Consider the following 57,671-nt stretch of genomic DNA (forward strand, 5'->3'; position numbering starts at 1 on the left):
CTGCGGGCCGGCGTGCCCGTGCTGTGCGCCGCCGAGGTGCTGCAGGAGGCCGGCGTGGACCCGGACCTCGCGGTCGAGGAGGACGAGTCCGGGGAGGACGCCGGGGGCGAGTCGGCCACGGGCGTGCCCGGCCCGGCGGAGCGTGACGCGGAACTCAACCGCTTCCGCGAGTTCCTGGACTCCGTGGATCCGGAGGACTTCGCGGACGGCGGTCCCGAGCAGTCCTGACGGGGGAGCGGGGCCCCCGGCTGGCCCGCCGGCGTCGTCGGTGCCGTCCCGGTGGCCGGCCCCCGGGGTGCGACACGCGCCCCCTCGAAGGCGCCCGGGTCTTTGACCCCGGCCCCCGACGGGCATACCGTCGTCAGCAGAGGTTCCACAGTGCCCGCCGGTCCATGCGCACCGGCTGGTGGTCCGGCCGGGGACGATGCCCCGGTCGCCCCGCCAGTCCCGACCGCCGGGCGTCTTCCGTTCCCCCGCGTGGAGCCTAGACCAGGAGGGTTTCAGTGAGTCCGAAGGGCGAGGCCGGGCAGTCCCCGGCCGTGACGCACGACGTGTCCCGGCGCACCGCGCAGGGCATGCTGTTCACCGAGGACCTGCCCGTGCTGGACGAGGGCGCGGGATACCGGGGGCCCACCGCGTGCAAGGCCGCGGGCATCACCTACCGCCAGCTCGACTACTGGGCCCGCACCGGCCTCGTGGTCCCCACCGTCCGCGGGGCTAGTGGCTCCGGGACCCAGCGCCTCTACTCCTTCCGGGACATCCTCGTGCTCAAGGTCGTCAAGCGCCTGCTGGACACGGGGGTCTCCCTCCAGCAGATCCGCTCGGCCGTGGAGCACCTGCGCGAGCGCGGGGTGGACGACCTGGCGCAGATCACCCTCATGAGCGACGGCGCGAGCGTGTACGAGTGCATGTCCGCCGACGAGGTGATCGACCTGGTCCAGGGCGGCCAGGGCGTCTTCGGCATCGCCGTGGGCCGGGTCTGGCGCGAGGTCGAGGGTTCCCTGGCGCAGCTGCCGTCCGAGCGGCTGCACGGGGCCGAGGTCCACGCCGGGTATCCCGGGGACGAGCTCTCCGAGCGCCGGGCCCGGCGGCGGTCCGCCTCCTAGGCCTCCCGGCCCTCCACGGCGTCCCCGGGGTACGGGCCCCGGTCAGTGCCGGCGCTGGCTGCGCCGGTCCTTCAGTGGGCGGTGCACCGCCGCGAGCAGCTCGTCGAAGAGCGCCGCGGACCGTGCCGCCGTCTCCCCGGGCCATGCGTGGACCGGCCAGGCCGCCCCCTGGATCTGCTGCCAGTTGCCCTGCTCCGGGATGGCCACCGGCAGCAGCCGGTCGCCGTACATGCGGTCCATCTCCCCGAGGCGGAACTGGTGCTCCGTGCTGGCGGGACGGACGCGGTTGGCCACCACGCCGGTGGAGCGCACCCCTTGGGCGTACTCGCGGCGGAACAGGTCCAGGGCGCGCAGGGTGCGCTCGGTGCCCGCCACGGAGAACAGGCTGGGCTCGGCCACCAGGAGCACGTCGGTCGAGGCGGCCCAGGCCATCCGCGTGACGCCGTTGAGCGCCGGCGGGCAGTCCACGAGCACGAGCGCGTAGCGGGTCACCGACTCCAGCAGCTGGGACAGCCGGCGCAGCTCGCGCGGGCGGGTCGTGGGACGCTCGAAGAGGGAGGTGCGGGAGGAGCCCCGGGCGACGTCCAGCGCACGGGGCGCGCTGCCCACGCCGCCGGTCCCGGCGTCCGCCTCGGCCGTCCCGCCCGGGCGGGTGTCCGGCCAGCCGGAGGGGACCACGTGCTCGGCCAGGCTCACGCGCCGGGGGTGGGACAGGAGCGTGCCCACGTCCTCCGTGCCGACGTCCTGGCGGACCCCGAGGCCCGTGGTGGCATCCGCGTGCGGGTCCATGTCCACCACGAGGGTGGGGATGCCCCGTGCCTGCGCCGCCGAGGCCAGTCCGAGGGTGACCGAGGTCTTGCCGACGCCGCCCTTGAGGCTGGAGATGGAGATGATCTGCACGGAGCTGGAATCCTGACTGTCTCGGACATTCGGTGGGGCGCACGGCCGCAGTCCATCCTAGTGGTCGTGACGCTGTGAGACGGATCACGTGGTTCCGCCCCCGGTCGTGTGCCAAACTGGCCCGTGATGCAAGCCACAACGCCGTGGCTCCACCGTGCGCTGATCGCGCCTGACCGTGTGCCGGCCACCCGCCGGCCAGCCAGGAGGCCTCATGTCCCCCACCTCGATCGACGGCATGTTCCGGAAGGTCCTCGTGGCCAACCGCGGTGAGATCGCCGTGCGTGCCTTCCGCGCCTGCTACGAGCTCGGCGCGCGCACCGTCGCGGTGTTCCCCTACGAGGACCGCAACTCCATCCACCGGCAGAAGGCCGACGAGGCCTACCGCATCGGGGAGGAGGGGCACCCGATCCGGGCCTACCTGGACGTGGACGAGATCATCCGGGTGGCCAAGGAGGCCGGCTGCGACGCCATCTACCCCGGCTACGGCTTCCTGTCCGAGAACGCCGGGCTGGCCCGTGCTGCGGAGGAGGCCGGGATCGCCTTCGTGGGGCCGCCGGCGGACGTGCTGGAGCTGACCGGCAACAAGGTCGAGGCCCTGCGGGCCGCGAAGGCCGCGGGCATCCCCACCCTGAAGTCCTCGGACCCCAGCTCGGACGCGGACTGGCTCGTCGCCCAGGCCGAGGACATCGGCTTCCCCATCTTCGTCAAGGCCGTGGCCGGTGGCGGCGGGCGCGGCATGCGCCGGGTCGAGACCGCGGCCCAGCTGCCGGACGCCCTGAACGCGGCCATGCGCGAGGCCGAGACCGCCTTCGGCGACCCCACCGTCTTCCTCGAGCAGGCGGTGCTGCGGCCCCGCCACATCGAGGTCCAGGTGCTGGCGGACTCCACGGGGGAGACCGTCCACCTCTTCGAGCGCGACTGCTCCATGCAGCGCCGCCACCAGAAGGTCATCGAGATCGCCCCGGCCCCGCTGCTGGACGAGTCGATCCGCCAGGCGCTCTACGCGGATGCCGTGAAGTTCGCCAAGGCCATGGGCTACGTCAACGCCGGCACGGTCGAGTTCCTCGTGGACACCGCGGGGGAGCGGGCCGGCCAGCACGTGTTCATCGAGATGAACCCGCGCATCCAGGTCGAGCACACGGTCACCGAGGAGATCACCGACGTCGACCTCGTCGCCTCCCAGCTGCGCATCGCCGCGGGCCAGACCCTGGAGCAGCTGGGGATCCGGCAGGAGGAGCTGCGGATCCGCGGCGCCGCGATGCAGTGCCGGATCACCACGGAGGACCCGGCCAACGGCTTCCGCCCGGACACCGGCACCATCACCGCCTACCGCTCCGCCGGCGGCTCCGGCGTCCGGCTCGACGGCGGCACCATCTACACGGGCGCGGAGATCAGCCCGCACTTCGACTCCATGCTGGTCAAGCTCACCTGCCGCGGCCGGGACTACCCCACGGCCGTGCGCCGCGTCCGCCGCGCGCTGGCCGAGTTCCGCATCCGCGGGGTGGCCACCAACATCCCGTTCCTGATGAACGTGCTGGACGACCCCACCTTCGTGGCGGGGGACGTCGCCACCGACTTCATCGACGCCCACCCGGAGCTCGCCCAGGTCAACCGCAGCCAGGACCGCGGGTCCAAGGCCCTGCAGTACCTCGCCGACGTCACCGTCAACCGGCCCCACGGCCCGCGCGTGGAGGGGATCGACCCGCGGGACAAGCTGCCGCACTTCCCCGGGGACAAGTCCGACGAGCCGGACCGCAGCCCCTTCGACGGGCCCTCCGGCCACCAGCCGCCCGCCGGCTGGCGGCAGGTGCTCCTGGAGAGGGGACCGGAGGGCTTCGCCGCCGAGCTGCGCGGGCGCACGGAGCTGGCCGTCACGGACACCACCTTCCGGGACGCCCACCAGTCGCTGCTGGCCACGCGCGTGCGCACCCGGGACCTGCTGGCCGCGGCCCCGGCCGTGGCCCACACCCTGCCGGGGCTGTTCTCGGTCGAGGCCTGGGGCGGGGCCACCTACGACGTCGCGCTGCGGTTCCTCGGGGAGGATCCGTGGGACCGGCTGCACCTGCTGCGCCAGGAGCTGCCGAACATCCCGCTGCAGATGCTGCTGCGCGGGCGCAACACCGTGGGCTACACCCCGTACCCGGTGGAGGTGACCAACGCCTTCGTGGAGGAGGCCGCCGCCACGGGCGTGGACATCTTCCGCATCTTCGACGCCCTCAACGACGTCGCCCAGATCACCCCGGCCATCGAGGCCGTGCGCGCCACGGGCACCGCCGTGGCGGAGGCCGCGCTGTGCTACACCGGCAACCTGCTGGACCCGGACGAGGAGCTGTACACGCTCGACTACTACCTCGGCCTGGCCCGCCAGATGGTGGATGCCGGCGCCCACGTGCTCGGCATCAAGGACATGGCCGGGCTGCTGCGGCCCCGGGCCGCGCGCGAGCTCGTCGGCGCGCTGCGCGCGGAGTTCGACCTGCCCGTGCACCTGCACACCCACGACACCGCCGGCGGCCAGCTCGCCACGCTGCTCGCCGCCGCCGAGGCCGGGGTGGACGCCGTGGACACCGCCGTGGCCTCCATGGCCGGCACCACGAGCCAGGTGCCGATGTCCGCCCTCGTGGCCGCCCTCGAGCACACCGAGCGGGACACCGGCCTGGGACTGGACTGCGCCGCCGGGCTCGAGCCGTACTGGGAGACCATCCGCCAGGTGTACCGGCCCTTCGAGTCGGGCCTGTCCGCCCCGACGGGCCGCGTCTACCGCCACGAGATCCCGGGCGGCCAGCTGTCCAACCTGCGCCAGCAGGCCATCGCCCTGGGCCTGGGCGACCGGTTCGAGCAGATCGAGCGCATGTACGAGGCCGCCAACGACATGCTCGGCAACATCGTCAAGGTGACCCCGAGCTCCAAGGTCGTCGGCGACCTCGCCCTGCAGCTCGTGGGCATGGACGCCGATCCCGCGGCGTTCGCGGAGAACCCGCAGGACTTCGACCTGCCGGACTCCGTCATCGGCTTCCTCAACGGCGAGCTCGGCGACCCGCCCGGGGGCTGGCCGGAGCCGTTCCGGACCCGCGCCCTGCAGAACCGGGGCCGACGCCGGCCGGAGGCCGAGCTCACGGCCGAGGACCGCGCATCGCTCCGGGCGCCGGGCACCGAGCGGCGCCAGACCCTGAACCGGCTCCTGTTCCCCGGCCCGACGCGGGACTTCGAGGCCAACCGCGCCGAGTTCGGCGACACCTCGGTGCTGCACACCCGCGACTGGCTCTACGGCATGGTGCCCGGACGCGAGCACGTCATCTCGCTCGGCAAGGGCGTGCGCCTGCTGGCCACCCTGCAGGCGATCGGCGAGCCGGACGCCAAGGGCCTGCGCCCCGTGATGGTCACCCTCAACGGCCAGGCCCGCCAGATCACGGTGCGGGACCGGTCCGTCGAGTCCACCGCCCGGGCCGCCGAGAAGGCCGACCCCGCGAACAAGGGCCACGTGGCCGCGCCGTTCGCCGGCGTCGTCACCGTCACGGTGGCCGAGGGGGACGCGGTCTCCGCGGGGGACACCGTGGCCACCATCGAGGCGATGAAGATGGAGGCCGCGATCACGGCCCCCGCTTCCGGCACGGTCTCCCGCGTGGTCCTCTCCGGGGCCACCCCGGTCGAGGGCGGGGACCTGCTGCTGGCCGTGGAGGGCTGAGCAGCCGCCCCCGGCCCGCCGGGCTGCCCGTCCGGGCGCCCGGCGGGCCGTAGGCTGGGGGGATGGGCACCGAAACGTACGACCTGGCCATCATCGGCTCCGGCTCCGGCAACTCGCTGGTCACCCCGTACTGGGATGACAAGCGGGTCGCCATCATCGACTCCGGCACGTTCGGCGGCACCTGCCTGAACGTGGGGTGCATCCCCACGAAGATGTTCGCGTACCCGGCCGCACTGGCCGCGGTCCCGGAGGAGGCCGGACAGCTCGGCGTGGACCTGGGCTTCGGCGGCTCCGACTGGGTGGGCATCCGGGACCGGATCTTCCGGCGGATCGACGCGATCTCCGCCGGCGGGCTGCGGTACCGGGACGAGGAGCTGGAGAACACCACGGTCATCCGCGAGGAGGCCCGGTTCAGCGGGACCCACCGGCTGACCACCTCGCGCGGCCGGGTGCTGGAGGCCGAGCACATCGTGGTGGCCGCGGGCTCCCGCCCCGTCCGGCCGGACGTCCCCGGCATCGACCTGCCGCAGGTGCACACCTCGGACACGGTGATGCGCCTGCCGCGCCTGCCCGAGCGCGTCGTGGTGCTCGGCGGCGGGTACATCGCCGCCGAGTTCGCCGCGATCTTCTCCGGCCTGGGCTCCTCCGTGGTGCAGGTGAACCGGTCGCCGCGGCTGCTGCGCCACTTCGACGAGACGATCTCCGAGCGGTTCACCGAGATGGCTGCCACCCAGTGGACCGTGGAGACGGGCTGGACCGTGTCCCGCATCGAGGAGGGACTCGACGGCTGGGTGACCGTCCACTTCGACGGCCCCACGAACACCACGTGGGAGGTGGACGCGGACGTCGTCCTCGTGGCGCACGGCCGGACGCCGAACAGCGACCGCCTCGACCCGGCGGCCGCCGGACTGGACCTGCACCCCGACGGCCGGCTCGTGGTGGACGAGTACCAGCGCCTGCTCTCCGCCGGGGAGCCGGTGCCCGGGCTCTGGGCCCTGGGCGACGTCTCGAGCGCCGAGCAGCTCAAGCACGTGGCGAACCACGACCAGCGGATCGTCGCGCACAACCTCGAGCACCCCGGCGACCTGCGGGCCAACACGCTCGGGCCCGTCCCGGCGGCGGTCTTCTCCCGGCCGCAGGTCGCCTCGGCCGGGCTAACCGAGGCCCAGGCGGTGGAGCAGTACGGGGCGGAGCGGGTCACCGTGAAGGTGCAGAACTACGGGGACGTGGCCTACGGCTGGGCCATGGAGGACGGCACGGCCCTGTGCAAGGTCATCGCCGACCGGCAGACGGGCCGGCTGCTCGGCGCCCACCTGATCGGCCACGAGGCGCCGAACCTGATCCAGCCCCTGATCCAGGCCATGAGCCTGGGCCTGGACGCCCACACCATGGCGCGCGGGCAGTACTGGATCCACCCGGCGCTCACCGAGGTGGTGGAGAACGCCCTGCTGGGCCTCGACGTGCCGGACAGCGGACTGTGCTGACGCGCCGGGACCGGCCGCGCACCGCGGCCGGTCCCGGACGGCGGGGTCAGGCCGGCTTCGGGGCGGCGTAGATCTCCTCCACGAGCGGCCCGAAGTCCGCCAGGACCACGCTGCGCTTGATCTTCAGGGACGGGGTCATCTGCCCGGACTCCACGGTGAAGTCCACGGGGGCGATCCGGAAGGCCCGGATGGACTCCGCCTTCGAGACCGCCTCGTTGGCCCGGTCGATCACCGACTGCACGTGGTCCACCACCACGGGGTGGGTGGCGAGCTCCTCCACGGGGGTCTCGGCCGGGATCCCGTGCTGGCCCAGCCAGGTGGGCAGGATGTCCGTGTCCAGGGTGACGAGGGCCGCCACGAAGGGCCGCTGGTCTCCGACGACCACGCACTGGGAGACCACGGCGTCCGCGCGGATCTGGTCCTCGAGCACAGCCGGCACCACGTTCTTCCCGCCGGCCGTGACGATGATCTCCTTCTTGCGCCCGGTGATGGTCAGGAAGCCGTCCTCGTCCAGGTCCCCGATGTCCCCGGTGCGGAACCAGCCGTCCACGATCTCCTGCGCCGTGACGTCCGGCCGGTTGTGGTAGCCGCGCATCAGGCAGACGCCGCGGGCCAGGATCTCGCCGTCGTCCGCGATCCGCACGCCGTTGCCCGGGATGGGCTTGCCGACGGTGCCGATGCGCACCTCGGTGGGCAGGTTGACCGTCACCGGGGCGGTGGTCTCGGTCAGCCCGTAGCCCTCCATGATGTTGACCCCGATGCCGTGGAAGAAGTGCCCCAGCCGGGCCCCGAGCGGGCCGCCGCCGGAGACGGCGTGCACCACGCGGCCGCCCATGGCGCCGCGGATCTTGCCGTACAGCAGCTTCTCGAACACGGCGTGCCGGATCCGCAGCGGCAGGGGGACGCGGCCCTGCTCGCGCGCCCTCGAGTACTCGATGGCGGTCCTCGCGCCGGCGGCGAAGACCTTGCCCTTGCCGCCCGTCTCGGCCTTGAGCTGGGCCGAGTTGTAGACCTTCTCGAACACGCGGGGCACCGCCAGCAGGAACGTCGGCCGGAAGGACTGCAGGTCAGGCACCAGCTGCGAGACGTCGGCGGTGTGGCCCACCTTGGCCCCGGCCGCCAGGGCGAGCACGGAGATGAACCGGGCGAACACGTGGGCCAGGGGGATGAACATCACGGTGCTCGACTGCGGATTGACCACCTGGGCGAGGTCGGTCCCCAGCGTCTGCAGGCTCAGCTCGGCGAAGTTGCCGTGCGTGAGCTCGCAGCCCTTGGGCTTCCCGGTGGTACCGGAGGTGTAGATGATGGTGGCCAGGTCCTCCAGCGTGGCCGCGGAGCGCCGCTGCTCCATGGCGGCCTCGTCCGGACCGCGTCCGGCGAGGCCGCGCAGCTCGTCCAGGCCGCCGTCCTCGATGAGCCAGCTGCCCACGAGCGGCTCGAGCCCCTCCTGGCGCAGGGCGGTGTCGACGACGGTGCGGTGGCGGGCCGTGTCGCACACGACGGCGCGCACGTCCGCGTCCGAGACGATCCACGCGACCTGGCTGGGGGAGGAGGTCTCGTAGATGGGCACCGTGACGCACCCGGCGTACCAGATGGCGAGGTCCATGAGCGTCCACTCGTAGCGGGTCGGCGCCATGATGCCGATCCGGTCCCCCGGCCCGAGCCCGGCGGCGGCCAGGCCGCGGGCCAGCGTGCGCACGTCATCGCGCACGTCCGCCGCGGCCACGTCGGTCCACTGTCCCGGCGTGGTCTGCCGGGCGAAGAGCGCGCGTTGCGGGTCGGCGAGGACCTGCTGCTCCAGGAGGTCGGTGATGTTCAGGTCCCGCGGGACCTCGACGACGGGCGGGGTGATGTGTTCCTTCAACATGCGCTCCTGGTGATCGACGGTTGCCGCCGGCATGGCATAGTGGTTCTCCCGGCGCAGTCCGTCCCGGGATCGGGGGTCCCCGGTACTCCGACCTTAGCGGAGAATGCCCCAGTCGGTGTGGGCTGCGCCACAGTCACCACGATACTACCCATGAGTAACATCGGCCGTCGCCGGGCGTCCCGCGGCGGTCCCACGGGAGGCGGCACGACGATGGCAGCACGCAGGGCGGCGGGGCCCGGGACGGGGGCCGGGGCGGACCGTCCCGTGGCAGCGGCCGTCGGCCTGGACGTCGGCGGCGGCGCCGTCAAGGCCGGTGCCGCGCTCCTGCTGGGGGACGGCCGGCTCCGGCCGGAGGGGAGCGAGGCCACCGCGCGGCACGGGCTCGCCGACGACGGTCCGGGCCTGGCCGCCCTCTCTGCCCGGCTGGCCGGGGACGTCTCCGCCCGGGTCCGCAGCGCCCATCCCGGCCTGCCGCTCGCGTGGGGCGTGGCCGCCGCGGCCTGGATCGACCCCGCCAGCGGTGCCTCCGTCTTCAGCCCCCACCTGCCGGGCTGGCGCGGCGCCGACCTGCCGGGCGACCTGTCCCGCGCCCTCGCGGGGCTCGGCGGTCCTGCCGGAACCCGCGCCGCCACGTCCGGATGGGCCGGCGCCGGCGGCGGGCCGGCCGCGCGCGCCGTCCCGGTGCCCTCGGTGCTCAACGACGCGGACGCCGCGGCCTGGGCCGAGGCCCGGACCGGGGCGCCGCTGCCCGCGGGGGACCGGATGGTCATGGTGGCCATCGGCACGGGCATCGGCGGGGCGCTCGTGCGGGACGGCGCCGTCGACGTCGGCGCCCACGGCATGGCGGGGGAGTACGGGCACATGAGCGTGGACCCCGGTGGCGGTGCATGCCCGTGCGGGAACACCGGCTGCTGGGAACTGGTCGTCTCGGCCGGCGCCCTGGCGGCCCGGTCCGGACACCGCTCCGCCCGGACCGCGCTGGACGGCGCGCTCGCCGGGGACCCCGCCTGCCGGTCGGCCGTGGCCGAGACGGGGCGGTGGCTCGGCCGCGGGCTGGCGACCCTCGCCGCCGTCCTGGACCCGTCGCGGATCGTGGTCGGCGGGGGCATCGCCGCCGCGGGCGAGCTGCTGCTGGAGCCCGCCCGCGCCGAGCTGGCCCGGCGGCTGCCCGGCGCCCGGCACCGCCCGGTGCCGGGCGTGACCGCGGCCCGGCTCGGCAACCGGGCCGGTTGGCTCGGCGCGGCCGGCGTGGCGCTCGAGCGGGCCGGCCGGCCGGTGTCCGGCATCGCCGCCGGGTAGTCCCCGCGGCGGTGCGGCGCTGACCCGGTTCGGCTCCGGTGAGGCTCCGGCGCGGCTCAGACCTGCGCGCCGTCGCCGTTGCCGGGTCCCTCGCGGTCCCGGTCGCGCGGCAGGGTCAGGAACAGCCCGACGGCGCCCGCCACGAACGCGCCGACGAGGACCCCCAGCACGATCCCCGGCGCGCCCGGCCACAGGATGGCGAGGAGCAGCAGGGCCGCCGGGGCGCCGGCCACGCCGACCAGGCTCAGCACGACGGCCGGGTCGCCGGAGCCGAGCGCCGGCGGCTCCGGCGGGACGAACTCGTCCGACGCGTCCAGCCCGTCCTCCAGCCCATCGTCCTGCCCGGCCTTCCCGGTGCCATCCCCGGCGGGCCGGTCGCGCGGGCCGCGGCCTCCGGGCGGGGCGCCCTGCGGGCCAGGGAAGGCCTCGGGGAACGGCCCGGGCGAGGAGGACGGGTGCGGCGGCGCCGCGCCCGCGTCGGGATCCTCCGTCCCCGTCCCGAGCGGGCCCAGGTCCGCCACGATCTCCCGCCAGCGTCGCTCGATCTCCTCCGGGTCGCCGCCGGGCGGCTCCGGGCCGTCGGCGCCGCGGTCGCGGGCCCCGGTCACGACCGGTCCGCCACGACGTCCCGGCCGGACGGCAGCGCGGCGATGAAGCGCACGGACTCCTGCTCGATGATGCCGGCGTCCCAGTCCAGGGTGGCGACGTGGCGGCTGTTGTAGAGCGGGCGGACGGTGAGCAGCCCGGGGGGCAGCCGGCGGCCGAGCACGTCCATGGAGGAGTGCGGCACCACGTGGTCCGTCGTCGAGCGGAAGGCCAGCACCGGCGTCCGGACGGCGTGCAGCCCGGCGCGGACCGCCGCCTGCAGGGCACCCACCTGCTGCACCGCGGCGACCGGGGTGCGCGGATAGGCCTGCTCGGTCACCCCGGGCCGGACGAGGTCGTCGGCGATGGGCGTCACCGAGCGGATGACGTGCTTGAGGATCCCGGCGAGCGGCGCCGCCGCGGAGGCGAAGCGCAGGCCCGGGTTGACCACCACGGTCCCGGCCACCGGCCGGTGGGCGGCGGCGTCCAGGGCGAGGGCTCCGCCCATCGACAGCCCGGCCGCGACCACCCGGTCGTGGCCCGCGAGCAGCCCGTCCACGGTGTCCCGCGCGGCGGTCCGCCACGCGGAGGCCGGGACCGCCGCCAGGTCCCGCCAGTGCGTGCCGTGGCCCGGCAGGAGCGGCACCTCCACGTCGGCCCCCGCGGCCGCGAGGGCGCGCGCCCAGCCGGCCACGGACACGGGGCCGGAGGTGAAGCCGTGGAACAGGGCGACGGCCGTCCGTCCGCGGCCGGCCGTGGCGGCCAGGGGGCCGGCGTCGGCGCCGCGGAGGGACAGCGCCCGCTGGTGGGCGTTCATGGATCCAGCGTAGCGTCCACCGCACCGGCGCCGGCCTCCCTAGACTGGGGTCCGGTCCACGTCGTCGCCCGGGAGGAAGCCCACCGTGTTCTACTGGTTCGCCAAGACCCTCGTGGTGGCGCCCGTGACCAACCTCGTGTTCCGCCCGTGGGTCAAGGGCCTGGGCAACGTCCCGGAGGACGGCGGGGCGATCCTCGCCAGCAACCACCTCTCCGTCTCGGACTCGATCTTCATGCCCGCCCAGCTGGGCCGGCAGGTCCACTTCCTGGCCAAGAAGGAGTACTTCACCGGCAAGGGCGTGAAGGGGTGGCTGACGCGCAAGTTCTTCGAGGCCACCAACCAGCTGCCCATGGACCGGGCCGGCGGCCAGGCCTCGCTCGCCTCGCTGCAGTCCGGACTGGACGTGCTGCGGGACGGCCGGCTGCTCGGCATCTACCCCGAGGGCACGCGCAGTCCCGACGGCCGGCTGTACCGGGGCAAGCTCGGCGTCGCCAAGCTGGCCCTCGCCGCGCGGGTCCCCGTGGTGCCCGTGGCGATGATCGGCACGGACAAGGTCCAGCCGATCGGCCGGACCATCCCCACCATCCGTCGCGTGGGCATGATCTTCGGCCCCCCGCTGGACTTCTCGGAGTACTACGACCGCGCGGGGGACCGGTTCGTGGAGCGCCGGGTGACGGACGAGATCATGGAGGCCATCCGCCGGTTGTCCGGCCAGGAGTACGTGGACGTCTACGCCTCCACCGTCAAGGACGCCGGTCCCGGCGGCGGGCCGCACGGTCGGCAGGGGGCGTAGGCCGCGGGCCCAGCGGCGGCCGTCCGGTGCGGGGCCGGTGGGCCCGGAGCTCGGTGCGGTGCGTCACGAACGCGCGCCGGCGCCGCCGGGTCCGTAGTCTTGGACCATGATCTCCGACTCCCTCACCGACACCCCGGCCTTCGGCTCCGCCCAGTCCAATGGCGCCGCCGACTATCCCGGCCTGGACTCGTGGCGGGACAAGCCCATCTCCCAGCAGCCCACCTGGGAGGACCCCGAGGCCTTCCGCCGCGCCACCGCGGAACTGTCCTCGGCCCCGCCGCTCGTCTTCGCGGGCGAGGTGGACGTGCTCCGCACCCAGCTCGCGGCCGCCGCCCGCGGGGAGGCCTTCCTGCTCCAGGGCGGTGACTGCGCCGAGACGTTCGCGGGCGCGACCGCCAACAAGATCAGCGCCCGCGTCAAGACCATCCTGCAGATGGCCGTCGTCCTCACGTACGGCGCCTCCCTGCCGGTGGTGAAGATGGGACGCATGGCGGGCCAGTTCGCCAAGCCCCGGTCCTCGGACATGGAGACCCGGGACGGGGTGACCCTGCCCTCCTTCCGTGGCGAGATCGTCAACGGCTACGAGTTCACGCCGGAGTCCCGCCGCCACGATCCCCAGCGGATGGTGCAGGCCTACAACACCTCGGCCGCGACCCTGAACCTCGTCCGGGCGTTCACGCAGGGCGGCTTCGCGGACCTGCGGGCCGTCCACGCGTGGAACCAGGGCTTCATGAAGAACCCGGCCTACTCCCGCTACGAGGAGATCGCCGGGGAGATCGACCGCGCGGTGCGCTTCATGGCCGCCGCGGGCGTGAACTTCGAGGCACTGCGGCGCACCGACTTCTTCACCGCCCACGAGGCCCTGCTGCTGGACTACGAGCGCCCCCTGACGCGGATCGACTCCCGCTCCGGACTGCCGTACGCCACCTCGGGGCACTTCCTGTGGATCGGCGAGCGGACCCGTGACCTGGGCGGCGCGCACGTCGAGTTCCTGTCCAAGGTGCGCAACCCGATCGGCGTCAAGCTGGGCCCGGGCACCTCGCCGCAGGACGCGCTGGCCCTCATCGACAAGCTGGACCCCGAGCGCGAGCCGGGCCGCCTGACCTTCATCACGCGCATGGGCGCCGAGCGGATCCGCGAGAAGCTGCCGCCGCTGCTGGAGGCGGTCAGGGACTCCGGGGCCAATCCGCTGTGGGTCACCGACCCGATGCACGGCAACACGGTGACGGCGGCCAACGGCTACAAGACGCGGCGCTTCGACGACGTCATGGACGAGGTCCGCGGCTTCTTCGAGGCACACCGCGCCGTGGGCACCTACCCGGGCGGCCTGCACGTGGAGATGACCGGCGACGACGTGGCGGAGTGCCTCGGCGGGTCCGACCCGATCGACGAGTCGGCCTTCGCCGACCGCTACGAGTCGCTCGTCGACCCCCGGCTGAACCACCAGCAGTCCCTCGAGATGGCGTTCCTCGTCACCGAGGCGCTGTCCCGCTCCGGCCACCGGCGCTGACCGGCGCCGGGCCGGAGGACGGCGCTCAGAGCACCAGCAGGCGGACGGTGGATCCCTCGGCGGACTCCGTGCCCGCCGCGGGGTCCTGGGTCCGCACGCGGCCCCCGCGGTCACCGAGCAGGCCACCCAGTACCCGCCGTTCCTCGACGCGGAGCCCGGCCTCCTCGAGGACGCGCCGGGCGTCGTCGGCGGCCAGGCCGGTGACGTCCGGGACCGCGACCATGACCGGTCCGCGGGACTGCAGCACGGACACGGCGGTGCCCGGGGCCACCGCGCCGGTGGCCGACTCCTGCGCGCTGATGCGCCCGGCCTCCACGTCCGCGGAGTGCTCGCTGCCGGCCACCTCGAGCCGCAGGCCGCGGGCCCGCAGGGCCTCGGCGGCCTCCCCGACCGCCAGCCCCCTCACGTCCGGCACGTCCACGGGCTCGGGTCCGGCCGAGACCACCACGGACACGCCGTGGTGGCGTCGCAGGAGCTCGCCGGCGGCCGGGTCCTGCCGGAGGACGCGGCCCCGCCCGACGGCGTCGGAGTGCTCGGTGCGTACCGCCCCGGGCGACAGCCCGGCCTCGGCCAGCGCCCGGTGTGCGGCCTCCCGGTCGAGGCCGGCGAGGTCGGGCACCCCCAGCAGCTCCGGGCCCTCGGAGACGGTGACGTGGACGGTGGTGAACCGGCGGATCTCGCTGCCCGGGGTCGGGTCGGTGGTGATGACGCTGTCCGCGGCGACGAGGTCGTGGTGCTGCCCGGCCAGGGTGTAGGCCACGCCCGAGGCGCGCAGCGTGTCCTCGGCCGTGGCCCGGCTGTGGCCCTCCACGTCCGGGACGGTGACGAGGGCGCCCGGCCCGGAGCCGAAGAACCACCCGGCCAGCACGAGCGCGGCGGACAGGATCAGCACCAGGGCGGCCCAGAGCCACATCCGCGTCCTGCTGCGCCGACCCAGGTCCTCCGTGGGCCGGCGCGCCGTGCGGGCCGCCAGCCGGCGCTGGCTCCGGGCCGAGGGCGGACGCGGCGGGGCGGCGGGCCGACGGGGGAGCAGGCCGCTGCCCTCGGCGCCGTCACCGGCGCCGGAGGCGGCTGCCACGGTTCGCGGTGCCCCCGGTGCGCCGCCGTCGGGGCCATGCCCCGGGCCGGGCCGGGAGGACAGGGCCGGCAGGACGGTGGTGTGCTGGGGCCCGCAGACCGGCAGCACCGTGGTCGCGTCCGGGCCGGTCACCGGGGCGGGGGGGCGGCGGATGACCTCCGTGGCGCCGTCCGGGGACGGGGACCCGGCCGCGCGGGCCGGTGCGATGACCTCCGTGGCGGGATGGGCGCCGCCCTCGGCGCTCTCGGGGCCGTCCCGGCGCTGGGGATCCCGGTCCTCGTCCTCGACGCCGGCCGCCTCGAGCCCCCCGGCGTCGGTCCCGTCGGCCCGACGCTCCCCGTGCCCGTCGAGGTCCCTGTCGTCGTGCCCCGCGGGCCGTCCGCGGTCCGGCGGGGCGCCCTCGCCGGCTCCGGCGGCGGGCGGCTCGTGGTCGAGCTCCTCGTCCGCCAGGACCGAGCGCAGCCGGCGGACCTCGGCCAGGAGCGCCCCGGCGTCGGCGGGACGGTCCTCCGGGTCGCTCGCGGTGCACCACAGCACGAGCCGGTCGAGGCCGTCGGCGAGGCCCGGCACCGCGCGCGAGGGCGGGGGCACCTCGTGGTGCAGGTGCTGGTAGGCCACCTGCAGCGGGGACGCCCCCGTGAACGGCTGGCGCCCGGTGAGCATCTCGTAGGCCATGATGCCGACGGCGTAGACGTCGCTGCGCTCGTCCGCGCGGGAGCCGCTGACCAGTTCCGGGGACACGTAGGCCACCGTGCCCACGAGCGCCGCCCCGGCGCCGGTGAAGTTGGTGGTGGCGCGGGCCAGGCCGAAGTCCGCCACCTTGATCTGCCCGTCCCGGGAGACCAGCACGTTCTCCGGCTTGATGTCACGGTGGACGAGGCCCGCGCGGTGGGCGGCGGCGAGCCCGTCCGTGACCGCCTCGAGGTAGGCGAGGGCGACCCGGGGCGACAGGGCGCGGCGCCGCTGCAGGACCGTGCGCAGGGTGTAGCCGGGCACGTACTCCATGACGAGGTAGGCGAGGTCCCCGTCCGGGCGTTCGTCCACGCCCTGGTCCAGGACGTTGACCACGTGGGGGTGGGACAGCCGGGCGGCGGTCTTGGCCTCCTGCTCGAAGCGCTCGACCAGGCCGGGGTCCTCCGCCAGGTGCGGGTAGAGCACCTTGAGCGCGACCTCGCGGTCCAGCCGCAGGTCGAGGGCGAGGTACACGGTCGACATGCCACCCCGGGCGAGCCGGGAGAGGATCTCGTAGCGTCTCTCGACGACGGTCCCGGTCATGGGGTCAGCGCGGTGTCCTGTCACCACTCCAGCGTAGACGGCGGGCCGCGGCGACCCGTCCCGGCGAGGCCGGGGCCCGTCAGAACCGCCGCATGTACCCCTTCACCTTGGCGACGTAGTCCCTGGTGTCCGGGTACATGCCGTTGCGGGTCACGCCGCCCAGGCCCTGGTAGTAGGCGGCGATGCCCACCTCGACCGACGGGGCCGTGCGCTGCAGCTGGCGGATGATGGCGACGCCGGCGGTGGCGTTGTCGTTGGGGTCCAGCAGGTTCAGGTCCCGGCCCACCAGTTCGGAGGCCCAGCGGCCGGAGGCCGGGATCACCTGCATGGCGCCGATGGCGTTGGCCGGGGACACGGAGGCGTGGTTGAACCCCGACTCGGTGAAGGCGTGGGCGAGGGCGAGGGACGGGTCCACGCCCATCCGGCGGGCCGTGTCCGCGATGATGGACTGCATCTGGGACCGGGACGGTACGCCGGCCTTGAGCAGCGCCCGCTTGTTGACGTTCGCCGAGGAGACCACGTGGTCCGGATAGGTGTAGTGCAGGAAGGTGCTGGGCACGAGGTCGCCCTGGGAGGCGGCCCCGCGGGCCGCGCCGGAGAGCTTGAGCTTCTGGCCGGGGTGGATCACCGAGGAGGTGGTCATCCCGTTGGCCTTCAGGAGCACGGACAGGCCCATGCCGTGGCGGGCCGCGATGCCCGACAGGGTGTCCCCGGCCTTGACCGTGTAGGTGGCCGCGGACCGGGAGGCGGGGGCCTTGGCGCCGGTGGAGCGGCCGGAGGAGGTCGCCGCGCCGGAGAGCTTGAGCTTCTGGCCGGGGTGGATCACCGAGGAGGTGGTCATGCCGTTGGCCTTGAGGAGCACGGACAGGCCCATGCCGTGGCGCTCGGCGATGTGGGACAGGGTGTCCCCGGCCTTGACCGTGTAGGTGGCCGCGGACCGGGAGGCGGGGGCCTTGGCGCCGGTGGAGCGGCCGGAGGAGGTCGCCGCGCCGGAGAGCTTGAGCTTCTGGCCGGGGTGGATCACCGAGGAGGTGGTCATGCCGTTGGCCTTGAGGAGCACGGACAGGCCCATGCCGTGGCGGGCCGCGATGCCCGACAGGGTGTCCCCGGCCTTGACCGTGTAGGTGGCCGCGGACCGGGAGGCGGGGGCCTTGGCGCCGGTGGAGCGGCCGGAGGAGGTCGCCGCGCCGGAGAGCTTGAGCTTCTGGCCGGGGTGGATCACCGAGGAGGTGGTCATGCCGTTGGCCTTGAGGAGCACGGACAGGCCCATGCCGTGGCGCTCGGCGATGTGGGACAGGGTGTCCCCGGCCTTGACCGTGTACGTCGCCGGCGGCTTGGCGGCCGGGGTCGCGGCCGCCTGGCCGACGAAGGCCGCCGGGAGGCTGCTGGCCAGCGAGGTGGAGCCGAGGCGCGCCTGGGCGGCCTGGACGTTCACGGGCGTGGCCGTCCGCGGCATGAGGGCGTGGCGCGGCACGTCGGCCGCCGCCGGGGCGGCCATCGCGGGCGCCCCGAGCACCAGCAGGGGGAGGGTGGAGGTGGCCAGGGCTGTCGTCAGCAGGCGGGGCGTACCGGTGGGGCGTTCAGGCATGGATTTCCTCTGCGGTGCGGCACCCGGCCCGCGCCAGCGTCACTCCCGTGAAGGAAGTGGCGGACGACATCAGAAGGTGCCTGTAATGAAAATGTGACGAAAGTAAACGTACCTGAAGGACGTGAGCCCCGAGAAGAGCGGAAGTAACAATCCGGTAACGCTCGCGTGTCGCAAACGCGTCTTCGCCCGGCCCGCCGTGGTGGCTAGGCTGGTCCGGTGAGTACAACGGACAGGCACGGCATGGCATCGGGCGATCAGGCCCTCGAGGAGCTCGTGGGGGAGTGGGTGGACTTCCCCGACCTCGCCGAGCGGTGGGGCATTCCCGTCACCCGGGTGCACAACATGGTCAACGAGGGCCGGCTGCTCGCCGCACGGATCGGGGAGACCCGCCGCCGGGCCGTCCCCGCCCTCTTCGTGGGCGAGCAGGGCCCCCTCGAGTCGCTGCGCGGGACCATCTCCGTGCTGGGGGACGCGGGCTACTCCGAGGAGCAGGCCATCCGCTGGCTCTACACCGAGGACGATTCCCTCCCCGGACGCCCGGTCGACGCCCTGCGCGAGGGGCGCAAGACGGAGATCCGCCGCCGGGCCCAGGCCCTGGCCTGGTAGCGCCGCGGCCTAGCCCCCCCACCGGAGGATGCGTCCGGCCAGCCGCCCCAGTCCGGCGCGGACGTCGTCCGCCACGGGCATGGCGTCCAGCGCCGCCAGGGCCTCCTCGCCGAGCGCGGCCACGGCCTGCTCGACGCGGCGGCGTGCCCCGCACTCCTCCAGCAGTCGCTGCAGGCCCGCGACCTGCCCGTCCGTGAGGCCGGCGTCGCCCAGCGCGCGCTCGAGCTCCTCGGCGCCCTCCGGGGGCAGCAGGTCGAGGGCGTGGGCGACGAGCGCCGTGCGCTTGCCCTCCCGCAGGTCGTCCCCGGACGGCTTCCCGGTGGTGTCGGGATCGCCGAAGACGCCGAGCAGGTCGTCCTGCAGCTGGAAGGCCTCGCCCAGGGGCGTCGAGAACCGCGCGAAGGGTTCGCGGGGGGCGCCGTGCGGATCGGCGAGGACTCCGCCGAGGTCCAGGGGATGCACCACCGAGTAGCGTGCCGACTTGTACCGCAGGACGGTGCGGGCGCGCTCCAGGGCCGCCGCGGGGTCCTTCCCCGGCACCTCGACCTCGTCCAGGACGTCCAGGTACTGCCCGGCCATCACCTCGAAGCGCATCCGGTTGAAGACGGACCGGGCGGCCGCGGGGGCGGGGGAGGCGTCCGCGGCCGCCGCGAAGACCTCCTCGCTCAGGGCCAGGCACAGGTCACCCGTGAGGATGGCCGCCGAGGTGCCGAAGTGACCCGGGTCCTGCCGCCAGCCGGACGCGCGGTGCCGGGCCTCGAAGGAGCGGTGGACGCTCGGGGCGCCGCGGCGGGTGTCCGACCGGTCGAGGATGTCGTCGTGGATGAGGGCGGCGGCCTGGAACAGCTCCAGGGCCACCGCCGCCTCGAGGATGCGGTCGTCGTCCGGGGCGCCGCCGGCACCCTGCCATCCCCACCACGCCAGGACGGCCCGGAGCCGCTTGCCGCCGCGCACGAGGGCGGCGATGGACTCCACGAGGGGCGTGGCCGAGGGCGAGATCGCCGCCGCGTCGGCGCCGTAGCCCGCCATCACCGCGGCGAGCCTCCGGCCCACCGCCTCCACGAAGGCCGTCTCGGGCAGGGCGGTCGGTGGCGCGTCGGCGCGGGGCGATTCAGGCACGCCGTCCAGCCTACCGAAGCCCTCCCGGCGGCCGGACCCGGACGGCCTAGGCTGGAGGCATGGACGAGCAGGGCACCGCGGGGCCGGGGAGCGCGGCGGGGGACCCCTCGTGGGACGCGGTGATCCTCCACGTGGACATGGACGCGTTCTACCTCTCGGTGGAGTTGCTGGACCACCCGGAGCTCGTGGGCCGTCCCGCCCTCGTGGCGCACCGGGGAGGGCGGTCCGTCGTCCTCTCGGCCTCGTACGAGGCCCGGCGCAGCGGGGTCCGCTCGGCCATGCCGCTGGCCCAGGCGGTGGCGCTCTGCCCGGGAGTGGCCGTCGTCGAGCCCCGGCGCGAGCGCTACACGGCCGCGTCCCGGGAGGTGATGGGCATCCTCTCCTCCTTCACCCCCCTCCTGGAGCAGCTCAGCATCGACGAGGCCTTCCTGGACGTCTCGGGGGCCCGACGGCGGCTGGGCGCGCCCGCGCGCATCGGCGAGCTGGTGCGGCACCGGGTCCGCGAACGCACGGGCCTGCCCTGCACCGTGGGGGCGGCGACCACCAAGTCCGTGGCGAAGATCGCCTCGACCCGGGCCAAGCCGGACGGACTGTGGGTCGTGCCCGGGGCCCGGACCCGCGAGTTCCTCGACCCGCTGCCCGTCTCGGCCCTGTGGGGCGTCGGCCCCAAGCTCCACCGGCGCCTGGTGGACGCCGGGCTGGAGACGGTGGGGGACCTGGCGGCCCAGTCGCCCCGGCGGATGGAGCGCTGGCTCGGGGTCCACGGCCCCGCCCTGGTGGACCTGGCGCGGGGCATCGACCCGCGGCCGGTGGTCACCGAGCGGGAGGCGAAGAGCGTGGGCGTCGAGCGGACCTTCGACGTCGACGTCCAGGATCCCGCGGAGCTGCACCGGGTGCTCGTGGCCCTGTCCCACGAGTGCGCCTACCGCCTGCGGGGAGCGGGCGCCCGGGCGGGGGCGGTGACGGTCAAGGTCAAGGCCCCCGACCTCTCCGTGCGGAATCGCACGCGGTCGCTGCCGGCCGCCGTCGACTCCGCCGGACCGCTGGCGGAGGCGGCCGAGGACCTGCTGCGGGACCTGCTGGCCCAGCGGCGCCACCCCGTCCGGCTGCTCGGCATCCGGGCGGAGCGACTCGCCGCCGAGGGGGAGGCCGTCCAGGAGGCGCTCCTGTGGGAGGACGAGCGCCCGCCGGCCGACTGGAACCGCGCGGACCGCGTGGCGGACGACATCCGGCGCCGGTTCCCCGCCGCGGCCCTCCGACCGGCCACCCTCGTGGACGGCGGACGTCATGCGCGACGCCCCGGCCTACGCTGACGGCGGAAAGAGCCTCGTGCGGCGGCGCTCGGCGGGACTGATATGGCGTGGTGAGCAGGGCGGGCCCTATGCTAGATGCACGGGAGGACCGGGGCCGGAAGAGGAGGCAGCGATGCCGTTGTCTGATCGGGAGCAGAAGCTCCTGGAGCAGCTGGAACAGCAGCTCAATGCTGAGGACCCGCAGTTCGCCACCAGCATGAGCGAGGCGGGCACGAGGCGGTTCTCGACGTCGCGCCTGGTCTCGGGCGCGGTGGCGGCCGTGGTCGGGCTGGCCGTCCTGTTGTGGGGCGTCTCCCAGCACGCCATCTGGCTCGGCATCATCGGCTTCGTCCTCATGGCCGCCGGCGTCTACGTCGGCACCGCGAGGACCAAGGCGTCCCCGTCGGGACGCCCGGGGGGCCGCGGGGGCGCCCGGAAGAACACCCCGTTCATGGACGGACTGGAGCAGCGCTGGGAGAAGCGCCGCAACCAGGACACGTGACCGACCCCGGGGTCTGCGCCGACACCGGGCGCTGACCCCGACACGGACCCGGGCCCCGTCGCCAGCCGACGGGGCCTCGTGCTGTGCCCGCGGACGCCCGTCGCGCGCCCGGGCCGGGGCCCGCCCTGCGCCACGGTCGCCCCTCGTGTCCCGCCTCCGTCCTCCACCACGCTCCCCGCCCGGGTCCTCCACCACGCTCCCCGCCCGGGTCTTCCACCACGCTCCCCGGCTGCGCCCTCCAGCTCCCTTCCCCGCGCCGCCCTCCACGTGCCCCCCGGCGCCGCCCTCCACGTGCCCCCCGGCGCCGCCCCCACTTCCCTCCACCGTGGCCGGGCGGGGGGGGGCGCGCATGCCGCCTCCGGCGGACTCCACCGCCCTCCCCGCGCCGGCCCTCGCGCCGTTCTCCGGCCCGGAGCGCGGCCTCCAGGGCGGCCCGGACCTGCGGGCTTCCCGTGTGCGGGACCCCGGGCGGCCCCCGCATCCGTGCTGGTCGGCGCCGTATCCGGGCGTGTCGAAGGCCCCGGAATGGCTTGACCGGGGAGGGTAGTGGGGTAAAGTGGAGGGCATCAGAGGATGGTGGTGTTGAGGAGGCTCGAGCGGACCCCTCGAACGGCAAAGGCGGTGGTCCATGTTCCTCGGGACCTACACGCCACGGCTGGACGAGAAGGCCCGGTTGATCCTCCCGGCGAAGTTCCGCGAGGAGCTCGCCGAGGGTCTGGTCCTCACCCGGGGCCAGGAACGCTGCATCTACGTCTTCAGTGCCCGTGAGTTCGAGAGGGTTCACGAGCAGATGAGGGCGGCTCCGCTGTCCTCACGCCAGGCCAGGGACTACATCCGTGTCTTCCTGTCGGGCGCCTCGGACGAGACGCCGGACAAGCAGGGGCGGATCACCATCCCGGCCCCGTTGCGCAACTACGCGGGACTGGACCGGGACGTGGCGGTCATCGGGGCTGGCACGCGGGCCGAGATCTGGGATGCCGAGGCCTGGAACTCCTACCTGGAGGACCAGGAGAACGCCTTCTCGGAGACGGACGAGGAGGTCCTGCCCGGGATCTTCTGAAGACTCACCGCGCCGGCCAGGGGACCGGGGCGGACGGGCACCGACAACCGAACAGTGCGGATTCTTGAATGAGACCTCCAGCCGCCCCAGGCCGGACCTGGCCCGACTTCCCCCGGGCCAGGCTCGGGACCGGTGCGCGGATGGGGATCTGATCCAAGGGTCCGCCTGTCACTTAAAGGACCCGTCGGAGGACATCCGGCGGACGGCGCCACCGACCGGGGGCGACCGGGCGGGACCGAGCCACGCGAAGGGAGACGGCTTGCAGGAAGAGCAGAGACCGGCACAGGACCGGCACCTTCCCGTCATGCGCTCCCGTGTCCTGGACCTGCTCTCCCCGGGGCTCGACGCCGCCCGCGCCGCCGGCCGCCGGCCCGTCGCCCTCGACGCGACCCTCGGCATGGGCGGACACGCCGAGGCCGTCCTCACCCGCCACCCCGATGCCCTCGTGGTCGGCATCGACCGCGACACCGAGGCCCTGCGCCTGGCGGGGGAGCGCCTCCACTGGGCGGGGGACCGGCTGCACCCGTGGCACGGCACGTACGACGGTGTCGCGGAGGCGTTGGCGGACGCCGGCGTCCGCGAGGCGGACGCCATGCTGTTCGACCTCGGGGTGTCCTCCTACCAGCTCGACGAGCGTGGGCGCGGCTTCGCGTACTCCTACGACGCCCCGCTGGACATGCGCATGGACACGACGGGCGGGCTCACCGCGGCCGACGTCGTGAACACGTACGAGGAGGACCGGCTGCGCCGCATCATCCGGTCCTGGGGCGAGGAGCGGTTCGCCGGGCGCATCGCCTCCGCGATCGTCCGCGCCCGCGAGGAGGAGCCGTTCACCACGACCGGCCGGCTGGTGGAGGTCATCCGCGGGGTGGTCCCCGTGGCCGCCGGACGGAGCGGCGGGCACCCGGCGAAGCGCACCTTCCAGGCGCTGCGCATCGAGGTCAACGAGGAGCTGGACGTCCTCGAGGCGGCGCTGCCGGCCGCCCTGCGGGCGCTGTCCGTCGGGGGCCGGCTCGTGGTCATGAGCTACCACTCCCTCGAGGACCGCATCACCAAGAAGGCCCTCACGGCCCAGTCCGTCTCGACCGCGCCGCCCGGGTTCCCGGTCGAGCTCGAGGAGCACGCCCCGGTGGTCAAGGTGCTCACCCGGGGCGTGGACAAGCCCACGCCGGAAGAAATCGAAGAAAACCCTCGCGCCTCCTCAGCAAAAGTCCGTGCGGTTGAGAAGATCAGACCATCAAGGAGCACAGCATGACCGCAACGCAGCAGCGCACTGCCATGCAGCAGCCCGTCCACGTCCGCGAGAGCACCGCTCCGCAACTGGACCCGGCTGCTCCTTGGCAACCCCGGATCAGTCCCGAGCACCGCGCGGTGCCCGCCGGAGACCGTGGCAGGGGTGAACGCACCCGGACGCCCCTGGCGCTCGTGCCCGCCCCCATCCGCCGCTCCGGCCGGGGCTTCGTGACGTTCTGCGTGGGGATCCTCGTGGCGGCGCTGCTGACGGTGCTGGTGATCAACATCTCGGTGTCCAACCGGCAGTACGAGATGGTCTCGCTCAAGGGCGAGCAGCTCGACCTGACCCAGTCCAACGAGCTGCTGCGCCAGCAGGTCGAGCACCTGGAGGCCCCGCAGAACCTCGCGGCCGAGGCCGCCAAGCTGGGCATGGTGCGCCCCGGGGACATCGCCTCGATCGACCTGTCCACCGGGAAGGTCTCCGGCACGGCCTCGGCGGCCGAGGACGGGGACGTGCCCTCGGGCCTGGTCGCCGCCCCGCAGGGCCCCGGCGCGGGCACGGAGCAGGACGGGTCCACCGCCGAGGCGTCCGGTCCCGAGGCGCGCGCGGCGGCCCCGGAGGGGACGGCGCCCGAGGGCGCCGACGCCGCGCCGGAGGCACCGGCCGACGTGCAGGCGTCCACCGGCCGGGCCCCGGCCGGCGACGGCGAGGCCGCCGATGCGCCGCCGGCCGTCATCGACGCGCCGGCACCGGCTATCGACGGCGAGCCGGCCGCGGACACCGCCCGGGGCGAGGAGCTCAACGGCGGCACGATCCCCGCCCCGCAGTTCTCCGCCGGCGGCCGCTGACGCCCCGGGCCGTCCGGTGGTCGCCCGTCCCGGCGAGCCCGCCGGGACGGCACCCCGGCGCGGCCGCGCCGCGGGCCCCGCACGAGACCACGCACCCGACACCGCGACAGACCCCGCACCAGACCCCGCACCAGACCCCGCATCCGACCACGCCCGGCGCGGCGTGACCGGCAGGAAGGACCCAGGCAGATGGCGAAGGCACCCGACGCCGGCGGCACCATGGACATGGGGGCCCGGCGGCTGCGCCTCGGCATCGCCGTCGCCCTGCTCCTGCTCGTGGTGCTGGCGCTGCGGCTGGTCTTCATCCAGGGAGTGGACGCCTCCGGCCACGCCCAGGACGCGATGGACGAGCGCCTCCGGTCGGTGACCGTCGCGCCCGAGCGCGGCTCCATCCTGGACTCCCAGGGCCGGGTCATGGCCGCCTCCGTGGCACGGTACGACCTCGTGGCCGACCAGCGCCTGGTGAAGGACTACCGGCGCTGGGACTCCGAGACCTCCACGATGGTGGACGTCGAGCTCGCGGACTCGCTCGACAGGCTCTCCGGCATCCTCGGCGTCGACCGGGCCGAACTGGAGGCGCGCATGGTCGGCGACCGCCCGTACAAGGTGGTCTCCAAGGGGGTCACGCCGGATGTCAAGGACAGGGCCCTGGAGCTGGGCATCCCCGGCCTGCTCGCCGAGCCGGTCTCCGAGCGCTCCTATCCCAACGGCTCCGTGGCCGGGTCCATCCTGGGCTTCGTGGGCGGTGACGGCACGCCGCTCGAGGGCCTGGAGCTCAGCCAGGACGAGCAGCTGTCCGGCACGCCGGGGACCCGGACCTACGAGATCGCCGCGGACGGGGTGCGGATCCCCAACGCCGAGTTCTCCGAGACCCCGGCCGTCGACGGCCAGGACGTGCGCCTGACCATCGACCAGGACGTCCAGTGGTTCGCGCAGGAGGCGATCGCCGCCAAGACGGAGTCCTACGACGCCCTGTGGGGCAACATCGTGGTGATGGACGCCAAGACCGGCGACATCATCGCCATGGCCGACTCCACGACCGTGGACCCCTCGGACCCGACGGCCACGGACGGCCTGTTCTGGCGCCCCACCGCGCTCACCCAGTCCTACGAGCCCGGCTCCACGGGCAAGGTGCCCACCTTCGCCACCGCCTTCGAGGAGGGCGGGGTGGAGCCGACGGACGCGTACACCGTGCCGAACAAGCAGGAGTTCGACGGGCAGATCATCAACGACTCGATGCCCCACGACACCTACGAGATGACCGCCGCGGGCATCTTCACCCGGTCCTACAACACGGGCACGGTGCAGGTCGCGCAGAGCGTGCCGGACCAGACCCGCTACGAGTACATGAAGAAGCTCGGCATCGGCGAGCACCTGGACATCGGCCTGCCCGGCAGCAACAAGGGGATCCTGGTCCCGCCGGAGCAGTGGGACGGGCGGCAGCGGCTCACCACCATGTTCGGCCAGGGCTACACCCAGACCACCCTGCACATGGCGCAGGTCTTCCAGACCATCGCCAACGGCGGGGTGCAGAAGAAGCCGCAGCTCATCGACGCCTACATCGACCCGGACGGCTCGGAGCACGTCCAGCCGGAGCACGAGGGCACCCGGATCTACTCGGAGCAGACCGCCGAGGAGATGCTGCGGCTGATGGAGGGCGTGGTCCAGGAGGGCACCGCGACGCCCGCCCAGATCCCCGGCTACCGCGTGGGCGGCAAGACGGGAACGGGCGAGGCCGCCGGCGTGGGCGGCTACAACGGGTACACCACGTCCTTCACCGGCGTGGCCCCGCTGGACGACCCCCGGTTCGTCGTGGCGGTCGCCGTCCACCGACCGCAGGGCAACTGGAAGACCTGGGAGGTGGAGGACACGGCCGCGGACGTCCTGTCCTACCTGCTGACCCAGTACAACATCCCGCCCACGGACGCCGAGCCCCAGAACTACGACGTCTTCACCGACGACCCCCAGAAACGACCCTGGTGATCCCCGCATGAGCACCCCCCTGACCCCCGCCGCGCAGGACGCGGCCTTCCGCCCGGGCCGGACCGGGGCCCTGCCCTGGCCCGCGCTGCTCGGGGCCCTCGAGCGCGCCGGCCAGCCGGCCGACGTCGTGGCGGGCACCACCGACCGCCCGGGCCCGGCCGGGATCGCCATGGACTCCCGGACCGTCCGGCCCGGCGACCTCTACGCGGGCATCCCGGGCGCCCACCGCCACGGGGCCGAGTTCGCCGAGGCCGTCGTCGCCGCCGGGGCGGCGGGCATCCTCACCGACCGCGCCGGGGTGCGCTGGTGCGCCGGCCTGCCCGCCGATATCCCCGTGCTCGTCGTGCAGGACGTGCGCGACGCCGTCGGGCCGGCCGCCGCGGCCGTCTACCGCAATGCCGCGGCCGGGCCCCGGCTGTTCGGGGTGACCGGGACCAACGGCAAGACCACGACGAGCTACTTCCTCGCCGGCCTGCTCGAGGCGCTGGGCGAGACCACCGGCCTGGTCGGGACGATCGAGATCCGGGCCGGGGGGCGTGCCGTGCCGAGCACCCTGACGACGCCGGAGTCGACCCAGCTGCACGCCCTGATGGCCCTGATGCGCGAGGAGGGCGTCTCCGCGGCCGTGATGGAGGTGTCCTCGCACGCGGTCAGCTACCGCCGCATCTCCGGGTTGCACTACGCGGTGGCCGGCTTCACGAACCTGACCCAGGACCACCTGGACCTGCACGGGTCCATGGAGGAGTACTTCGAGGCCAAGGCCGGGCTCTTCGCCGCCGGGCGCGCCGACCGGGCCGTCATCACCCTGGACGGCGGTCCGGACGCGCCGGACGCCGACGGCCGCACGTGGGGCACCCGGATGGCCGCGGCCGCGGGCTGTCCCGTGGTGACCCTTGCGCTGGGACCGGCGGCCGACCACGGCGGCACGACGCCGCCGGCGGAGTGGACGGTCACCGAGGTGGTCCCCGAGGGGCTCGGCCACCGCTTCACGCTGCGCCACGCTCCCAGCGGCCGCGAGGTGCCGGCGTCCACGGGGTTGCCGGGCCGGTTCAACGTCGCCAACGCGGCCCTGGCCGCCGTCATGGTGTTCGCCTCCCGGCCCGCGCGGGACTGGGACGCGGTCGCCGCCGTGCTCGACGCCCCGGTGGGCACCGGGCCCTTCGCGACGGCCGTCCCGGGCCGCATGGAGGTCGTCGGGCAGTCCCCGGACGCGATCGTGGACTTCGCGCACAACCCGGACGGCATGGTGCGCGCCCTGGAGTCCGTCCAGGAGGCCCGCCGGGCCGCCGGGAACGGCGCCGGGCGCACCATCCTGGTCTTCGGCGCCACGGGCGACCGCGACCGGGCCAAGCGCCCACTGATGGGGCGCATCGCGGCGCAGTGGGCCGACGTCGTGGTGGTCACCGACGACGACGCGCACTCGGAGGCGCCCGCCGGCATCCGCGCGGAGGTCCTGGCCGGGGTGCACGAGGGCGTGCGGGCGGCCGCCGCGGCCGGCCGGACGGTCGAGGTCCACGAGGCGGCGCCACGCCAGGACGCCATCGAGCTCGCCGTGGCGTTGGCCACACCCGCGGACACCGTGCTGGTGGCGGGGCGCGGCCACGAGACCGTGCAGGACATGGCCGGAGTCGACATCCCGCTCGACGACCGGGTCGAGCTGCGCGCGGCCCTCGCCCGCCACGGCCACGTCGGCGTCCCGGAATCCCCCCGGCCCGGACGTAGAGTTGACGGGTCATGATCGAACTCTCTGCCTCCGACATCGCCGGGGCGACCGGGGGCACCCTGAGTGCCACGGCCTCGCCCGGCAGCACGGTCGACGCCGCCACCACCGATTCCCGCGAGGCCGCGCCCGGCGCGCTGTTCATCGCCAAGCCGGGCGAGCGGGTCGACGGGCACGACTTCATCCCGGCGGCCCGGGCGGCCGGTGCCACCCTCGTGCTCGCCGAGCGCGAGACCCTGGACGCCGAGGGGCGGCCGGACCCGGCCGTCATCGTGGACGACGTGGTGCTGGCCATGGGCCGGCTGGCGTCCCACGTGGTGCAGCGGATCCGCGAGCACTCCCCGACGACCGTCATCGGCATCACCGGCTCCGCGGGCAAGACCACGACGAAGGACCTGCTGGCGGGCGTCCTGGCCACCGACGGGCCCACCGTGGCCCCCCAGGGCTCCTACAACGGTGAGGTGGGGGTGCCGCTCACCGTGTTCCGCGCGGCGCTGGACACCCGCTACCTCGTGGTCGAGATGGGGGCCGACCGGATCGGCAACATCGAGTACCTGGCCTCCATGGTGAAGCCGGACATCGGCGTGGTGCTCATGGTCGGCAGCGCGCACGCGGGCAGCTTCGGCGGGGTGGAGAACATCGCCCGCACCAAGGGCGAGCTCGTGGAGGCCCTGCCGGCGGACGGCGTGGCCGTGCTCAACCGCGACGACGCGCGGGTGGCCGCCATGGCGGGGCGGACCGGTGCGCGGGTGGCGTGGTTCGCCACCGAGGACGCCGCCTTCCCGCTCGTGGACGCGGACGTGGCCTCCGGCGCCGCCGCGTTCTCCGCCCTCACCACCGGGCTGACGACGACCGAGGACGAGCGTCCCGCGTTCGAGCTGCGGCTCGGCGCCGGGACCGCGGCCGAGGGCCACCCCGTGGTCTCCGGCCTGATCGGCCGCCACCACGCGGCCAACATCGCCGCCGCGGCCGCCGCCGCCTTCGCGGCGGGCCTGCCCGCCGAGCGGATCGCGGCCGCCCTCGACGGCACGGGCCCCACGAGCCGCCGGCGCATGGAGCGCACCGACCGCCCGGACGGCGTGACGATCATCAACGACGCCTACAACGCCAACCCCGAGTCCATGCGCGCCGCGCTGCGCACGCTCGCCATGATCGGCCGCTCGACCGGACGGCGCACGTGGGCCGTGCTGGGGGAGATGCTCGAGCTGGGCGAGGCCCGGATCGCCGAGCACACCGCGATCGGCACCGCCGTGGTGCGCCTGAACATCGACCAGCTCGTGGTGGTGGGCCGCGGGGCGCGGCCGCTGTACACCTCCGCCGTCAACGAGGGCTCGTGGGGCGAGGAGATCGACTTCGCCGAGGACGTCGAGGCCGCACGGGAACTGCTCGAGCGCCGGCTGGCGCCCGGGGACGTCGTGCTGGTGAAGTCCTCCAACGGGGCCGGGCTCGGCGAGCTCGGCGACCGGCTGGCCGCGGCCGGCGCCGCCACGGCGGGTGCCGCCGACGGCGAGCTCGCCCGGACCGGCGACCGGACGGAGGGGCGCCCGTGATCGGCCTGCTCATCGGGGGCCTGCTGGGCCTCGTGCTGACGCTCGTCGGCACGCCGCTGTTCATCCGCTTCCTCGTGCGCCGCGGCTACGGCCAGTTCATCCGCGACGACGGTCCCACGACGCACAAGACCAAGCGCGGCACCCCCACCATGGGCGGCGCCGTCTTCGTGGTCGTCACCGTGGTGGCGTACTTCCTGACGCACTGGATCATGGCGGGCATGGGCCTGGCCAACGCCGGGCCCACCGCCTCCGCCATCCTCCTGCTGTTCCTCATGGCCGGCATGGGACTGGTCGGCTTCCTGGACGACTTCAGCAAGATCTCCAACCAGCGCTCCCTGGGCCTGACGCCGTGGGCCAAGATCGTGCTGCAGGGCATCGTGGGCATCGCCTTCGCCGTCCTGGCGCTGAACTTCCCGGACGAGCGCGGGCTGACGCCGGCCTCGACGGCGATCTCCCTGGTCCGCGACCTGCCGATCGACCTCGCCTTCGCTGGACCGGTGCTGGGCGTCATCCTGTTCGTCGTGTGGTCCAACCTGATCACCACGGCCACGACCAACGCCGTGAACCTCACGGACGGCCTGGACGGGCTGGCCACCGGCGCCACCGCCATGATCACGGCGGCGTACGTGCTGCTCTGCATCTTCCAGTCGAACCAGGCGTGCGCCACCACGGGGGGCATCCCCGGCTGCTACGAGGTCCGCGACCCGCTCGACCTCGCCGTGGTGGGCAGCATCCTCACGGGTGCGCTCATGGGCTTCCTGTGGTGGAACACCTCCCCGGCGAAGATCTTCATGGGCGACACCGGCTCCCTCGCCCTGGGCGGGGCCCTGGCCGGGCTCGCGATCCTGTCCCGCACCGAGCTGCTGGTGGTGGTCCTGGCCGGGCTCATGGTCCTCATCACGCTCTCCGTGATCATCCAGGTCGGCTACTTCAAGTTCTCCGGCGGCAAGCGCGTCTTCCTCATGGCCCCCCTGCAGCACCACTTCGAGCTCAAGGGCTGGGCCGAGGTGACGGTGGTCGTGCGCTTCTGGCTCATCGGCCTGCTCTGCGTGGCCGTGGGCGTGGCCCTGTTCTACGGCGAGTGGGTGCTGGTCCGGTGACGGCGGCAGCGGGCGCCGGCCCCTCCCGGCTCGACACGCTCACCTCCTGGGACGCGGACTGGACCGGCCTGCGCGTGGTCGTGACCGGCCTGGGACTGTCCGGCTTCTCCGCCGCGGACACGCTCGCCGAGCTGGGCGCGCACGTCGTCGTCGTGGACGGCCAGGACACCGAGGACACCCGCGCGCGGGCGGACACCCTGCGGATCGTCGGCGTCCACGAGGTCCTGCTCGGCCCGGACGCCGTGAGGGGCCTGCCCGACGTCGGCGGGTCGGCCCCCGACCTCGTCGTCACCTCCCCGGGCTGGCGTCCGGACCAGCCCGTGCTGGCCGCCGCCGCGGCCGCCGGGGTCCCGGTGTGGGGCGACGTGGAGCTGGCCTGGCGGGTGCGCGAGCGCGCCGGGCGCCGGACCGCGGACTGGCTCGTCATCACCGGCACCAACGGCAAGACCACCACGGTGGGCATGGTCGAGTCCATGCTGCTGGCCGCGGGCCTGCGGGCCGTCGCGTGCGGGAACGTGGGCACGCCGATCCTCGACGCGATCCGGGACCCCGAGGGCTGGGACGTGATCGCCGTGGAGCTCTCCAGCTTCCAGCTGCACTGGACCCACCACATCGAGCCGGCCGCCTCCGTGGTGCTGAACCTGGCCGAGGACCACGTGGACTGGCACGGCTCCTTCGAGGCGTACTGCGCCGACAAGGCGCGGATCTACGAGAACACCCGCGTGGCGTGCGTGTTCAACGAGGCCGAGCCGCTGACGATGCGCATGGCGGAGCAGGCGGACGTGCAGGAGGGCTGCCGCGCGGTCTCCTTCACCACGGACACCCCCGGGCTGTCCATGGTGGGCGTGGTGGACGGTATCCTCGTGGACCGCGCGTTCCTGGACGACCGGGCGCACCGGGCCCTGGAACTGGGCCACGTGGAGGACCTCGGGCCCATCGCCCCCCGCCACCAGGTGGCCAACGCCCTCGCCGCCGCGGCGCTCGTCCGGGCGATCGGCGTCCCGCCGGAGGCGGTGCGGGACGGCCTGCGCGCCTACCGGCCCGGCGAGCACCGCATCCAGCTCGTCGCCAAGGCGGACGACGTGCTGTGGATCAACGACTCCAAGGCCACCAACCCGCACGCGGCCGACGCCTCGCTCGGCGCCTTCACGGACGTGGTCTGGATCGCCGGCGGGCTGCCCAAGGGCGTGACCTACGACGACCTCGTCTCCCGGCACGCCGGGCGCCTGCGCGCCGTCGTGCTCATCGGGGCGGATCCCAGCGAACTCGCAGGAGCCCTCCAGCGACACGCACCGGACATCCCGGTGGTGTCCACGGCGGTGCGGGACACTGGTCAGGATGCCTCGGACGGCCACCGGGCCATGGCCGCGGCGGTCCGGGAGGCCGATGCCCTCGCCCGCCCCGGGGACGTGGTGCTGATGGCGCCGGCCGCGGCGTCCATGGACCAGTTCACGTCCTACGCCGACCGAGGAAACGCCTTCATCGACGCCGTAGCCCGCCTCATGGAGGACAAGGGGCTGGGCAGCTAAGGAGCCCACCCATGGTGACCACCCCCCACCGGTCCCCGCGCCGCACCCGGGGTCCCCGGACGGGCCAGGGCGGGTCGACCGGACGTCCGGCCGGACGTCCCGCCGCCGCCCGGCCCGAGGCGACCCGCCGCCGACCGGACCGGGCCGGCTCCCCACCGCCCGCCGGCCGCGGCCCGGCCCGCTGGTGCCACCGCATGTGGTCCTTCCTCGAGGGCGAGTCCTCCTCGCAGGCCTCCTACGTGCTGATCCTCGGCTGCACGCTGGCGCTCACCGTCATCGGGCTGATCATGGTCCTGTCCTCCTCCTCGGTGGAGAACATCGGCGAGACCACGGGCTCGTACGACCTGTTCATGCGCCAGGGCGTCTTCGCCGTGGTCGGCCTGGGCGCCATGGTCCTCATCTCCCGGCTGGGCACGGACCGCCTGCGCCGGCTGGCCTGGCCGGCGCTCCTCATCGCGGTCGTGCTGCTGATGCTGGTCCTGACACCCCTGGGCCACGAGGTCAACGGCAACCGCAACTGGATCAGGATCGGCGGCTTCACGGCCCAGCCCTCCGAGGCCGCCAAGCTGGCCCTGGCCCTCTGGGCGGCCGCCGTGCTGGAACGCAAGGGCCGGCTCACGGGCACGCTCAAGCACTCCATCGTCCCGGTGCTCTTCCCCGTGGGCGCGGTCCTGCTGGGCCTGGTCATGGTGGGCCGCGACCTCGGCACGGCCATGGTCATCATGCTGGTCATCGCCGCCGTCCTGTTCCTGGCCGGCACGCGCCTGCTGTACTTCGCCGTGGCCGGCGCGGTCGCGCTCCTCGCGGCGGTCGTCATGGCCCTCGTCTCCGCCAACCGGACGGTGCGCATCCAGGCCTGGCTGGGCAACTGCGACTTCGCCACGGACCCCTGCTACCAGCCCCAGCACGGCCTCTACGCCCTGGCCTCCGGCGGCTGGTGGGGACTCGGGCTCGGCCAGTCCCGGCAGAAGTGGAGCTACATCCCCGAGGCGGAGAACGACTTCATCTTCACCATCCTGGGCGAGGAACTGGGCCTCGTGGGCGCCCTGCTCGTGGTGGCGCTGTTCGCCGGGCTCGCCGTGGGCATGTTCCGGGTCGCCCGCCGCGCCCCGTCCCCCTTCGTGCGGATCTGCACGGGCGGCATCCTCGCCTGGATCGTGGGGCAGGCGTTCATCAACATCGCCATGGTCACCGGCCTGCTGCCCGTGATCGGCGTCCCGCTGCCGTTCATCTCGTACGGCGGCTCGGCGCTGACGTTCGTCCTGGCCGCGATCGGCGTCGTCCTGGCGTTCGCCCGCGAGGAGCGCCGGCGCGAGGCCGCCGCCCGCGCGGCCGCCGCCACGGGATCCACCACCGCCGGGACCGCCGGCGGGACCACCGACCTGCCGGGAGGCCGCCCATGACCACACCGCTCAACGTCGTCCTGGCCGGCGGGGGCACGGCCGGGCACATCAGCCCGATGCTGGCCATCGCCCGCGCGCTGGAGGAGTCCGGCACGGACCGGCCGGTGCACTGCACCATGGTCGGCACCGCCTCCGGCATGGAGACCCGCCTGGTCCCGGCCGCCGGCTACGAGCTGGACACGATCGACCGGGTCCCGCTGCCCCGCCGGCCCACCATGGACCTGGTCCGGCTGCCCACGCGCCTGCGCCGGGCCGTCGCCCAGGCCGGTGCCATCCTGGACCGCCGCCGCGCGGACGTCGTGGTCGGCGTCGGCGGGTACGTCTCCACGCCGGTGTACCTCGCCGCCGCCCGGCGGCGGGTCCCCGTGGTCATCCACGAGGCCAACGTGCGCGCCGGGCTGGCCAACCGGGTCGGCGCCCGCCGCGCCGCCGCCGTGGCCACCGCCTTCCCGGAGACCGTGCTGCCGGGCGCCCGGTGCGTGGGCATGCCGATGCGCCGGGAGATCTCCACGCTGGACCGGGCCGCGGCGCGCGCCGGCGCCCACGAGGCCCTGGGCCTGGACCCGTCGTGCACCACCGTCGTCGTCACGGGCGGGTCCTCCGGGGCGCTCACCGTCAACCGGACCATCGCGGCCGCCCTGCCGGACCTCGCCGCGGCGGGCCTGCAGGTGCTGCACCTGACGGGCCGGGGCAAGCAGGTCCTGGGTCCCGACGGCGCGCCCGTCGCCTCGCCGGGGTACCACCAGGTCGAGTACCTCGACGGGATGGAACGGGCCTACGCCGCGGCCGACCTCATCGTGGCCCGCTCCGGGGCCGGCACGGTGTGCGAGCTGGCCGCCGTCGGCCTGCCGGCCGTGTTCGTCCCGCTGCCGATCGGCAACGGCGAGCAGGCCCTCAACGCCCGGGGCCTCGTGGCCGCCGGGGGCGCCGTCATGGTCCGGGACGAGGCCTTCACCCCCGAGTGGGTGCGCCGCGAGCTCGTCCCGCTCGCCCGGGACGCCGGCCGCCTGGAGCAGATGTCCGCCGCGAGCGCCTCGCTCGGCGTGCGGGACGCCGACCGGACCATGGCCGACCTGGTCCTGACCGCCGCTGGAGGAGCGCGATGACCCACCCCCCGTACCCCGCCGGACCCGCCGACGCCACCGCGCCGGGGCCCGCGCGTGCCGCCGCCCCCGCCCTCGCCGCGCTCGGCCGCGTCCACTTCCTCGGCCTGGGCGGCGTCGGGGTCTCCGGCATCGCCCGGATCATGCAGCAGCAGGGCATCGCCGTCTCGGGGACCGACGCCAAGGACCTGCCCGTGATGCGCGAGCTCGAGGCGGACGGGGCCACCGTCTTCGTCGGCTACGACGCGGCGAACCTGGACCGGGCCGCCGAGCGGGCCGGTGGCCGGCCCGTGGACACCGTGGTCGCCTCCTCGATCGCCGGCCCGGGCAACCCCGAGTACGACGCGGCGGTCGAGCGCGGGATCCCCGTGCTGCACCGGTCGCAGGGCCTGGCGGCGGCGATGGCCGGCCACCACGTGCTCGCCGTGGCGGGGACGCACGGCAAGACGACGACCTCGTCCATGGCGGCGATGACCTTCACGCGGGCCGGGGCCGATCCCACGTTCGCCGTGGGGGCCGCGGTGGCCGGGCTGGGCACGAACGCCCGCGCCGGGGCGGGGGAGTGGTTCATCGCCGAGGCCGACGAGTCCGACGGCACGCTGCTGAACTACCGGCCCCGGGTCGCGATCGTCACGAACGTCGAGGCCGACCACCTGGACTTCTACGGCACGGCCGAGGCGGTCGTGCGGGTGTTCCGGGACTTCGCCCTGCTGCTGCCACCGGACGGCGTGCTGGTGGCGTGCGCGGACGATGCCGGCGCCCGCGAGCTGGCCGCGTGGGTGCGCCGGGAGCGGGCGGCCGGCCGCCCCGCCCCCCGCGTGGCCACGTACGGCTCCGACCCGGCCCGCGGCGACGACCTGGTGATCGCGGACAGCGTCCCCGTGGCCGCGGCCGGCGGCACGGGCCAGTCCGTGACGTACCGGTGGGCCGGCGGCCGGTCCACGGAGGTGGAGCTGGCCGTTCCGGGGCGGCACAACGCCCTGAACGCGGCCGCCGTGCTGCTCGCCGCCCACCACGCGGGCCTCGAGCCGGAGCAGGCGGCCCGCGGCCTGGAGGCGTTCCGCGGCACGGCCCGGCGCTTCGAGTTCCGCGGCGAGGGCGCGGGCGTGCGCGTGTACGACGACTACGCGCACCACCCCACCGAGGTTGCCGCGGCGATCGCCGCGGCCCGGTCGGTCGCGGGCGGCCACCGCGTGCACGTGCTGTTCCAGCCGCACCTGTTCTCCCGCACGCGCGACTTCGCCGAGGGCTTCGCCCAGGCGCTCTCCGGGGCCGACGGCGTGCGCGTCCTGCCGGTCTACCCGGCGCGCGAGGAGCCGATCGACGGCGTGGACTCGAGCCTCATCACCCGCCACCTGCGCACGGCGCTGCCGGGCTCGGAGCGGGTGCCCGCGGACGCCGCGACGGCCGTCGCCGAGCTGGTCGCGGCCGCACGGCCCGGCGACGTGGTCCTCACCATGGGTGCCGGGGACGTCACCGCGCAGGGCGGGGCGATCCTGACGGCCCTCGGGGCCGGGGAGGGGCGCCCGTGACGGACACCCGGCACGCCGACGCCCGGCTCGCCGGGCCGGCCGGACCCGGGGGGCCGGCCGGTCCGGGAGGCGAGGGGCCGGCGGACAACGTCCTGGAGTTCCCGGAGACCGCGGAGCAGGCCCGGCGACGGCGGCACCGCTGGTGGTGGATCGGCGGCGCCGCCGGGCTGGCGGTCCTGCTGGCGCTGGGCGCCGTGCTGTACCTCTCGCCCGTGCTGGCCATCCGGACCGTGACCGTCACGGGCACGGACCTGCTGCCCCGGGACCGCGCCGAGGAGCTGCTGCGGCCGCTGCACGGCCGGCCCCTGCCGCAGGTCGGCCAGCGGACCGTGGGCGAGCTGCTGGCGGGGGAGCCGGCCGTCGCCGAGGTGATCGTGACGGCCCGGCCGCCCCACGCGCTCGAGGTGCAGGTCGTGGAGCACCAGCCCGTGGCCCAGGTGCAGGACGGCGAGGACCGCGTGCTGTACTCGGCCGACGCCCGGCCGCTGGCCACCCTGCCCGCGCCGGAGGCCGAGCGCCGTGGGCTGCCGGACATCGCGAGCACGGACGACGTCCGGGACCCCGCGGTCTTCGACGCGATCACGGGCGTGCTGGGCACGCTGCCCGGCCCCGTGCGGGCGCGGATGGAGTCGGCCTCGGCCCGGACCGTCGACTCGGTCACGCTCGAGCTGGAGGACGGGCGGACGGTGCTGTGGGGCAACGCCGAGCACGGCGCCCGCAAGGCGCGGGTGTTGGAGGCGCTGCTGGCGGTGCCCCAGGACGAGGCCTCGCCCATCCGGGAGTTCGACGTCTCGACCCCGGACCGCCCGGTCACGCGGTGAGGCCGGCCCGGGCCACGCCGCGCGGGGGCCGTGGGCGGCGACACGCGGGGAGCGGTCTTTGCACGATCGGCCGCGGCACCATAACGTTTCACCCAGAGCCCAGGTTGACATAACACTAACCTTCAACCTGAACGTTAAGCCACCCGGAGGGCGTCGCGGCGCCCGACGGGAGTCCGGGGCGCAGGCCGGACAGCAGACAGACAGACACCGAGCAAGGGACATACACCGTGGCAGCACCCCAGAACTACCTGGCCGTCATCAAGGTCGTCGGCATCGGCGGCGCCGGCGTCAACGCCGTGAACCGCATGATCGACGTGGGCCTCCGCGGCGTGGAATTCATCGCCATCAACACGGACGCCCAGGCGCTGCTGATGAGTGACGCGGACGTCAAGCTCGACGTCGGCCGGGAGCTGACCCGCGGGCTCGGCGCCGGGGCGAACCCGGAGGTCGGCCGCCAGGCCGCGGAGGACCACGCCGAGGAGATCGAGGAGGTCCTGCGCGGGGCCGACATGGTCTTCGTGACCGCCGGCGAGGGCGGCGGCACCGGCACCGGCGGCGCCCCGGTCGTGGCCCGCATCGCCCGCTCGCTCGGCGCCCTGACCATCGGCGTCGTGACCCGTCCGTTCACCTTCGAGGGCCGCCGCCGCGCGACCAGCGCGGAGTCCGGCATCGACGCCCTGCGCGACGAGGTCGACACCCTCATCGTGATCCCGAACGACCGCCTGCTGTCCATCTCCGACCGCAACGTCTCCGTGCTGGACGCGTTCAAGTCCGCCGACCAGGTGCTGCTCTCCGGTGTCCAGGGCATCACCGACCTCATCACCACCCCGGGCCTGATCAACCTCGACTTCGCCGACGTCAAGTCGGTCATGCAGGGGGCCGGCTCGGCGCTCATGGGGATCGGCTCGGCCCAGGGCGAGGACCGGGCGGTCAAGGCCGCCGAGCTGGCCATCGCCTCCCCGCTGCTGGAGGCCTCCATCGACGGCGCCCACGGCGTGCTGCTGTCCATCCAGGGCGGCTCGGACCTCGGCCTGTTCGAGATCAACGAGGCGGCCCGGCTCGTGCAGGAGGTGGCGCACCCGGAGGCGAACATCATCTTCGGCGCCGTCATCGACGACGCGCTCGGCGACGAGGCCCGCATCACCGTGATCGCCGCGGGCTTCGACCGGGTGGACGCCACGTCGGCGCCCGCCGGCTCCGCCTACGCGCAAGGCACCCGTCCGCAGGCCCAGCAGGCCGCCCAGAAGCCCGTGCCGCAGCAGGCGATCCCCGTGGCCCCGGTCGAGGCCAGGGTCCCGGCCCAGCCGGCCGCGGAGCCCTCGGGATACCGGGCCGAGCCGGTCCACCAGGACCTGCCCACCGTCGTGGAGCCGGACCTGTCCGGCACCGGCCGCGACGACCTGGACGTTCCCGACTTCCTCAAGTGAGCGCCCCGGAGTGACCACCGCATGCTGAACCACAGCGCGACGCCGGCCGGGGCCCCCGTGGCCCCGGCCGGCCCGTTCCTGCACCACGCCACGCCGGCCCCCGGGCTGCACGTGGCCTTCACCGGCGTCGACGCCGGCAACCTCGCCTTCCACGTCACGGGCGGGCCCGGCGACGGGAACGGCCCCGCCGCCGTCGCCGCGGCGCGCCGGGACCTCGAGGCGCGGATGGGCGTGGCGCCGGGCAGCACGGAGTACCTGACCCAGGTGCACTCCGCGCGCGTGGTGACGGCCACCGGCCACGGCTGGGCGGACCGCCCGGGCGCCCCGGAGGAGGCCGACGCCGTCGTGAGCCGGACCGGGACGGAGCCGCTGGCGATCATGGTCGCCGACTGCCTGCCCGTGGCCTTCGCCTCCCGGCCCGTCGGCGCGCGGGAGCTGTCCGGGCCCACCGCCGTCGCCCACGCCGGCCGCCGCGGACTGCTCGACGGCGTGCTCGAGGCCACCGTGCACCGCCTGCGCGAGGCGGGCGCCGGGGACGCGCCCGGGGACATCGAGGCCTGGGTGGGCCCCGGCATCTGCGGCCGCTGCTACGAGGTCCCGGAGGAGATGCTGCGGGACGGCGCCGCCCGGGTGCCGGCCACCGCCTCGCGCACCTCCTGGGGGACGCCCGCCCTGGACCTGCCGGCCGGCGCCACGGCCGTGCTGCAGGGCCTGGGCGTGGCCGTGCACCGCGTGGACGCCTGCACCCTCGAGGACGAGCGGCTGTTCTCCCACCGTCGCGAACCGGGGCGGGGCCGGTTCGCCGGCCTGGTCTGGCGCACCCCGGAGCGGACGGGAGAGGGGTCGTGACCGGGCCCGCGGGCGCGGTCCCCGCGGCCGACGACGAGCGCGGCCGGGAGCTGGCCGCGCGGCTGGCGGCGGTCCGGGAGCGCATCGCCGCGGCCACCGCCGCCGCCGGTCGCGAGGACGTACCCGAGCTGGTCGTGGTGACCAAGTTCCACCCCGCGGAGGACGTCCTGCGCCTGGCCGCGCTCGGCGTGCGGGACGTGGGGGAGAACCGCGACCAGGAGGCCCGCGCCAAGGCGGCCGCCACCGCCGGTGCCCTCGCCGGGACCCCGCTGCGCTGGCACTTCATCGGCCAGCTGCAGTCCAACAAGGCCAAGTACGTGGTGCGCTACGCCGCCGCGGTGCACTCGGTGGACCGTGGCTCCCTCGTGGACGCGCTGTCCGCCGCCATGGTGCGGGAGCAGGAGCGACGCCGCCGGGCCGGGGAGGACGGGCGCGAGCCCCTCGACTGCCTGGTCCAGGTGGACCTCGACGACCGCCCGGAGGCCGAGCGGCCGTCCGGGATCGGTGCGCGGGGCGGTGCGGCCCCGGCCGAGGTCCCGGCCCTGGCCGAGCGGATCGCGGCGGCCGAGGGCCTGCGCCTGCGCGGCGTCATGGCCGTCGCGCCGCTGGGCCTGGACCCGGTCCCGGCCTTCCGGCGACTGGCCGGGATCGCCGCGGACCTGGCCGGCCGGTACCCCGGCGCGACATGGGTCTCCGCGGGGATGAGCCAGGACCTGGAGCAGGCCGTGGCGGCGGGGGCGACACACCTTCGGGTCGGTACCGATGTCCTCGGGCCCCGGCCGCCCGTGGGTTAACCTCGGGAGTGTCCCCAGGACTGCAGACCCCCGCAGGACCGGCAGCAGGCCGGGCGGTTTCCACACGGTGAGGATATTCGATGGCTGGTGCACTGAAGAAGACGATGATCTACCTCGGGCTCGCCGATGGCGACGAGCACTACGAGGAGGACCAGCGTGCCGTCGAGCCGCGCCGCCACGACCGGCCCGAGCAGGACGAGCCGGCCGGCGCCCACGACCGGGGGGAGCGCGAGGACCGCGCCGAGGCCTGGGAGGACGAGGCCCGGGAGGAGCGCCCGCAGCCGAGCCGGGTCGCCCCCGCCGTGCCGGCCGAGCGGGAGTACCGTGCTCCCGTCACCCCCATCAAGCGGGCCGCGCAGTCCCGGGAAGAGGCCTCCGCCGTGCGCCAGATCACCACCGTGCACCCCCGCTCCTACAACGACGCCAAGGTCATCGGCGAGTCCTTCCGCAGCGGCATCCCGGTCATCATGAACGTCACCGACATGAGCGAGTCGGACGCCAAGCGGCTGGTGGACTTCTCCGCCGGGCTCGTCTTCGGCCTGCACGGGTCCATCGAGCGCGTGACCAACAAGGTCTTCCTGCTGACGCCCTCGAACGTCCAGGTGCTGGGCGAGGACACCTCGGGCGCCGAGGACCAGTCCCACTTCTTCAACCAGAGCTGACACCGTCCGGCCGGGATCTCCCGGCGGGCCGACATGGTGTGGAATAGGCTGCCGTGACCTTCATCTTCTCCTTCGTGTACCTCGTCCTGGCCGTGGTCCAGTTCCTGCTGCTGGTCCGCATCGTCTTCGACGTGGTGCAGTCCTTCGCCCGCTCGTGGCGGCCGCGGGGACTGGCCCTCGTCGTCGCCTCCGCCGTGTACAGCGTGACGGACCCGCCGCTGCGGGCGCTGCGGTCCAAGATCCCGCCCATCAACCTGGGGGGCATCGGCCTGGACGTGGCCTTCCTCGTCCTGTTCGTGGTGGTCGTGCTGCTGAAGTCCGTGGCCGCCGCGCTGGCCGTCGGTTCCTTCGCCTGACCGGCGCCGATCCGTGCGCCGTCCCGGTGCGCCGGGACCCGCGCGGTGGTCCCGGTGGTAGCCTGAACAGCAGTGTGGCCCCCGGGAGCGGACCTGCCGTCTCGCGGTGCCACGGGACGACCGCTGCCCCTCCGCGGGCAGACCAGACACGTATTGGGGTGACCACATGGCTCTGACGCCGGAAGATGTTGTCAACAAGCGGTTCCAGCCGACCAAGTTCCGCGAGGGCTACGACCAGGACGAGGTCGATGACTTCCTGGACGAGATCGTCGTCGAGCTGCGCCGGTTGAACCAGGAGAACGACGAGCTGCGCCGCAAGGTCGCCGAGCTCCAGTCCGGCGACACCTCCGAGTCCACCGTCCCGGGCCCCGTCTCCGCCTCGTCCTCCGAGACCGCCCCGGCCGCCGGCGCGACCGCGGATGCGGTCCCCGGGGCCACGACGCCCGCCGAGAAGGCCTCCGCCGGCAAGCCCGCCCCGCGGGCAAGGCCGCCGCATCGCCGGCCGCGGTCCCGGCGGCCAAGGCCTCCGGTGAGGTCATCGAGACCGCGCCGGTCTCCCCGAAGCCGGCCGCCCCCGCCGTGTCCGCGGCCCCGGCCGCATCCGCGGCGCCCGCCGCCGGCTCCGGCCGCGACGAGACCGCCACCTCGGCGGCCGGCGTGCTGGCCATGGCCCAGAAGCTGCACGACGACTACGTCGCCGAGGGCCAGGCCAAGCGCGAGGAGATCATCGCCGAGGCCCAGGCCGAGGCCAACGGGCTCGTCAACGACGCGCAGGAGAAGTCCCGCAAGACCCTGGCCGAGCTGGAGGAGAAGAAGACCGTGCTCGAGCGCAAGGTCGAGCAGCTCAAGGGCTTCGAGCGCGACTACCGTGCGCGCCTCAAGGCCTACATCGAGGGCCAGCTCCGCGACCTGCAGAACCAGGGCCCCCTCCAGGAGGAGGCCGCGGCCACCAGCTGAGGCCGTCGGGCCGGGTACCGGCCCACGGCACCGCCGGCGGAGACCCTCCGGGGCCCGGGGCCGGCCGCGGCCCGCGCCGTGGCCGGCCCCGCTCCCGTCTCCGGCCCGCCCGGTCCGGCACCCCGGCCCGTCCGGCGGCCCGCCGCGACACCCGACACCCGACCCCCGGCCCCGACCCGAGGAACACACTGCGTGACTGACACCGAACCGGACGTCCCCGCGAGCCGGGACGCCGTCGCCGCCCCCCGCCGCCACCGCGGCTGGATCGCCGTGCTCGTGCTCGCCGTGGGCTACGTGCTGGACCAGCTGACGAAGCGCTGGGTCGAGACGACCATGGTCGAGGGCCAGGTCATCGACGTGCTGGCCCCCCTGCTGCGCTGGCACTTCATCCGCAACCCCGGGGCGGCCTTCTCCATTGGCGAGGAGCACACCTGGGTGTTCACGCTCATCCAGGCGGGGGTCGCGGTGTTCGTGGCGGTCCTGCTGTTCCGGGTCCGCTCCACCGCATGGGCCCTCGCCCTCGGGGGGCTGCTCGGCGGGGTGCTGGGCAACCTGACGGACCGGCTGCTGCGTCCTCCGGGGTTCGGCGTCGGGCATGTCGTGGACTTCGTCGCCCTGCCGAACTTCGCGATCTTCAACGTCGCCGACTCGCTCATCGTGTGCTCGATGGCCGGGATCGTGCTGCTGATGTTCACGGGGCGCCGGCTGGACGGGACCCGCGAGTCCGCCGACGCCCCGGCCCCCCGCCCCGCCGAGCCCCCGGCGGGGGCGTGACCGGCGCGGGCAACGGACCCGCGGACCGGTCCGCGGAGGGCGTCTCCCCGGCCCCCGGGGGCGGCCCGCCCCCGGGGCCGGCCGTCGTCGTCCCCGCGCCGGCGGACGCGGGCCGGCGCGTGGACGCCGTGCTCGCGGCCGCCCTCGGGGTCTCGCGGACCCGGGCCGGGGCGTGGTGCGCCGACGGGCGAGTGGCGGCGCGGCCCGTGGGATCCGCGGGCCCGGGGCGGACGGTGCAGAAGTCGTCCCGGGCCGCGCCCGGGACGGAGTTCGTGGTGGACGTGCCCGTGGAGGCCGACCCGCTCGAGGTGAAGGTGGAGACCGTGGAGGACCTGAGGATCCTGGGCGACGACCCGGACTACGTGGTGGTGGACAAGCCCGTGGGCGTCGCCGCCCACCCCTCGCCCGGGTGGGTGGGCCCCACGGTGGTCGGCGGCCTCGCGGGCGCCGGCTACCGGATCTCCACCTCGGGGGCACCGGAGCGCCAGGGGATCGTGCACCGGCTGGACGTCGGCACCTCGGGCGTCATGGTGGTGGCCAAGTCCGAGCGCGCCTACACCGCCCTCAAGGACGCCTTCCGGGACCGGACCCCGGCCAAGACCTACCACGCCGTGGTCCAGGGACTGCCCGACCCCCTCGACGGGACGATCGACGCCCCCATCGGCCGGCACCCCGGCCACGACTGGAGGTTCGCGGTCCTGGACGGCGGGCGCGACTCGGTGACCCACTACCGCACGCTGGAGGCGTTCGGCCGGGCCACGCTCGTGGAGGTGCGGCTCGAGACGGGGCGCACCCACCAGATCCGCGTGCACTTCGCCGCCCTGCGCCACCCGTGCGCGGGCGACCTCACCTATGGGGCGGACCCGCGGCTGGCCGCGGAGCTCGGGCTGACGCGGCAGTGGCTGCACGCCCACCGGCTCGGCTTCCCGCACCCGGTCTCCGGGCGGTGGGTGGAGTACGAGAGCCCCTACCCCCAGGACCTCGTGTACGCCCTGGATGTCCTCCGCGGACACTAGGGTACGGTCCGGCACCCGGGCCCTCCGGCGCGCCGGGGAGGTCCCGGCGGACCGGTAGGCTGGAGTGCCGGGCGCACGCCGGCCCCGCCGGTCGGGAGGACCGGCGGCCGGGCGGCGCCGCGGCAGTCGAGGCAGCAGAGGCAGTAGTCAGTAGGGAAGTGCACGGGATGACGGCGACCACAGCAGCACGAGGGGCCACGCGGGAGGGCGGGTTCGCCCACCTGCACACGCACACCGAGTACTCCATGCTGGACGGGGCGGCCAAGCTCACGGAACTGTTCGCCGAGACGGAGCGCCTCGGCATGGACTCGATCGCCATCACAGACCACGGGTACCTGTTCGGCGCCTTCGACTTCTGGAAGAAGGCCACCGACGCCGGCATCCGGCCGATCATCGGCCTCGAGGCCTACCTGGCCCCGGGCCAGCAGCACCGCACCGACAAGACCAAGGTGCGGTGGGGCGAGCAGCACCAGCGCGGGGACGACGTCTCCGGCGGCGGCGCCATCACCCACATGACGCTGCTGGCCAAGGACAACACCGGCATGCACAACCTGTTCCGGGCCGGGTCGATCGCCTCCCTGGACTCCGTGTACGCCAAGTGGCCGCGCATCGACCGCGAACTGCTCTCCACCTACTCGAAGGGCCTCATCGGCACCACGGGCTGCCCCTCCGGCGAGGTGCAGACGCGCCTGCGCCTGGGCCAGTACAAGGAGGCGGTGGAGGCCGCCGCGGAGTTCCGGGACATCTTCGGCAAGGGCAACTTCTACTGCGAGCTGATGCAGCACGGGCTGGACCTGGAGAAGCGCGTGGTGCCGGACCTGCTGCGCCTGGCCAAGGACCTGGACCTGCCGCTCGTGGCCACGAACGACCTGCACTACACGCATGAGCACGACGCCAAGCCGCACGAGGCGCTGCTGGCCATCCAGTCCGGCTCCACCCTGCTCGAGCCCACGTACGACCAGGGCGGCTCGCGGTTCGCCTTCACCGGCACCGAGTTCTACCTCAAGTCCCCGCGGCAGATGCGCGACCTGTTCGCCGAGTTCCCCGAGGCCTGCGACAACACGCTGCTGATCGCCGAGCAGTGCGAGGTCTCGTTCGACACGAGCGCCAACTACATGCCCCGGTTCCCCTGCCCGCCGGGGGAGGACGAGACGAGCTGGCTGACCAAGGAGGTCGCCACCGGCCTGAAGTACCGGTACCCGGACGGCGTGCCGGACCACGTGCGCAAGCAGGCCGACTACGAGCTCGACGTCATCATCTCGATGGGCTTCCCGGGCTACTTCCTCGTGGTCGCCGACTTCATCAACTGGGCCAAGGACCACGGCATCCGCGTGGGCCCCGGCCGTGGCTCCGGCGCCGGCTCCATGGTCGCCTACGCCCTGCGCATCACCGAGCTCGACCCGCTCGAGCACGGCCTGATCTTCGAGCGCTTCCTCAACCCGGACCGCGTGTCCATGCCCGACTTCGACGTCGACTTCGACGACCGCCGCCGCCCCGAGGTGATCGACTACGTCACCGAGAAGTACGGCGACGAGCGCGTGGCCATGATCGTCACCTACGGCACCATCAAGACCAAGCAGGCGCTGAAGGACTCCGCGCGCGTGATGGGCTTCCCGTTCTCCATGGGCGAGACGCTGACCAAGGCCCTGCCCCCGGCGGTCATGGCCAAGGACATCCCGCTCAAGGACATCGAGGACAAGGACGCCCCGCGCTACGGCGAGGCGGCGGAGTTCCGCGAACTGGTGGCCAGCGACCCGGACGCGGCCAAGGTCTTCGAGACGGCCAAGGGCGTCGAGGGGCTGAAGCGCCAGTGGGGCGTGCACGCCGCCGGCGTGATCATGTCCTCGGAGCCGATCATCGACGTCATCCCGATCATGCGCCGCATGCAGGACGGCCAGGTCATCACGCAGTTCGACTACCCCACCGCGGAGGGGCTCGGGCTGATCAAGATGGACTTCCTGGGCCTGCGCAACCTCACCATCATCTCGGACGCGATCGAGAACATCCGGGCCAACCAGGGCTTCGAGCTGGACCTGGAGTCCCTGGACTTCGACGACCAGCCCTCCTACGAGCTGCTCGCCCGCGGCGACACCCTCGGCGTGTTCCAGCTCGACGGCGGGCCCATGCGCTCGCTGCTGAAGATGATGAAGCCGGACAACTTCGAGGACATCTCGGCGACCATCGCGCTCTACCGCCCCGGGCCGATGGGCGCGAACTCGCACACGAACTACGCGCTGCGCAAGAACGGCCAGCAGGAGATCACCCCGATCCACCCCGAGCTGGAGGAGCCGCTCCGGGAGATCCTGGACACCACGTACGGCCTGATCGTGTACCAGGAGCAGGTCATGGCCATCGCCCAGAAGGTGGCCGGGTACTCGCTCGGCCAGGCGGACATCCTGCGCCGCGCCATGGGCAAGAAGAAGAAGTCGGAGCTGGACAAGCAGTACGTCGGCTTCCACCAGGGCATGATCGACCGCGGGTACTCCGAGGCGGCCGTGAAGGCCCTGTGGGACATCCTGCTGCCGTTCTCGGACTACGCGTTCAACAAGGCGCACTCCGCCGCCTACGGCCTCGTGTCCTACTGGACCGCCTACCTCAAGGCGCACTACCCGGCCGAGTACATGGCCGCGCTGCTCACCTCCGTGGGCGACGACAAGGACAAGATGGCGATGTACCTCAACGAGTGCCGCCGCATGGGCATCACGGTGCTGCCCCCGGACGTCAACGAGTCCTCGCTGTACTTCACCCCGGTGGGCCGGGACATCCGCTTCGGCATGGCCGCCGTGCGCAACGTGGGGTCCAACGTGGTCACGGCCATGGTGTCCGCGCGCGAGGAGAAGGGCGCCTTCGCCTCGTTCCAGGACTTCTTCAAGAAGGTGCCCGCCGTGGTCTGCAACAAGCGGACCATCGAGTCGCTCATCAAGGCCGGTGCCTTCGACTCGCTCGGGTACGCGCGGCGCGCCCTGCTGGCGATCCACGAGGAGGCGGTGGACGCCACCGTGGCGCAGAAGCGCCAGGAGGCCAACAACCAGTTCGACTTCTTCTCGATCCTCGAGGAGGAGGGCGGCGAGGCCGCGGACGCCGGCCTCGGGATCGAGGTCCCGGACCTGCCCGAGTGGGACAAGAAGGACAAGCTGTCCTTCGAGCGGGAGATGCTCGGACTGTACGTCTCCGACCACCCGCTGCAGGGGCTGGACGGCGTGCTGGCCCAGCACGCCGACACCTCCATCACGCACGTCCTGTCCGAGGACGGCCCCGCCGACGGCGCGCAGGTCACCATCGCCGGGCTCATCACCTCGCTGCAGCGGCGGATCGCGAAGAGCTCGGGCAACGCCTATGCCCGCTGCGAGATCGAGGACCTCGGCGGCTCCATGGAGGTCATGTTCTTCGGCCAGGCGTACGCGCCGATCGCCACCCTGCTCGCCGAGGACCTCGTCGTGGCGGTCAAGGGCCGCGTGCAGCGCCGGGACGACGGCTCCATCACCCTCAGCGCCCAGGAGCTGACCATCCCGGACCTCTCGGACGGGCACACCGGGCCGGTGTCCATCACGATGCCGGCGTTCAAGGCGAACGAGACGGTGGTCTCGGCGCTGGGGGACGTCCTGCGGACGCACCCGGGCACCACGGAGGTCCGGCTGAGGCTCGCCGGGACCCGGACCATGGAGATCATGCAGCTCGGGCCGGACTTCCGGGTCAGCCCGAACCCCGCCCTGTTCGGCGACCTCAAGGTGCTCCTCGGGCCGGCCTGCCTCGAGTGAGGACCCGCCCCGGCGGGCCGCCGGGGTGCCGACCACTACATGTGGTAATGGCATGATTGTCATGACGCCATATGTGGGAATATGATGGGTCCGGAACAGTGGCCCGGCCCGGGCCGCTCGAGGCGTGAGGGGAGCACATGCACTGTCCCTTCTGCCGCCATGAGGACTCCCGGGTGGTGGACTCGCGGTCCCTGGACGACGGGTCGGCCATCCGCCGCCGCCGGCAGTGCCAGTCCTGCGGGAAGCGCTTCACCACCATGGAGACCACGGCCCTGACGGTCGTCAAGCGCTCCGGCGTGGCCGAGCCGTTCGACCGGTCGAAGATCATCAACGGCGTGCGCAAGGCGTGCCAGGGCCGTCCCGTGACGAACGACGACCTGGCGATGCTGGCCCAGGAGGTCGAGGAGACCATCCGGGCCACCGGCAACGCCGAGGTGGACGCCCACGAGGTGGGATTGGCGATCCTGGACCCGCTGCGCCGCCTGGACCAGGTGGCCTACCTGCGCTTCGCGTCCGTGTACCAGGACTTCGACTCCCTCGACGACTTCGCCCGGGCCGTCGAGGAACTGCGCGAGGCCGGCACCCGTCCCGAGCCGGTCAAGGCGCTGCAGCCGCGCCTGTTCACGCGCTGACGCCGTCCCTCGTCAGGGGCGCATAGACTGCCGGTGGCGGTTCCGGAGGGGAAGCCGGAGCCGCCACCGGCCACCACCCGGCGGAGGGCCGCGTCCGCCTAGCGCGAGGAGCGGCGGATGGCCTTCTCCATGGCCTTGTGGACGGCCTTCGCCTCCCGCGCGGCCTTTCGCTCGGCCTTGGCGGCCGCCTTCTCCGCCTTGTCCGCCCGCTTCTCGGCCTTCGCCGCGCGCTGGCCCGCCTTCACGGCCTTCCGCCGCAGCCGGCTGGCCCGCTCGGCGGGGCCGGCCGCCGTCGTCCCGGCCGGGTCCCCGCCGGCACCGGGCGCGCCGCCCCGCTCGTCCGCCTCGGCCTGGCGGGCCATCTCCTGGTCGGCCGCGTGGCGGGCGGTGTGCAGCACCGCCTGCCGGGTGGGGGCGGCGGCCAGGACGTCGGTCGCCCACAGGGCGGCCCCCACGATCCCGGCGTTGTTCTGCAGCGTCGCCGGCACGATGGGCGTGCGCAGGCTCAGCCGGGGCAGGTAGTCCTGGGGGCGCTTGGAGATGCCGCCGCCCACGATGAACAGGTCGGGGTAGAAGATGCGCTCCACGTAGGAGAAGTAGCGCTGCAGCCGCTCGGCGTACTCGGGCCAGTCCAGGCCGTCGCGCTCCCGGGCGGCGGCCGAGGCGCGCTGTTCGGCGATCGCCCCGTCCAGCTCGATGGTGCCCAGCTCCAGGTTGGGGACGAGCTCGCCGTCGCGGAACAGGCCGGCACCGATCCCGGTGCCCAGCGTGATGACCAGGACGGTGCCCGAGACGCCCCGGCCGGCCCCGAAGCGCACCTCGGCCAGCCCGGCGGCGTCCGCGTCGTTGAGGGTGGTCACGGGGCGCCCGAGGTGCTCGGAGAACAGGGCGTCCACGTCCGTGCCGATCCACGAGGGGTCGATGTTGGTGGCCGTGCGGCAGGTCCCGCCCTGGATCACCGCCGGGAAGCACACGCCCACCGGCAGGGTGGCCGGCGGGGCCTCCGGCCGGGCGTCGAGCTCGGCCGTGATCTCGGCGAGCACCCCGGCGACGGCCCCCGGGACGGCCGGCTGCGGCGTGGGGATGCGGAAGCGCTTGCCCACGAGCTGCCCCGTGCCCGGGCCCTCGCCGAGCTGGACCACTCCTCCCTTCATGCCGGTGCCGCCGATGTCGATCCCGAGGGCGGTGTGCAGGCCGGTGGCCGGGTCGGTCGTCGTGCTCGCCATGGAAAGCTCCAAACGGTCGGGGAACGGGCGTCGGGGGTGGGTCAGGGGAGGGTCAGGATGTCCGCGCCGTCGTCGGTGACGACGAGCGTGTGCTCGAACTGGGCGGTGCGCCTGCGGTCCCGGGTGACGACCGTCCAGCCGTCGTCCCACTGGTCCCACGCGATCCCGCCGAGGGTGATCATCGGCTCGATGGTGAACACCATGCCCGGCACCATGAGCCGGTCGTGCGCCGGGGCGGCGTCGTAGTGGGGGATGACCAGCCCGGAGTGGAACTCCCGGCCCACGCCGTGGCCGATGAAGTCGCGGACCACGCCGTAGCCGAAGCGCTTGGCGTAGGACTCGATCGCCCGGCCGATGACGTTGATCTCGCGGCCGGGCTTGACGGCCTTGATGCCGCGCATCATGGCCTCGTGGGTGCGCTCCACGAGCAGCGCGGACTCCTCGTCCACGGTGCCGACGGTGAAGGTCATGTTGTGGTCCCCGTGGAAGCCGTCCAGGTAGGCTGTGATGTCCAGGTTGACGATGTCCCCGTCCTCGAGCACCGTGTCGTCCGGGATGCCGTGGCAGATGACCTCGTTGAGCGAGGTGCAGATCGACTTGGGGAAGCCCTTGTAGCCCAGGCACGAGGGGTAGGCGCCGTGGCCCACCAGGTACTCGTGGGCCACGCGGTCCAGCTCGGCGGTGGTGACCCCGGGCGCGATGTGCCGGGCGGCCTCCTGCATGGCCCGGGCGGCGAGGCGGCCGGCGGCCCGGATGCCCTCGATGCCCTCCGCGTCGTACACGTCCGAGCCGCGGCCCTCGTCGGCGGTGGCCCGCCCAACGTACTCCGGGCGCGGGATGTGCGCGGGGACGGGCAGCCCGGGCCCGACGACGCCGGGGGTCAGGGCGCCCAGCGGCGCCCGGGAGCCGGGCAGGCCGGCGGCGGGCCCCTCGGGGGCCGGGCCGTTGTGGCTCCGGGCGGGGGTGGTGGCGGTGGGTGCGGACGTGGCGGGGCCTTCGGACATGGTTCGATCCTATCGCCGACGGCCCGGGCGGGGGCCGCACCGGCCGGGGGACCGCCGTCGCGGCGGTGCCGGCCGGGCCCGCACCGTCCTAGGCTGGGGACATGAGCGAATACTGGTACAACGTCGTGACCAAGACCGTCGAGGAGGGTCCCCAGTCGGACTGGTCCCGGCTGCTGGGCCCCTACGCCACGCGGGCCGAGGCCGAGCAGGCCCTGGCCAAGGTCCAGGCCAACAACGAGCGCTGGGACGAGCGCGAGGCCGAGGACGCGAAGTGGGACAACGACCCCGGCAACGACGCCGACTGAGGCTGCCGGGGCTCAGGCCCCGAAGCCGTGCTCGGGGGCGGGGAAGGTGCCCTCGAGGACCTCGCGCCGGTAGTCCTGCACGGCGCCGGTGACGACCGAGCGCAGGTCCGCGTACTGCTTGACGAAGCGCGGCATCCGTCCGGAGCGCAGGCCCAGCATGTCCTGCCACACGAGGACCTGCCCGGTGGTCCCGGGCCCCGCCCCGATCCCCACGGTGGGGATGCGCAGGGCCTCGTCCACCCGGCGGGCCACGTCGCCGGGGACCATCTCCATGAGCAGGGCGAACGCGCCGGCGTCCTGGAGGGTGGTCGCCTCGCGGATCATGGCCTCGGCCGCCCCCTCCCCGCGGCCCTGGACCCGGTAGCCGCCGAGGACGTTCTCGGACTGCGGGGTGAAGCCGGTGTGGGCCATCACCGGCACGCCGGCGTCCGTCATGAGCGCGATGTGCTCGGCGTAGCGGACGCCGCCCTCGATCTTCACCCCGTGGACGCCGGTCTCCTTCACGAGCCGGATGGCGTTCTCGGCCGCCTGCTGGGGGGAGAGCTCGTAGGAGCCGAAGGGCATGTCGCACAGCACCATGGCCCGCCGGGCGCCGCGGACCACCGAGCCGGCGTAGACGGCCAGCTGCTCGAGGGTGATGGGCAGGGTGGTCGGCAGGCCCATCATGGTGTTGGCCGCGGAGTCGCCCACGAGCAGGACCTCCACGCCCGCCTCGTCGAACACCTGCGCCATCTGGAAGTCGTACGTGGTGAGCATGGCGAACCGGCGGCCCTCGTCCTTGGCCTGCTGCAGGTGGACGGTCCGGTACCGGGAGGGGGTCGGGGCGGCGTAGGGTGCGGTCTCGTTCTCAGCCATGACCGCAGTCTAGTGTCGGGGCCGGGCGGGCCCGGGCGGCCCCCGCTACAGTGGTCCCATCGTCCCGATCCGACAGGAGGCAGCCACACGAGATGGATCGCCAACAGGAGTTTGTGCTCAGGACCATCGAGGACCGGGACGTGCGGTTCGTCCGGCTGTGGTTCACGGACGTCACCGGGACGCTGAAGTCCGTCGCGCTGGCCCCGGCCGAGGTCGAGGGGGCGTTCGCTGAGGGGCTGGGGTTCGACGGCTCCTCGATCGACGGCTACACGCGCATCTTCGAGTCGGACATGCTCCTGCAGCCGGACCCGGCCACGTTCCAGATCCTGCCGTGGCGCGGCGAGGAGGAGCCGACGTCCCGCATGTTCTGCGACGTGCTCACCCCGGACGGCGAGCCCTCGGCGGCGGACCCGCGCAACGTGCTGCGCCGCCAGCTGGCCCGCGCCGCGGACATGGGCTTCACCTTCTACACGCACCCGGAGATCGAGTTCTACCTGCTGGAGTCCAAGGAGCCGGGCCCGGACGGCCAGCCGGTGCCCGTGGACCAGGCCGGCTACTTCGACCACGAGCCCGGCGGGGTGGCCACGGACTTCCGGCGCCACGCGGTGAACATGCTCGAGTCGATCGGCATCTCGGTGGAGTTCAGCCACCACGAGTCCGGCCCGGGCCAGAACGAGATCGACCTGCGCTACGCGGACGCCCTGCAGACGGCGGACAACATCATGACGTTCCGCACGGTGATCAAGGAGGTCGCGCAGCTGCAGGGCAACTACGCGACCTTCATGCCCAAGCCCTTCGGCGACCACGCCGGCTCGGGCATGCACACGCACTTCTCCCTGTTCGAGGGCGACTCCAACGCGTTCTTCGAGCCCAGCGCGGAGTTCCACCTGTCCACCACCGCCCGCCGGTTCATCGCCGGGCTGCTGCGCCACAGCGTGGAGATCACCGCGATCACCAACCAGTTCGTCAACTCCTACAAGCGCCTGTGGGGCGGCGGGGAGGCCCCCGCCTACGTCTCCTGGGGGCACAACAACCGCTCCGCGCTGGTGCGCGTGCCGCTGTACAAGCCGGACAAGGCCGGCTCCGCCCGCGTGGAGTACCGCGGCATCGACGCCTCCGCCAACCCGTACCTGACCTACGCCGTGCTGCTGGCGGCCGGGCTCAAGGGGATCGAGGAGGAGTACGACCTGCCCGAGGCCGCCGCCGAGGACGTCAACGCCCTGACCGCCACCGAGCGGCGGGCCCTGGGCCACGAGCCGCTGCCGGGGACGCTGCACGACGCGGTGCGGATCATGGAGGACTCCGAGTTCGTGGCCGGCGTGCTGGGCGAGCAGGTGTTCGAGAACTTCCTGCGCAACAAGCGCCAGGAGTGGGACGAGTACCGGGTCAAGGTCACGCCCTACGAGCTCCAGCGGTACCTCGGCATCCTCTAAGGGGAGGCGAGCGTGCCCGAGATGAGTCCCTCCCGTCCCGGCCCGCTGGGCGCCGCGCGCGGGGCCGCCCCGCCGGACCGGTCGCCCGCCGAGGCGGACGGCTTCGCCCGCGGCACGCTCATCGCCACCGGCTTCACGGACCTGGACCGGGTCCGTGGCCTGCTGGGTGCACGGGAGCTGGCCGGGCTGGACCGCGAGGCGCTCGTGCGGGTGCTGGCCGACGCCCCGGACCCGGACCAGGCGCTGCTGCTGTTCGTGCGCCTGCTCGAGCGCGCGCCCGCCGCGGCGGCGGTGCTGCAGGACGCGGACCGCGCCCTGGCGATGGCCCGGCTGCTGGGCTCCTCCGAGGCGCTCGGCGAGTTCCTCGTCCGCCGCCCCGACCACGTGGACCTGCTCACCGACCCCGGCCGGGCCGCGGCCACGGCGCCCGTGCTCGGGCCGGACGGCCTCGACGCCGACCCCGCGCCGCTGCGCGCCCTGCTGCTGGAGGCGGTGGGCGCCGACCCCGCGCTCGAGGAGCCGGTCGCGGGCACGCGGGGCAAGGAGGCCGCGGCGGCCCTGCGCATCGCCTACCGCCGCCAGCTCACCGCCCTCGCGCTGCGCGACCTGACCGACCCGGATCCACAGGGCCTCCAGCCCCGCGTCTCCGCCTGGCTCTCGGACCTGGCCGGGGCGGCGATCGAGGCCGCGCTCGCGGTGTCCCGGGCGGACGCCGCAGAGCAGTTCGGCGACGACGCCGCCCACGTCAGCCTCGCCGTGATCGGCATGGGCAAGTGCGGGGCCCGGGAGCTGAACTACATCTCGGACGTGGACGTGGTCTTCGCCCACTCCACGGACCTGGCGGACGGCCACCGCGCGGTGACCATCGCCACGGCCCTGGCCGCGGGGATCTCCCGCTACGTCACCGCCGCCGCCCCGGAGCCCGGCCTGTGGGAGGTGGACGCGAACCTGCGCCCGGAGGGCAAGGACGGGGCGCTGTCCCGCACGGTGGACTCCCATGCCGAGTACTACCGCCGCTGGGCGCACACGTGGGAGTTCCAGGCGCTGCTCAAGGCCCGGCCGCTGGCCGGCCTGCCCGCGCTCGGCCGGGACTACATCGAGACGATCTGGCCGCTCGTGTGGACCAGCTCGGAGCGCGAGGGCTTCGTCGCCTCGGTGCAGGGCATGCGCCGCCGCGTGCTGGACAACATCGCGCACCAGGACCGGGACCGGGAGATCAAGCTCGGCGCCGGGGGCCTGCGGGACGTGGAGTTCACCGTGCAGCTGCTCCAGCTCGTGCACGGCAAGACCGAGGAGTCCGTGCGCGTGCGCAACACGCAGGACGCCGTCCGGGCCCTCGAGCGGGCCTCCTACATCAGCCGCAAGGACGCCGGGTCCTTCGCCGCCGCCTACCGCTTCCTGCGCCTGCTCGAGCACCGGATCCAGCTCGTCCACCTGCGCCGCACCCACCTGATGCCCGAGCGGCCCCGCGCGCGCTGGGTGCTCGCGCGCGCGGCCCGGGGACCCGGCGGTCCCGGCCCCACGGACGCGGACGGGCTCACGGCGCTGTGGAGGCGCACCCGCAAGGACGTGCGGGCACTGCACGAGAAGATCTTCTACCGCCCGCTGCTGTCCACCACCGCGGCCCTGTCCGCGGACGAGGTCCGCCTCACCCCGGCGGCGGTCGCCGAGCGGCTCGCCGCGCTGGGCTACCTGGACCCGGCCGGCGCCGTCCGCCACATCGAGGCGCTGACCGCCGGGGTGTCCCGGCGCGCGTCGCTGCAGCGCCAGTTGCTGCCGGTCATGCTCGGCTGGCTCGCCAACGGCCCGGATCCCGACGGCGGCCTGCTCGCCTTCCGGCGGCTGTCCGAGTCCCTGGGCTCCTCGCCGTGGTTCCTGGGCATGCTGCGCGACTCCTCGGCCGCCGCCGAGCGGCTGTGCCAGGTCCTGTCCTCCTCGCGGTACATCAGCGACCTGCTCGAGCACCTGCCCGAGGCGGCCGCGTGGCTGGGCCGGGACCAGGAGCTGCGCCCGCTGTCCTTCGCCGCGCAGTGGCAGGAGATCCAGGCCAAGATGTCCCGCCACCCGGACGCGGACGAGGCGATGCGCCAGATCCGGCTCATCCGCCAGCGCGAGATCCTGCGCACCGCGATCGCGGACGCCGCCGGACTGCTGGACCAGGACGCCGTCGGGCACGCCCTGTCCGACGCCGACCAGGCCGCCGTCCTCGGCGCCCTGCGCGTGGCCGAGACGATGCTCGCCGCCCCGGGGGGCGCGGCCGACGGCCCGCGGACCGGGGCGCTGACGGACCTGCTGATCGTGGCGATGGGCCGCCAGGGCGGGCGCGAGATCGGCTACGGCTCGGACCTGGACGTGATGTTCGTGCACCGGCCCCGGCCGGGCGCCGACCCCGATGCGGCGCAGCGCCAGGCCGTCGAGCTGGCGCGCCAGGTCTCGGCGCTGCTGACGAAGCCCTGCCGGCCGCCCGTCATCGCCGAGCGCCCCCTCGTGGTGGACGCGGACCTGCGCCCGGAGGGCAAGAAGGGCCCGCTGGCCCGATCCCTGGAGTCCTACCAGGAGTACTACCGCCGGTGGGCGGACGTCTGGGAGGTCCAGGCGCTGCTGCGGGCCCGCCCGGTGGCCGGCAGCGAGGACCTCGCGGCGGCCTTCACCGCGTGGGCGGACACCGTGCGCTACGCGGGCGACCCGGGCCCGGCGGCCCTGCGCGAGATCCGGCGGATCAAGGCCCGCGTGGAGGCCGAGCGGCTACCGCGCGGGGCGGACCCCGCGCGGCACCTCAAGCTCGGCCGGGGCGGGCTGTCGGACGTCGAGTGGCTCGTGCAGACGCTGCAGTTGCGCCACGCCGCGGACCACCCCGCCCTGCGGACCACGGGCACCATGCAGGCCCTCGAGGCGCTCGTGCGGGAGGGGCTGCTGCCGGCCGGCGACGGCGAGGTGCTGCACCGGGCCTGGCAGCTGGCCTCGCGGATCCGCTCGGGGATCGTCGTGTGGTCCGGGAAGTCCTCGGACGTGCTCCCGGCCAAGCGCCAGGACCTGGAGGCGGTCGCCCGCTGGTGCGGCTACGAGCCCGGCGGGGCGGCCGGGCTGGAGGAGGACTACCTGCGCTGCACCCGGCACGCGCGGCAGGTGTTCGAGAAGCACTTCTACGGGGCCTGAGCCCGGGGAGAGCGGGCCCGCGGGAGGAGCTCAGCCGCGGGCGATGACGTGCTCGCCCAGCAGCTGCAGGGTCCGTCGCCGCGCCTCGAGGCCGGGGGCGGCGTTGGTGATGATCAGCTCGTCGGCCCCCACCCGCCCGCGGAACGCGTCGAGGTAGTCCCGGACGGTGTCCGGGGTGCCCACGGCCGTGTACCTCGTCATGGACAGCACCTGCTCGCCGGCGGGGGAGTGCATCAGCATCGTGACCTCGTCCTCGTCCAGGTCGCGTCCCCGGCCCAGCATCTGGCGGATGCGGAAGCGCTGGGAGAGCTCGAACAGGCGCTGGGCCTCCTCGGCCGTGTCCGCGGCGATGACGTTGAGCGCGGCGATGAAGTACGGCCCCGGACAGTCCTCCGAGGCCTCGAAGGACTCCCGGTACACGCGCGCGGCGTGCTCGAGCATCTGCGGGGCGAAGTGGGAGGCGAAGGCGTAGCCCAGGCCGAGGGCGGCGGCGAGCTGGGCGCCGTACTGGGAGGAACCGAGCACGAACAGCGGCACGTCGGTGCCCTTGCCGGGATAGGCGTCCACCCCGGGGATCAGCGACTCGCCCTTGAGGTAGCCCTGCAGCTCCTTGATGTCCCGGGGGAACGAGTCGGCCGCGGACGGGTCGCGGCGCAGCGCCATCAGGGTGCGCTGGTCGGTGCCGGGCGCGCGGCCCAGGCCCAGGTCGATCCGGCCGGGGTGGAGTTCGGCGAGGGTGCCGAACTGCTCGGCGACCACGAGCGGGGAGTGGTTGGGCAGCATGATGCCCCCCGAGCCCAGCCGGATCGAGGCCGTGTGCGCGGCGACGTGGGCCAGCAGCACCGCCGTGGCGGAGGAGGCGATGGAGGGGAAGTTGTGGTGCTCGGCGAACCAGATCCGCGTGAAGCCCTGCTCCTCGGCCGTCCGCGCGAGCTCCACGCTGGCGGCCACGGCCTCGGCGACGGGCTGGCCCGGCAGGACGGTGGACAGGTCGAGGACGGACAGCGGGTAGCTCACGAGGTGCCTTTCACGGGGGGACATGCCCCCGGCACAGCCCGCACGGCGGTCGTTCTATTCCCCG

Annotated in this window: 44 protein-coding genes and 2 pseudogenes (1 of these 46 cut by a window edge); 35 read left to right on the top strand and 11 right to left on the bottom strand. The window is 74.2% G+C overall.

Going from position 1 to position 57,671, the window contains the following annotated elements; genetic code table 11:
* Nucleotides 1–228, top strand: partial view of a bifunctional nuclease family protein gene (locus E7744_RS06140; RefSeq protein WP_137773352.1) — the end only. The gene continues 336 nt to the left of window position 1, outside the view; only the last 228 of its 564 coding nucleotides appear in the window; the start codon falls outside the window, past its left edge; the stop codon is at nucleotides 226–228.
* A gap of 275 nt (nucleotides 229–503) precedes the next feature.
* Nucleotides 504–1,106: a MerR family transcriptional regulator gene (locus E7744_RS06145; protein WP_137773353.1), complete on the top strand. Its 603-nt coding sequence runs from the start codon at nucleotides 504–506 to the stop codon at nucleotides 1,104–1,106.
* Nucleotides 1,107–1,148: 42 nt separating this feature from the next.
* On the opposite strand, the gene E7744_RS06150 is transcribed toward E7744_RS06145, so the two are convergent.
* Entirely contained in the window at nucleotides 1,149–2,006 is an 858-nt protein-coding gene (locus E7744_RS06150; RefSeq protein WP_137773354.1) for a ParA family protein, read from the bottom strand.
* A 235-nt stretch (nucleotides 2,007–2,241) separates the two neighbouring features.
* On the opposite strand from E7744_RS06150, the gene E7744_RS06155 reads away from it, so the two are divergent.
* Both E7744_RS06155 and E7744_RS06160 read left to right on the top strand, forming a co-directional pair.
* The gene (locus E7744_RS06155) at nucleotides 2,242–5,688 is read left to right on the top strand and encodes a pyruvate carboxylase (RefSeq protein ID WP_137774891.1); all 3,447 of its coding nucleotides are present in this window, start codon (nucleotides 2,242–2,244) and stop codon (nucleotides 5,686–5,688) included.
* A gap of 62 nt (nucleotides 5,689–5,750) precedes the next feature.
* Entirely contained in the window at nucleotides 5,751–7,172 is a 1,422-nt protein-coding gene (locus tag E7744_RS06160) for a mycothione reductase (protein ID WP_137773355.1), read from the top strand.
* 46 nt (nucleotides 7,173–7,218) lie between these two features.
* On the opposite strand, the gene E7744_RS06165 is transcribed toward E7744_RS06160, so the two are convergent.
* Nucleotides 7,219–9,039, bottom strand: a complete 1,821-nt coding sequence (locus tag E7744_RS06165) for a long-chain fatty acid--CoA ligase (protein ID WP_137773356.1) — start codon at nucleotides 9,037–9,039, stop codon at nucleotides 7,219–7,221.
* Nucleotides 9,040–9,303: 264 nt separating this feature from the next.
* On the opposite strand from E7744_RS06165, the gene E7744_RS06170 reads away from it, so the two are divergent.
* The gene (locus tag E7744_RS06170; protein ID WP_246858580.1) at nucleotides 9,304–10,338 is read left to right on the top strand and encodes an ROK family protein; all 1,035 of its coding nucleotides are present in this window, start codon (nucleotides 9,304–9,306) and stop codon (nucleotides 10,336–10,338) included.
* A 56-nt stretch (nucleotides 10,339–10,394) separates the two neighbouring features.
* Here the strand turns inward: E7744_RS06170 and E7744_RS06175 are convergent, their stop codons facing one another.
* Both E7744_RS06175 and E7744_RS06180 read right to left on the bottom strand, forming a co-directional pair.
* Nucleotides 10,395–10,946, bottom strand: coding sequence for a hypothetical protein (locus tag E7744_RS06175; RefSeq protein WP_137773358.1), 552 nt, complete (start codon nucleotides 10,944–10,946; stop codon nucleotides 10,395–10,397).
* A complete protein-coding gene (locus E7744_RS06180; RefSeq protein WP_137773359.1) occupies nucleotides 10,943–11,740 on the bottom strand; it encodes a carboxylesterase in 798 nt (265 codons plus the stop codon). Before E7744_RS06180 ends, E7744_RS06175 begins: the two co-directional genes overlap by 4 nt.
* A gap of 85 nt (nucleotides 11,741–11,825) precedes the next feature.
* Here E7744_RS06180 and E7744_RS06185 point away from each other — a divergent pair, with 85 nt between their 5' ends.
* A complete protein-coding gene (locus E7744_RS06185) occupies nucleotides 11,826–12,533 on the top strand; it encodes a 1-acyl-sn-glycerol-3-phosphate acyltransferase (protein ID WP_137773360.1) in 708 nt (235 codons plus the stop codon).
* Between the two features lie 106 nt (nucleotides 12,534–12,639).
* The gene (locus E7744_RS06190; protein ID WP_137773361.1) at nucleotides 12,640–14,043 is read left to right on the top strand and encodes a class II 3-deoxy-7-phosphoheptulonate synthase; all 1,404 of its coding nucleotides are present in this window, start codon (nucleotides 12,640–12,642) and stop codon (nucleotides 14,041–14,043) included.
* A 25-nt stretch (nucleotides 14,044–14,068) separates the two neighbouring features.
* Here the strand turns inward: E7744_RS06190 and E7744_RS06195 are convergent, their stop codons facing one another.
* Nucleotides 14,069–16,396, bottom strand: coding sequence for a PASTA domain-containing protein (locus tag E7744_RS06195; protein WP_137773362.1), 2,328 nt, complete (start codon nucleotides 16,394–16,396; stop codon nucleotides 14,069–14,071).
* A 79-nt stretch (nucleotides 16,397–16,475) separates the two neighbouring features.
* Nucleotides 16,476–17,984: a lytic transglycosylase domain-containing protein gene (locus E7744_RS06200; protein ID WP_137773363.1), complete on the bottom strand. Its 1,509-nt coding sequence runs from the start codon at nucleotides 17,982–17,984 to the stop codon at nucleotides 16,476–16,478.
* A 240-nt stretch (nucleotides 17,985–18,224) separates the two neighbouring features.
* Here E7744_RS06200 and E7744_RS06205 point away from each other — a divergent pair, with 240 nt between their 5' ends.
* The gene (locus E7744_RS06205; protein ID WP_137773364.1) at nucleotides 18,225–18,590 is read left to right on the top strand and encodes an Rv2175c family DNA-binding protein; all 366 of its coding nucleotides are present in this window, start codon (nucleotides 18,225–18,227) and stop codon (nucleotides 18,588–18,590) included.
* 9 nt (nucleotides 18,591–18,599) lie between these two features.
* Here E7744_RS06205 and E7744_RS06210 read toward each other — a convergent pair whose 3' ends face one another.
* Nucleotides 18,600–19,619, bottom strand: a complete 1,020-nt coding sequence (locus E7744_RS06210) for a polyprenyl synthetase family protein (RefSeq protein WP_371415393.1) — start codon at nucleotides 19,617–19,619, stop codon at nucleotides 18,600–18,602.
* 149 nt (nucleotides 19,620–19,768) lie between these two features.
* On the opposite strand from E7744_RS06210, the gene dinB reads away from it, so the two are divergent.
* The 24 genes and pseudogenes from dinB to nrdR all read left to right on the top strand — a co-directional run bounded on the left by dinB (nucleotide 19,769) and on the right by nrdR (nucleotide 48,611).
* Entirely contained in the window at nucleotides 19,769–21,022 is a 1,254-nt protein-coding gene (gene dinB, locus E7744_RS06215) for a DNA polymerase IV (RefSeq protein ID WP_137773365.1), read from the top strand.
* Between the two features lie 112 nt (nucleotides 21,023–21,134).
* Complete coding sequence (locus E7744_RS06220) at nucleotides 21,135–21,503, top strand: DUF3040 domain-containing protein (protein WP_137773366.1); 369 nt, start codon at nucleotides 21,135–21,137, stop codon at nucleotides 21,501–21,503.
* A 628-nt stretch (nucleotides 21,504–22,131) separates the two neighbouring features.
* The gene (mraZ, locus tag E7744_RS06225) at nucleotides 22,132–22,563 is read left to right on the top strand and encodes a division/cell wall cluster transcriptional repressor MraZ (protein WP_137773367.1); all 432 of its coding nucleotides are present in this window, start codon (nucleotides 22,132–22,134) and stop codon (nucleotides 22,561–22,563) included.
* A 304-nt stretch (nucleotides 22,564–22,867) separates the two neighbouring features.
* Nucleotides 22,868–23,818: a 16S rRNA (cytosine(1402)-N(4))-methyltransferase RsmH gene (gene rsmH, locus E7744_RS06230; protein WP_210417166.1), complete on the top strand. Its 951-nt coding sequence runs from the start codon at nucleotides 22,868–22,870 to the stop codon at nucleotides 23,816–23,818.
* Complete coding sequence (locus tag E7744_RS06235) at nucleotides 23,815–24,645, top strand: hypothetical protein (RefSeq protein WP_137773369.1); 831 nt, start codon at nucleotides 23,815–23,817, stop codon at nucleotides 24,643–24,645. The genes rsmH and E7744_RS06235 overlap by 4 nt, the downstream gene beginning before the upstream one ends.
* 189 nt (nucleotides 24,646–24,834) lie before the next feature.
* Entirely contained in the window at nucleotides 24,835–26,628 is a 1,794-nt protein-coding gene (locus E7744_RS06240; protein ID WP_137773370.1) for a penicillin-binding protein 2, read from the top strand.
* A 7-nt stretch (nucleotides 26,629–26,635) separates the two neighbouring features.
* A complete protein-coding gene (locus E7744_RS06245; RefSeq protein WP_137773371.1) occupies nucleotides 26,636–28,366 on the top strand; it encodes a Mur ligase family protein in 1,731 nt (576 codons plus the stop codon).
* Complete coding sequence (gene murF / locus E7744_RS06250) at nucleotides 28,363–29,898, top strand: UDP-N-acetylmuramoyl-tripeptide--D-alanyl-D-alanine ligase (RefSeq protein WP_137773372.1); 1,536 nt, start codon at nucleotides 28,363–28,365, stop codon at nucleotides 29,896–29,898. Before E7744_RS06245 ends, murF begins: the two co-directional genes overlap by 4 nt.
* Entirely contained in the window at nucleotides 29,895–30,998 is a 1,104-nt protein-coding gene (mraY, locus tag E7744_RS06255; protein ID WP_137773373.1) for a phospho-N-acetylmuramoyl-pentapeptide-transferase, read from the top strand. The genes murF and mraY overlap by 4 nt, the downstream gene beginning before the upstream one ends.
* Nucleotides 30,995–32,527: a UDP-N-acetylmuramoyl-L-alanine--D-glutamate ligase gene (gene murD, locus E7744_RS06260; protein ID WP_137773374.1), complete on the top strand. Its 1,533-nt coding sequence runs from the start codon at nucleotides 30,995–30,997 to the stop codon at nucleotides 32,525–32,527. Before mraY ends, murD begins: the two co-directional genes overlap by 4 nt.
* Before the next feature lie 11 nt (nucleotides 32,528–32,538).
* Nucleotides 32,539–33,930: a putative lipid II flippase FtsW gene (ftsW, locus tag E7744_RS06265; RefSeq protein WP_305764213.1), complete on the top strand. Its 1,392-nt coding sequence runs from the start codon at nucleotides 32,539–32,541 to the stop codon at nucleotides 33,928–33,930.
* On the top strand, nucleotides 33,927–35,036 hold the full coding sequence (murG, locus tag E7744_RS06270; RefSeq protein ID WP_137773375.1) for an undecaprenyldiphospho-muramoylpentapeptide beta-N-acetylglucosaminyltransferase: 1,110 nt from the start codon (nucleotides 33,927–33,929) through the stop codon (nucleotides 35,034–35,036). Before ftsW ends, murG begins: the two co-directional genes overlap by 4 nt.
* Nucleotides 35,033–36,565 (top strand): UDP-N-acetylmuramate--L-alanine ligase, encoded by a 1,533-nt coding sequence (murC, locus tag E7744_RS06275; protein ID WP_137774893.1) that lies wholly within the window; start codon nucleotides 35,033–35,035, stop codon nucleotides 36,563–36,565. The genes murG and murC overlap by 4 nt, the downstream gene beginning before the upstream one ends.
* Nucleotides 36,562–37,386, top strand: a complete 825-nt coding sequence (locus E7744_RS06280) for an FtsQ-type POTRA domain-containing protein (protein ID WP_137773376.1) — start codon at nucleotides 36,562–36,564, stop codon at nucleotides 37,384–37,386. The genes murC and E7744_RS06280 overlap by 4 nt, the downstream gene beginning before the upstream one ends.
* 227 nt (nucleotides 37,387–37,613) lie before the next feature.
* Nucleotides 37,614–38,813 (top strand): cell division protein FtsZ, encoded by a 1,200-nt coding sequence (gene ftsZ, locus E7744_RS06285; RefSeq protein WP_137773377.1) that lies wholly within the window; start codon nucleotides 37,614–37,616, stop codon nucleotides 38,811–38,813.
* A 21-nt stretch (nucleotides 38,814–38,834) separates the two neighbouring features.
* Entirely contained in the window at nucleotides 38,835–39,662 is an 828-nt protein-coding gene (locus E7744_RS06290; RefSeq protein ID WP_137773378.1) for a polyphenol oxidase family protein, read from the top strand.
* Nucleotides 39,659–40,456: a YggS family pyridoxal phosphate-dependent enzyme gene (locus E7744_RS06295; RefSeq protein WP_137773379.1), complete on the top strand. Its 798-nt coding sequence runs from the start codon at nucleotides 39,659–39,661 to the stop codon at nucleotides 40,454–40,456. The genes E7744_RS06290 and E7744_RS06295 overlap by 4 nt, the downstream gene beginning before the upstream one ends.
* Nucleotides 40,457–40,536: 80 nt before the next feature.
* Complete coding sequence (locus E7744_RS06300) at nucleotides 40,537–41,118, top strand: cell division protein SepF (protein ID WP_137773380.1); 582 nt, start codon at nucleotides 40,537–40,539, stop codon at nucleotides 41,116–41,118.
* A gap of 53 nt (nucleotides 41,119–41,171) precedes the next feature.
* A complete protein-coding gene (locus tag E7744_RS06305) occupies nucleotides 41,172–41,474 on the top strand; it encodes a YggT family protein (protein WP_137773381.1) in 303 nt (100 codons plus the stop codon).
* A gap of 166 nt (nucleotides 41,475–41,640) precedes the next feature.
* A pseudogene (locus tag E7744_RS16570) lies at nucleotides 41,641–42,431 on the top strand (DivIVA domain-containing protein).
* Nucleotides 42,432–42,623: 192 nt separating this feature from the next.
* A complete protein-coding gene (gene lspA, locus E7744_RS06315; protein WP_137773383.1) occupies nucleotides 42,624–43,205 on the top strand; it encodes a signal peptidase II in 582 nt (193 codons plus the stop codon).
* A gap of 119 nt (nucleotides 43,206–43,324) precedes the next feature.
* Nucleotides 43,325–44,221, top strand: coding sequence for an RluA family pseudouridine synthase (locus tag E7744_RS06320; protein ID WP_137774894.1), 897 nt, complete (start codon nucleotides 43,325–43,327; stop codon nucleotides 44,219–44,221).
* Nucleotides 44,222–44,388: 167 nt separating this feature from the next.
* Nucleotides 44,389–47,979 (top strand): DNA polymerase III subunit alpha, encoded by a 3,591-nt coding sequence (dnaE, locus tag E7744_RS06325; protein WP_137773384.1) that lies wholly within the window; start codon nucleotides 44,389–44,391, stop codon nucleotides 47,977–47,979.
* A gap of 137 nt (nucleotides 47,980–48,116) precedes the next feature.
* Nucleotides 48,117–48,611: a transcriptional regulator NrdR gene (nrdR, locus tag E7744_RS06330; protein ID WP_137773385.1), complete on the top strand. Its 495-nt coding sequence runs from the start codon at nucleotides 48,117–48,119 to the stop codon at nucleotides 48,609–48,611.
* Between the two features lie 440 nt (nucleotides 48,612–49,051).
* On the opposite strand, the pseudogene ppgK reads toward nrdR, so the two are convergent.
* A pseudogene (gene ppgK / locus E7744_RS06335) lies at nucleotides 49,052–49,837 on the bottom strand (polyphosphate--glucose phosphotransferase); the annotation flags it as partial.
* 41 nt (nucleotides 49,838–49,878) lie between these two features.
* The gene (gene map / locus E7744_RS06340; RefSeq protein WP_137773387.1) at nucleotides 49,879–50,841 is read right to left on the bottom strand and encodes a type I methionyl aminopeptidase; all 963 of its coding nucleotides are present in this window, start codon (nucleotides 50,839–50,841) and stop codon (nucleotides 49,879–49,881) included.
* Nucleotides 50,842–50,942: 101 nt separating this feature from the next.
* On the opposite strand from map, the gene E7744_RS06345 reads away from it, so the two are divergent.
* A complete protein-coding gene (locus tag E7744_RS06345) occupies nucleotides 50,943–51,146 on the top strand; it encodes an SPOR domain-containing protein (RefSeq protein WP_137773388.1) in 204 nt (67 codons plus the stop codon).
* A 12-nt stretch (nucleotides 51,147–51,158) separates the two neighbouring features.
* Here the strand turns inward: E7744_RS06345 and panB are convergent, their stop codons facing one another.
* Complete coding sequence (gene panB, locus E7744_RS06350; protein ID WP_137773389.1) at nucleotides 51,159–52,001, bottom strand: 3-methyl-2-oxobutanoate hydroxymethyltransferase; 843 nt, start codon at nucleotides 51,999–52,001, stop codon at nucleotides 51,159–51,161.
* Between the two features lie 92 nt (nucleotides 52,002–52,093).
* Here panB and glnA point away from each other — a divergent pair, with 92 nt between their 5' ends.
* Both glnA and E7744_RS06360 read left to right on the top strand, forming a co-directional pair.
* Entirely contained in the window at nucleotides 52,094–53,434 is a 1,341-nt protein-coding gene (glnA, locus tag E7744_RS06355; RefSeq protein WP_137773390.1) for a type I glutamate--ammonia ligase, read from the top strand.
* A 21-nt stretch (nucleotides 53,435–53,455) separates the two neighbouring features.
* Nucleotides 53,456–56,590, top strand: a complete 3,135-nt coding sequence (locus E7744_RS06360; RefSeq protein WP_137774895.1) for a bifunctional [glutamine synthetase] adenylyltransferase/[glutamine synthetase]-adenylyl-L-tyrosine phosphorylase — start codon at nucleotides 53,456–53,458, stop codon at nucleotides 56,588–56,590.
* 30 nt (nucleotides 56,591–56,620) lie between these two features.
* Here the strand turns inward: E7744_RS06360 and E7744_RS06365 are convergent, their stop codons facing one another.
* Nucleotides 56,621–57,607: an LLM class flavin-dependent oxidoreductase gene (locus E7744_RS06365; RefSeq protein ID WP_137773391.1), complete on the bottom strand. Its 987-nt coding sequence runs from the start codon at nucleotides 57,605–57,607 to the stop codon at nucleotides 56,621–56,623.
* Nucleotides 57,608–57,671: the final 64 nt, after the last annotated feature.

Origin of the sequence: Citricoccus sp. SGAir0253 (assembly GCF_005877055.1) — a bacterium.
Taxonomy (GTDB): Bacteria; Actinomycetota; Actinomycetes; order Actinomycetales; family Micrococcaceae; genus Citricoccus.

What these genes read in the sequence shown, in the direction of transcription:
- E7744_RS06155 (WP_137774891.1), top strand. Translation starts at nt 2,242, where the DNA reads ATGTTCCGGAAGGTCCTCGTGGCCAACCGCGGTGAGATCGCCGTGCGT.
- E7744_RS06160 (WP_137773355.1), top strand. Translation starts at nt 5,751, where the DNA reads ATGGGCACCGAAACGTACGACCTGGCCATCATCGGCTCCGGCTCCGGC.
- E7744_RS06165 (WP_137773356.1), bottom strand. Translation starts at nt 9,039, where the DNA reads ATGTTGAAGGAACACATCACCCCGCCCGTCGTCGAGGTCCCGCGGGAC.
- E7744_RS06180 (WP_137773359.1), bottom strand. Translation starts at nt 11,740, where the DNA reads ATGAACGCCCACCAGCGGGCGCTGTCCCTCCGCGGCGCCGACGCCGGC.
- E7744_RS06190 (WP_137773361.1), top strand. Translation starts at nt 12,640, where the DNA reads ATGATCTCCGACTCCCTCACCGACACCCCGGCCTTCGGCTCCGCCCAG.
- E7744_RS06195 (WP_137773362.1), bottom strand. Translation starts at nt 16,396, where the DNA reads ATGACCGGGACCGTCGTCGAGAGACGCTACGAGATCCTCTCCCGGCTC.
- E7744_RS06200 (WP_137773363.1), bottom strand. Translation starts at nt 17,984, where the DNA reads ATGCCTGAACGCCCCACCGGTACGCCCCGCCTGCTGACGACAGCCCTG.
- E7744_RS06205 (WP_137773364.1), top strand. Translation starts at nt 18,225, where the DNA reads ATGGCATCGGGCGATCAGGCCCTCGAGGAGCTCGTGGGGGAGTGGGTG.
- E7744_RS06210 (WP_371415393.1), bottom strand. Translation starts at nt 19,619, where the DNA reads ATGGCGGGCTACGGCGCCGACGCGGCGGCGATCTCGCCCTCGGCCACG.
- dinB (WP_137773365.1), top strand. Translation starts at nt 19,769, where the DNA reads ATGGACGAGCAGGGCACCGCGGGGCCGGGGAGCGCGGCGGGGGACCCC.
- E7744_RS06220 (WP_137773366.1), top strand. Translation starts at nt 21,135, where the DNA reads ATGCCGTTGTCTGATCGGGAGCAGAAGCTCCTGGAGCAGCTGGAACAG.
- mraZ (WP_137773367.1), top strand. Translation starts at nt 22,132, where the DNA reads ATGTTCCTCGGGACCTACACGCCACGGCTGGACGAGAAGGCCCGGTTG.
- rsmH (WP_210417166.1), top strand. Translation starts at nt 22,868, where the DNA reads ATGCGCTCCCGTGTCCTGGACCTGCTCTCCCCGGGGCTCGACGCCGCC.
- E7744_RS06235 (WP_137773369.1), top strand. Translation starts at nt 23,815, where the DNA reads ATGACCGCAACGCAGCAGCGCACTGCCATGCAGCAGCCCGTCCACGTC.
- E7744_RS06240 (WP_137773370.1), top strand. Translation starts at nt 24,835, where the DNA reads ATGGCGAAGGCACCCGACGCCGGCGGCACCATGGACATGGGGGCCCGG.
- E7744_RS06245 (WP_137773371.1), top strand. Translation starts at nt 26,636, where the DNA reads ATGAGCACCCCCCTGACCCCCGCCGCGCAGGACGCGGCCTTCCGCCCG.
- murF (WP_137773372.1), top strand. Translation starts at nt 28,363, where the DNA reads ATGATCGAACTCTCTGCCTCCGACATCGCCGGGGCGACCGGGGGCACC.
- ftsW (WP_305764213.1), top strand. Translation starts at nt 32,539, where the DNA reads ATGGTGACCACCCCCCACCGGTCCCCGCGCCGCACCCGGGGTCCCCGG.
- murG (WP_137773375.1), top strand. Translation starts at nt 33,927, where the DNA reads ATGACCACACCGCTCAACGTCGTCCTGGCCGGCGGGGGCACGGCCGGG.
- murC (WP_137774893.1), top strand. Translation starts at nt 35,033, where the DNA reads ATGACCCACCCCCCGTACCCCGCCGGACCCGCCGACGCCACCGCGCCG.
- E7744_RS06290 (WP_137773378.1), top strand. Translation starts at nt 38,835, where the DNA reads ATGCTGAACCACAGCGCGACGCCGGCCGGGGCCCCCGTGGCCCCGGCC.
- E7744_RS06300 (WP_137773380.1), top strand. Translation starts at nt 40,537, where the DNA reads ATGGCTGGTGCACTGAAGAAGACGATGATCTACCTCGGGCTCGCCGAT.
- dnaE (WP_137773384.1), top strand. Translation starts at nt 44,389, where the DNA reads ATGACGGCGACCACAGCAGCACGAGGGGCCACGCGGGAGGGCGGGTTC.
- nrdR (WP_137773385.1), top strand. Translation starts at nt 48,117, where the DNA reads ATGCACTGTCCCTTCTGCCGCCATGAGGACTCCCGGGTGGTGGACTCG.
- map (WP_137773387.1), bottom strand. Translation starts at nt 50,841, where the DNA reads ATGTCCGAAGGCCCCGCCACGTCCGCACCCACCGCCACCACCCCCGCC.
- E7744_RS06345 (WP_137773388.1), top strand. Translation starts at nt 50,943, where the DNA reads ATGAGCGAATACTGGTACAACGTCGTGACCAAGACCGTCGAGGAGGGT.
- panB (WP_137773389.1), bottom strand. Translation starts at nt 52,001, where the DNA reads ATGGCTGAGAACGAGACCGCACCCTACGCCGCCCCGACCCCCTCCCGG.
- glnA (WP_137773390.1), top strand. Translation starts at nt 52,094, where the DNA reads ATGGATCGCCAACAGGAGTTTGTGCTCAGGACCATCGAGGACCGGGAC.
- E7744_RS06360 (WP_137774895.1), top strand. Translation starts at nt 53,456, where the DNA reads ATGAGTCCCTCCCGTCCCGGCCCGCTGGGCGCCGCGCGCGGGGCCGCC.